Source organism: Allokutzneria multivorans (genome assembly GCF_039537405.1).
In the GTDB taxonomy this organism is placed as follows: Bacteria; Actinomycetota; Actinomycetes; order Mycobacteriales; family Pseudonocardiaceae; genus Allokutzneria; species Allokutzneria multivorans.
Genome location: NZ_BAABAL010000004.1, coordinates 282020 through 334284 on the forward strand (window position 1 = coordinate 282020; position 52265 = coordinate 334284).

Here is a 52265-nt window from a genome sequence, read left to right on the forward strand (position 1 = left end):
CGAGGACACCGCGACCACGCGGACGCGCAGCCGGTCGTCGAGGTGCTGGATCGCCGCGCTGATACCGAAAACGCCGAGCAGCCCGCTCGCGGTCCCGGCGCAGAACTGCCCGAGAGCGAACACCCACGCAGTCTGCGAAGTCGCCGCGAGTGCGAGCCCGCCGAGGTAGGAGATCATGCCCGCGGCCAAGGTCGCCCGTGCTCCCAGTCGGTTCAGCACGCGGCTCGCCAGCGGAAGCGCGACGAACAACCCCAGCGTCGTACCGGCGATGAGCAGGCCGAGCTGGTCCTTGGCCGCCAGATCGACGGCGACGACGGGCAGCAGGGTGGAAGCGACGAACCCGGTCACGGCCGCCGCGAACTCGATCGCGACAACGCCGATCGAGAGCAGCAGCGGACCGGACCGGCTCACGTGTAGAGCGGCCGGTCGTAGAGGTTGACCTGCACCCACACGCCGTCGGGATCTTGGACGCGCAACGAGTGCCCGAAGGCTTCGTCGACCGGCGGTTCGGGCTCGAAACCGGCTGCCCGCAAGCGTTCCGCGACGTCTTCGAGCGGTTCGTCGGCCTCGAAGGCCAGCTCGCATCGGCCGACGTCCTCGGCGGTGCTCCGGTGGATGGCCAGCACGCCGCCGTCACCGGGCAGTTCGAGCCAGCCGCCGGGGCGCGACACAGGCCCCAGTTCCAGGCCGAGCGCGCGGTAGAAGCGCGTCAGGGCGTTGACATCGTCGGTGTAGCGGATCGGCAGCACGCGCATCAGGACCGGTCCTCCTGTCGCAGGTAGTGCTCCAGCGCCTGCTCGACGAAGGAGGAGAGTGACTCGTCGGCGTTGACGGAGGCGAGCTTGACCCGCCGGATGAGGTCGGGGGGCAGGTAGACGTTGAACTGCCGCTTGTCGGCCGGAGGCATGCTAGCAATCTAGCATGCTAGCCAGGTCGCTTGCTCGATCCGGGGAGACAGGCAAGGGTGTGCCGCATGAGGGGGAACGCGGGAAGGGCGGCGCTGATCGCCAAACAGCTGATCGGCGTCTGGCTCGTCGGGTCGCTTCAGGCGGTCGTCGGCGGGGAGCTGCTGATCATCTTCCTCCTCCTGGGGCTCCTGCCAGTGGCAGTCGTGGCGTTGGCGGCCTTGGCCGTCGGCGGATTCGTGCTGCTGTCCTCGGTCGGCAGGGCGACCGCAGGGGCGTCGTCGATGACGGCGGACCGTGAGCGGCGGCTGTGGTGGACGCTGATCGTCCAGGTCGGCGGCATCGCGGCGCTGTACCTCACGTGGACGTGGGACTGGTACCGCGAGCTGGGCGGGTTCTGGCCGGTGCTGCGCCCCGGGTTGCCGTTCGTGGTGCTGGCGGCCGTGCTGGTGCTGGTGCCACGCAAGCACACCAGCACCAGCACCAGTCCGCTCAGCGGTTGAACCGCCAGGTGCTCCCCAGTTGCCCGCCGCGTCAGTAGGCCGTGTGGAAGTCCGAGTCCGGGTTCACCTGCGGCACGACCCTGTCCTCTGTGGAGTCCGGCAGCGCGGCGAGATCGGCGTTGACGCCATAGCCGTTCGGTGAGCAGACCTCGACGGTCATGGGCCTTCCTTCAGCGCTCGGTCAACGCTCGCACGACATCGGGCGAGAGCGTTCGGTCGCTGTAGAGCAGGCGAACGGCAGCGGGATCAGGGTTTCCGGCGTCCGGCCCGCGCCACGCGAAGGTGAGGCCCAGGCGCTCGACCGCCCGGCGGGACTGCTCGTTGCCGTCGAGCACGTAGGCCGTCAGCGGCAGCTCCGGCCGCAGGCGCTGAGCCGCAGTCCTCGCAGCCGCACTGATCTCCTGGGCGTATCCCGCGCCCCACCAGCGGGGTTCCAGTCGGAAGCCGATGTTCCACGCGACGCCGTAGCGGACGAAGCACCCGCCGATGCCGACGAAGTCCCCCTGAGGGCTTCGCGCGATCCACATGCCGAGCCCGTCGCGGTGCCACGCCCCACGCCAGTTCTCGATCATCCGCTTGGTCTGGTCGATCGTGCGGTGGCGGCTCACCGGGTCCGACTCCCACACGCGCGGGTCGGCGTACAGGTCGAAGACCTCGCGCGCGTCCGCCTGCGTCGGCATCCGCAGGGCCAGGCGAGCCGTCGTGATCGCGTCCTCGTGCACCCGGGCATCGTGGACGACCGGCCACGCCGGTACCAATCGAATTCGCCTCACGCCTCCCGTGCCGTCAGCAACCGCTCCAGCTCCGCCTCGGCCTCCTCGCACCCCGCGTCGGAGATCCGTTGCAGCTCCAGCAGATCCTTCGCCGCCACCGCGCGCCGGGTCAGCAACCGCCCCGCGCGCTCGCAGCCCTCGTCCAGCAGTTCGCTCAGCTCGTCAATGTCCCCGCGCGCGTCCGCGAGATCCGCCAGCATGTCCAACGCCGTTTCGTTGCCCTCGTCGGCGAGCGCCCGCAACGTCTCCCGATCAACCCTCGAACCGTTCACGCTCCCACCCTCCAACCCTGCCCCAGGGACAACCTCAACCCCCGCGTTTCGATCACGGCTGGCCGGACTCACCCGCCCTGAGGTAGGTCAGCACCGCGAGCACCCTGCGGTTGGTGTCCTCGGTCGGCGCCAGGTCGAGCTTGGCCAGGATGTTGCCGACGTGCTTGCCCACCGCGGCCTCCGAGACCACCAGGTGGGCGGCGATCGCGGTGTTCGAATGGCCTTGGGCAACCAGGGAGAGCACTTCGCGCTCGCGCGGGGAGAGCCGTTCCAGCGGGTTGGCCCTGCGGGTCAGGAGCTGGCGGACGACGGCCGGGTCCACGACCGTGCCGCCGTCGAGCACCTTGTGCAGGGTGTCGATGAACTCCTCCACGTCGACGACGCGGTCCTTGAGCAGGTAGCCGACCCCGCGCCCGTCGTGCGAGTCCAGCAGCTCGGCGGCGTAGCTGAGCTGCACGTACTGGCTGAGCGCGACCACCGCGAGGTCCGGCCGGGTGCGGCGCAGCTCGACGGCGGCGCGCAGGCCCTCGTCGGTGAAGTCCGGGGGCATGCGGATGTCGGTCACCACGAGGTCCGGGAGGTGCTCGGCGACGGCGGCCTTGAGCTCCTCGCCGTCGCCGACGACCGCGACCACGTCGAAGCCGAACCGGCTCAACAGGCCCGCCAAGCCCTCGCGGAGCAGCACGCCGTCCTCGGCGAGGACGAGTCGCTTCTTCACGTGCACGGCAACTCCACGGTCAGGACGGTCGGGCCGCCAACGGGACTGGACATCGTCATCGTGCCGTCGATCACCGACACGCGGTCCGCCAGGCCGGTCAGACCGGTGCCCTTGCGCGGGTCCGCTCCGCCCCGGCCGTTGTCGCTGACCACGACCTGAAGGCGCTCGCCGAGCTGCCGGACGCGCACGGTGACCGCGCTGGCCCCGCTGTGCTTGGCGACGTTGGCCAGCGCCTCCGCCACGACGAAGTACGCGGTCGCTTCGACGTAGGGCTGCGGGCGGGTCGGCACGTCGGCGTCGACGGTCACCGGGACGCCCGAGCGGCTGGCCAGTTCCTGAAGCGCCGCAACGAGTCCACGGTCGGTCAGCACCTGGGGGTGGATGCCGTTGATCAGCTCGCGAAGCTCGGTCATCAGCTGCTTCGCCTGGTCGTGCGCCTCGCCGACGCTCTGCGCGGCCGCCGAGCCCGCCGGGAGGTCGATGCGGGCGAGCCCGAGCTGCAACGTGAGGCTGACGAGCCGCTGCTGCGCGCCGTCGTGCAGGTCGCGTTCGATGCGCCGCCGCTCGACCTCGAAGGCGTTGACGAGCCTGGCCCGCGAGCGCGAGACCTCCGCGAGTTCCACGCGAAGCTCGTCCTCGGCGGCTCCGCACAGCAGGTAGCGGGCCACCGAGGCGTGCGCTCCGGCCAACGCCGTCCACAGGTAGGGCAGCGCGGGGACCAGCACGAGCGCGGCGATCGCGTACGGCGTGGCTTCGGCGACGGAAGTCAGCTGGATGGTGCCGAGCGACAACGGCGTGACGTCGTTCTGCAACAGCAGCGGGCTCGCGGCGATCGTCACCACGAGCAGCACCAGGACCGCCAGCGCGCCGTAGAGCATCGGCGCCACGATCGCGAGGAGCAGCACGTAGGCCAGCTCGCGCCACGTGGCCGCCTCGGTGTAGCGCGTCCGCAGCCACGTGGCGAGCCCGGGGGAGTGCACGCCGCGATGCCCTGACACGACGGGCCGCCGGTCCAGCAGCCCGAGGCGTCGGCGCTCGAACTCCGCGAGCGGCGGCGCGAGCAGCGCACCGAACAGTCCGACCAGCACGGCGCCCAGGGCCGCGAGAAGTGCCGCTGACGCAAGGGTTTCCACCCGCTTGCTCGCCACGAGGAAGATCCACGGCAGGCCGGGGAAGGCCATCAGGGCGATCGCCGCCGCCGAGGCGAAGGGCGTGGTGATCACGTGTGCGAGGGCTCGCCACGGCCAGGCGGTGAACAGGAATCGCGCTCTGGTGAGCGATTTGAGCGGCGCGTCGATGGGTGGGGCGGTCATGGGACGGACGGTAGACGGGCCGAACCGCGCCCGCCCAGGTGTCTGGCCGTAGTTCCGAGGTAGGGCTGGGCATACCTCGAAGTGGGCGGGTGCTCGTAGTGCTCGCGGCGCTGGGTGGCTGATGGACTCGTGCCCAGCTGACCGAGGAGGACGAACAACCGTGATGGCGCAAAGAAGACTGGTGTTCGCGGCGGCCGCGCTCATCGTCGGACCCCTACAGTTCGCGGCGGCCAACATCGTCGCCCAGCTCGCGTGGACAACGCCGTACAGCTTGGCGCACAACAACATCAGCGACCTGGGCAACGTGCACTGCCAGGTCTCCGAGGACGGCGTTCCCCGGTACATCTGCTCGCCGTTGCACGAGCTGCTGAACACCTCGGCCGTGCTGTGCGGAGTGCTGCTGATCGTCGGCCTGGCGCTGTCCTCGGTGCTGTGGCGCCGTTCCTGGGTGGGCGCGCTCGCGTGCGTCCTGCTCGCCCTCGGCGGCTCCGGCTTCGTCCTGGCCGGTCTCGCTCCCGCCGACGTCGACCTCAACCTGCACGTCGTGGGCGCGTTCCTGATCATGGGCGTTGGCAACCTCGGCCTGGCCCTCAGCGCCTTCGCCCGGCGCGGCAACCCCTTCGCCGAGCTCCGCGTGATCACCGTCGCCGCCACCGCCATCGCGGTCGTCGCGACCTGGACGCACTTCTCCCACAGCTACGGCCCGTTCGGCATGGGCGGAAGCGAGCGCTTCGCCCTCTTCACCACCCAGCTCTGGTTCGTGCTCCTCGGCGCCAACCTGCTCCGCGCCGAAGTTCGCCAGTCTTCAAGACCACCACACCCCTCTGTTGATCATCGTTAACCCCCACAAACCCCACCGGGCCAAGGGTTTGCGGCGGTTAACGACCTCCCAAGCAGGGGTTTGCTGTACTTGAAGACCACCAAACCCCAACCACAAAGCTCACACCGCGAGCGCGGCAAGTCCGGCACCGCTGAGCTCCGCCAAGCCGACCTGCCGCCCGGAAACCGCCAGCAGCAACGACAGCGCGGACCCGCGCACCTCCGGCCCCTCGCCGATCACCACGTCCGTGTCGGTCGCGGTCAACCGCACTCCGGCCACCAGCTCCTTGGCCCCACCGAACGATGCCGGAGTGCGGGCCTGGAGACGGAGCGCTCGCGCTACGGCCTCGTGCGGGTAGGAACGGGTCAGCCCCAACGGCCGTCGGATGTCCTCGCCGTGGACGATCTCCTCGACGAGGCGGCTGTCCAACGGAGCCGGCGGCGTGGAGGTCCGCGTCATCACCTGGCGCAGCCGCGCCAGCGTCTCCTCCGGCGAGGCACCGCGCTGCCGGGAGACGCCGCGCGCGTTCTGGCGGTCGAAGTCGAACCGAGCCCGCACGAGCCCGGTCACGAAACCGATGCGCGTGGTCCGCGCGGAGTCGATGAGGTGGGCGACGACGTCGTGCACGGACCACCCCGCGCACAGTGACGGCTTGTCCCACAGGGCTGCGTCGACCTGCGCGAGGTCATCGATGAGCGCGGCGCGCTCGGCGTGCACGAGAGTCCAGATCGAGTTCGTCATGCCTTCACTACGAGCGGCGCAGCGCCAGATGGACACGGGCTCCAAAAAATCATCAGTGGTCGCGGATCGTCACCAGTGAGACGAGCGCGCGCAGCTCGGCGCCCGCGACCGGTTCGGGGCCGACATCGGCGAGCGCGTGCAGAGCCGCCTGCGCGGAGCGCTCGGCCTCCCGGCGCGCCCATTCCCTGCCGCCAGCCGCCTCGACCAGGTGTGCGGCGCGCTCGATCTCGGTGGGAGTCAGGGCGCGGTCGAGCCGGTACAGCTCGGCCAGCTCCGCCCCCGCGACGGTGCCGGATTCGAGCGCCGCCACCACGGGCAAGGACTTCTTGCGGCTGGCCAGGTCGCTGCCGACGGGCTTGCCCACCACGTCGGGATCTCCCCAGATGCCAAGCACGTCGTCGACCACCTGGAACGCCATGCCCAGGTGTTCGCCCATCCGCTGGAACGCGTCCACCTGCGCGTCGCTGCCACCGCCGGTCACCGCGCCGAGCGCGCACGCGCAGCCCAGCACGGCAGCGGTCTTGCCCGCGGCCATGGCCTGGCACTCCGCCATGCTCACGTGCTCGCGCGCGGGGAAGTCGGTGTCCGCGCTCTGACCGTCCATCAGGCGGCACAGCGTGAGCGCCATCGTTCGCACACCTCGAACCGACGCCGTGCCGCCGCCGTCGGTGAGCACCCGCATCGCCAAGGCCCACAACGCGTCCCCGGCCAGGATCGCCGCCGGCGCCCCGAAGACCGTCCAAGCCGTGGGCCGGTTCCGGCGCGTGGTGTCGCCGTCGATGATGTCGTCGTGCAGCAGGGAGAAGTTGTGCACCAGCTCCACCGACGTCGCCGCCAGGACCGCGTCCTCGGCCGCGCCTCCGACGGCTCGCGCCGATAACAGGGCCAGCGCGGGGCGGAGCCACTTCCCGCCGTTGTCGTCGGTGCGTGGTCGCCCGTGCTCGTCGAGCCAGCCGAAGTGGTAGGCGGCGACCCGCCGCACCGGCTCCGGCAGCGTGTCCACCGCCGCGCGCACGGTCGGCTCGACCGCCGCGCGACACTTCGCGAGGAGCGCCGCCACGTCCCTCCTTTTGGGGTCGTCGCTGGTCATGGCCGTGAGACGGATCTTCTCGTCCGGGTTCGCCGTCATCGCACCCAGGCCCTCCTTCTCGCGCTGCGGCACCCTCGTCAACGGCCCAGGTAGGGCGCGTGAGGGACGCGCACGAAGCACATCCCGGACATGCGGCGCGAGCAACAGTATTCACAGAAAGAAGAAGCCGGGCAGAGCAGGGGACTCTGGCAAATGGTCGTATTTACAGGGCCATTTGGCCCAGTGTCAGCGACAGCACGATGCCGAGGTCCGCGCACACGTGCACCGTCAGGTTCCAGACGAAGCCGCGAGCGCTGAGCATCGCGAACGCGCAGGCCAGCCCGAACGCGGCCGAGGTCAGCACGCCGATCCACCCGCCGGGGTTGCCGCCGAGGTGGCTCAACCCGAACACCGCCGAGCCCAGCGCAAGTGCCGGAGCGAGCGGCATGACCTCGCGCGCCGCCCGCAACGCCGCGCCTCGGTACAGGAACTCCTCGGACGCCGCGTTGATCAGGCAGCCCGCGAGCATCACGGGCAGCCACGGCAGCACCGAAGGCAGGTGGGCCAGCGCTCCGGACGGCAGCTCGGCCAGGAAGATGCCCGGCACCAGCAGGCACAGCAGCGGTCCGAGGATCAGCCAGCCACCCGCGCGCGGCGAACCGGGGCGCAGGTACAGCTCGTCCAGTGACCACCGCTGCCGCCGGGCGAGCAGCGCGGCCAGGCCGACCGAGACGAGCTTGACGCTGTTGACCGCGAGGAACACGACCGGGATCGGCAGGCTCACGAGCGTCCCCGCCACCCCGGGCAGCGACGTGATCACCGTCGTCAGCCAGCCGAAGACCGACGTCGCGGCGAACAGCAGCAGGAGCGGCCGGGCCGGGCTCCACGAGGGGACGGTGCTCATCAGCAGCAGTGCCGCCGTGCCCGCGACGCCGATTCCGATCGACCAGCTCGGCTCGCTCAGCGCGGCCGGAATCCCGCTGGCCACCAGGCCCGCGAAGCATGCCGCTAGGGCGGCTGAGCTGGTGTTTCTCTTGTCAAGGACAGACATGGGCGCTTCTTCTCCTGTCGATTAGTACAGCTGTGATAGAGCGAAGCTAGCACAGGTGTGATAGGAGTGAGGAGTGCCGATCGACCACGACCAACGCCGGGCCGAGCTCGCCGACGCCGTCTGGCGGATCGTGCTGCGCGAAGGGGTTCCGGCGGCCTCCGTGCGCGGTGTCGCCCGCGAGGCGGGGCTGTCGACGGGCTCGGTGCGCTACTTCTTCACCACTCAGGACGAGCTGCTGCGCTTCGCGATGCGGGAGGTCGTGAGCCGGGCCGAGCGCCGCGTCCAGGCCGGGGCCGGGTGGCGCACGCGCGAGGTCGGCGAGGGCGATCCGATCGCCGCCGGTGTCGACCTGCTCAAGCAGGTGCTGCCGCTGGACGCGGAGCGGCTCACCGAGGCGCGCGTCTGGTTCGCCTTCACCGCGCACGGGACCACCGATCCTGACGTCCGGCGAATCCGCCAGGAGGCCGACGAGGGCGTGAAGGGCTTGTGCCGCACGTGCGTCAGCGACCTCGACGGGCTCGGGCTGCTCGGCGCCGGGCGCGACCTCGCCCTGGAGGCCGAGCGGCTGTGGGCGCTGCTGGACGGCCTGACCCTGCACGTCCTGCTCGCCCCCGAGCCGCCCGGTCCCGACGCGGTCGCCGCGGTGTTGGATCGGCACCTGCGTGATCTGGGGCTCAACACTTAGCCCTTGCGCTAAGTTTCCCGCCGGGCAATACTTAGCCGCATGGCACAGTATTCGGCGGCGGTGGACGAGGTGTTCGTCGCGCTCGCCGACCCGACCCGGCGCGAGGTCATCCGGCGCCTGGGACGAGGTCCGACGAGCGTCGGCGAACTCGCTCGCGAGTTCCCGATGACGCTCCCGTCCTTCATGAAGCACGTGCGGACGCTGGAGGGGAGCGGCCTCATCCGCACCACCAAGCGCGGTCGCGTGCGCACCTGCGCGCTGGACCGCGACCGCCTCGCCCTGGTCGAGGACTGGCTCGCGGAGCAGCGCCGGATCTGGGAGGAGCGCACCGACCGGCTCGACAGCTTCGTCACCGGCCACCAGGCACAGCAGCAGGAACAGCAGCAGGAACAGAAAGAGGAAAAGCCGTGAACCCCGATCTCGACCTCGTCCTGGACCGGGTCATCCGCGCCCCCCGCGCCCTCGTGTGGAGCGCGTGGACCGATCCGTCCAGCTTCGCGCAGTGGTGGTTGCCCGCGCCGACGATCTGCCGCGTCGACCGCCTCGACGTCCGGCCCGGCGGTGGGCTCGTGACGCGGATGAGCGAGGACGGCGTGGACTTCCAGCCGCACGTGGACGCGAGCTTCCTGGTCGTGGAGGACCAGGAGCGGATCGTCTTCACCAACACCATCGACAGCGAGTGGCGCCCGGTCGCGCCAGCGCCGGTGCACATGACCGCCGAGATCAAGTTCGCCGACCACCCGGACGGCACCGACTACCGGATCGTCGTCCGGCACGGCGACCCGTCCTCCCGCGCACGCCACCACGAACTCGGCTTCTTCGACGGCTGGGGCTCGGTCACCGAGCAGCTCGCCTCGGTCGCGGAGGGGCTGGTCCTCCGATGAAGATCGTGATCACGGAGTTCGTCACCCTCGACGGCGTCAGCCAGGGTCCCGGCTCGCCGGAGGAGGACACCAGCGACGGTTTCACGCGCGGCGGCTGGCTCGTGCCCCACATCGACGAGGTGTTCGTCAAGCGCACCTCGGAGTGGCTGGACCAGGCCGACGGCCTGCTGTTCGGACGCCGCACCTACGAGGCCTTCGCCCGGGACTGGCCGGAGATCACCGACCCGGACGACCCGTACACCGAGCGGATGAACTCGCTGCCGAAGTACGTCGTGACCGCCACCCTCACCGAGGGCGGCTGGAACCCCACGACCGTCCTGCGCGGCGACCCCCTCACGACCGTTGCCGAGCTGAAGGCCAGGCCTGGGCGGGAACTCCAGATCCACGGAAGCTCGCGCCTGGCCTCCGCGTTGCTGTCGGCGGGCCTCGTCGACGCGCTCCGGCTCGTCGTCGCCCCGGTCGTCATCGGCTCCGGGCGGCGGCTGCTCGACTCGGGCGCGCCGGTCGGCCTCCACCTCGTGGAGCACGAAGTGACCCCGAAAGGTTTGCTGCTGCTCCGGTACGAGACCACCGGTGCCGCACAGGTGGCCGCCTACGACGGCGTCACTGACTTCGTGTAGGCCGCGCCCTCCTGGCGCTTCCAGCCACCGATCCGCCCGCCGTAGCCGCTGTGCTGGACGCGCTCAGGACGGCGGCGCTTGCACCATGAGCCGCCGTCCTGCCAGGAAGCTCCGCTCAGTGTCGTTGGTGGCCAACGCAATCGCTTCGTCATAGGCCGCGACGGCCTCCGAAGCCCGGTCGAGCCGCGCGAGCAGGTCCGCGCGCGTCGCGTGCAGCAGGTGGTAGCTCGGCAGATCCAGCTCGTCGACGATGGCCAGCGCGAGCGCGGGGCCGTGCACCTCGGCAACGGCGACCGCGCGGTTGAGCGCCACGATCGGCGTCGGCGAGAGCTCCACCAGCTGGTCGTAGAGCGCGAGCACCTGCGTCCAGTCGGTCGCGGGGCCGTCGGTGTGCACGGCGCCGATCGCGGCCTGCACCTGGTACGGCCCCGGCTGACCGCGCCGCAAGCATTGGCGCACAAGGGAATGGCCCTCGGCGATCAGCTCCCGGTCCCACAGCGCGCGGTCCTGCTCCGCGAGCACCACCAGCTCGCCGTTCGGCCCCACCCGCGCCGGGCGCCGTGCCTCGGTGAGCACCAGCAGCGCGAGCAGCCCGGTCACCTCCGGCTCGTCGGGCATCAGCTCGGCGAGCGCCCGCGCCAAGCGGATCGCCTCCTGGCTCAGATCCGTCCGCAGCAGCTGCCCCGACGTGGCCGCGTACCCCTCGTTGAACACCAGGTAGAGCACGGCCAGCACCGAGGACAGGCGGTCGGGCAGCTCCGCCGCCTCGGGCACGCGATAGGGGATGCCCGCGTCGCGGATCTTCTTCTTCGCGCGCACGATCCGTTGCGCCACAGTGGTTTCCGGCACCAGGTAGGCCCGCGCGATCTCGGCCACCTCCAGTCCGCCGAGCAGGCGCAGCGTCAGCGCCGTCCGCGCGAGCGGGGACAGCGCCGGGTGGCAGCAGGTGAAGATCAGGCGGAGCTGGTCGTCGCGCACGGGGCCCACCTCCTCCGGCTCATCGGGTTGGTGCAGCAGCTGCGCCTGCGCGTGGCGGGCCTCCCGCGTGGACTCCCGGCGCAGGCGGTCGATCGCGCGGTTGCGGGCGGTGGTCACGATCCACGCGCCCGGGTTGGGCGGCGGCGCCTCGGCCCACTTCCGCACGGCCACCGCGAACGCGTCCTGCACGGCCTCCTCGGCGAGCCCGATGTCACCGAGCACCCGCGTCAGCGTGGCGACGCAGCGGCCGTACTCCGCGCGGTAGACCTCGTCCAAGCGCGCCACGCTCACACCCACTGGGCGTCTTCGAACGGGCGCACCTCGATCGGGCAGCCGCAGGCCAGCGCGCACTTCTCGGCCCAGCGCAGCGCCTGGTCGAGGTCCTCGCACTCCAGCACCCAGAGGCCGCCGAGCTGTTCCTTGGTCTCAGCGAACGGGCCGTCGGTGATCGTGGTGCTGAAGCCGTCCTTCGGCCGGACGACCGTGGTGGCGTGCGAGGACCGCAGTCCGCCGACGAACACCCACGACCCGGCCGCGCGCATCTCGTCGGTGACCTTCTCGGTCCGGGTCATCTGCGCCCGGAACTCCTCATCGGAGGGGGCGGGCGCGGTCTCGTCGAACTGGACGGCGAGCAGGTACTTCTTCACGGCGAACTCCTCGGGGTGGTCGCGGCCTCTCACCATGACCACGAACGGCGTCGACGCCATTCGACACCCCGAGGAAGGAAATTTCAGTACCTCAGCCGGTACACCGGGGCGAGGTCGGCGTGGTCGCGCTCGCCGTAGGTCTCCCACTCCTGGCGCCGCACGGCCAGGAACGCCCGGTGCAGCTCGTCGCCGAGCGCCCTCGCCACCGTCTCGCTGCCCGCCAGCAGCTCGATCGCCTCGCCGAGGGAGGACGGAAGCCGCTCGACCCCGGCCTTCTTGCGCTGCGGCTTGGTCATGGTGTGCGGGTCGCGCTGCACCGGGGCGGGCAGCGTCGCGGCCTTGTCCATGCCGTCCAGCCCCGCCGAGAGCAGCACCGCCGCCGCGAGGTAGGGGTTGGCGGAGCCGTCCAGCGGCTTGACCTCGACGTTGGCCGCGGTGCTCCGCGAGGTGATCGTTCCCGGCACCAGGCGCAGCGCGGCCTCGCGGTTCTCCACGCCCCAGCAGGCGTAGGCGCCGGACCACATCTGCGGCTGGAGACGCGCGTAGCTGAGCACGCTGGGCGCGAGGACCCCCATCAGCTCCGGCAGCGCGTCGAGCATCCCGGCGACGAAGGTCGCGCCGTCCTCGGACATCCCGCCGGTCTTGTCGTCGGTCCCGCCCTGCATCAGGTTGACGCCGTCACGCCACGCGCTGAGGTGCAGGTGACAGCCGTTGCCGACGGTGCCGGGGCGCACGCTCGGCGCGAAGCTCACATCGAAGCCGTGCTGACGCGCGACGCGGCGCGTGAGGACCCGGCTCAGCACCAGCTGGTCGGCGGCGGCCAGCGGGTCGCGGGCGGAGCAGGAGAACTCGACCTGGCCGGGCCCGTACTCCGGGTGCAGCTGCTCGGCCTCGATGCCGTGCTCGGCGAGCGCGTCCAGCAGGTCCAGCGCGAACGGCTCGACCTCCAGCAGCGCGGAGGCGCTGTAGCCCGGCCCGCCGTGCCCGGGGGAGCCGTCGGCGCGCAGCAGCGACATCTCGACCTCGAAGGCCGCCTTGAACTCCACGCCCGCCGCCCGGCCGCGCTCCACCACCCGGCGCAGCGCCGAGCGCTGGCAGCACGGGGAGACCTCCAGCTCCTGCGTGTGGAGGTCGGCGGGGACCCACGCCGTCCCCGGCGCGCCGTCCAGCCGCTCCAGCGCGCTGACGTCGGGGAACAGCCGGAGGTCACCGGCGGGGCTGTCGAACGGGGCGACCATGGCGAAGCTGTCGTCGGTGCCCGAGATCGACCACACGACCGAGAAGCCGATGCCGCCGCGCAGGACGCCGGCCAGCCTGCGCACCGGGACGAGCTTCACCCGGGTGACTCCGCCGTTGTCGACGTTGGTCATGGCCACCGCGCGGACCCCGGCGGTGCGAAGCCGCTCGGCGAGCGCGGCGCCCGCCTCCGGATCGGCGTCGAGCACCCGGGGCCGTGGCTCCACCGCGGTGCCTGCCGAACCGTTGCTGGTCTTCATGGTCGAAATTCTCCCTGGGCGAGCCGCGCTGTCAATCGCGAAAAACATTCTTTCCGGCTGCGAGAATTCGCCTGCCGCATCGGTGGAAATCATGATGTTTCACTGGCTGAGATAAAAGCGGCACCATGATTCCACTCGGCACCTCCGGGACGGCGAGTAGATGTAGCACACGATAGCGATCGCCTGTCAAATGTCGGATTTCGATGCGTTCTTCGCCGTGCGCCGAGGTGTTCGCGGCGCGCTCGGAAGTCGGTCGGCCCTGTTCCGGTCCCGCTGAGCAGCGTTTCTGCCCGCACCGCCGCCTGAGCGGGGGTGCCGGGCGGTGCGGGACGCCCCGTCGCGCACCGGCGGGTGCGGCGGTCGCGCGTCGGTGAAGTGCGCCGTCCGTGCGCCCAGTCGCACCCGGGACCGGCAACGCCGTGACTGGGTGTGTGAATCACTCGACCGGGGGCTTGAATGTGCCGCCGCAAATGCTTCACCTGCCGAAACGGGCGTTCCGCTCACAACGGGACAGGGCGGTCGATACCAAAAATTCGATCATGCGATCATCGACGCCCCCAGCGCGCCGTCGGGCTGGGTCGCACGGTGAAGGAGTCGCACACAATGAACGCTGGGCCACCCACCGATGATGTCCGCGCGCGCATTCTCGCCGCCGTCGACGACCTCCGCGACGAGATGACCACATCGTTGCAGCAGCTGGTTCGAGTTCCTTCCGTGAACCCCAAGTACCCCGGCGTCGAATACCGCGAGCACGTCGGCAAGGAGGGCGAGGGCAGCGCGGTGCTGGCCGAGCTCTACGAGCGCGCCGGGGCCGAGGTCGAGCTGTTCGCCGTCGAGGCGGGCCGGGAGAACGCGGTCGCCCGGCTCGGTGGGGGCGAGGGCCGCTCGCTGATCTTCAACGGGCACGTCGACGTCGTGCCCGGCGGGGACCCGGCCGAGTGGCAGGTGGCCCCGCCCTTCGCGGGTGAGGTGGTCGGCTCGCGCATGTACGGCCGGGGCACCACCGACCAGAAGTCCGGCCTGATCGGCCAGGCCTACGCGGCCATCGCGTTGCGCCGCGCGGGGATCCAGCTCGCGGGGGAGCTCCAGCTCCAGTGCGCGGTCGGTGAGGAGACCGTCGACTACACCTGTGGTACCGGCGCGATCGTCGAGCGTGGCTACACCGCCGAGGCGGCCATCGTCTCCGAGCCGAGCGCGCCGCCGACGCCGGTGTCGCTGGCAGTGGTGAGCCCCGGGCTGCTGTGGTTCTCCGTCACCGTCGAGGGCATCAAGGTGCACTGCTCGATGCGCGGCGAGACGATCCACCCGCACCGCGCGGGCGAGGAGCTCGGCGTCAACGCCATCGACAAGATCTTCACGATCTACCAGGCGCTGCGCGGCCTTGAGCAGGAGTGGGTGCAGACGCAGCGGCACCCGCTCTTCTACGACGGCCACTTCTCGTTGCTGCCCGGCGTGATCCGGGGCGCGCCCGGCGACCTCGCGGTGCCCTTCGCGCTGTCGGACTCCGCGACGATCGAGTACACCGCGATGTTCCACCCGGAGCGTGACGGCGCGGACGTGCGCGCGGAGATCCAGGGCGTGATCGACCGCGCCGCGGACTCCGACCCGTGGCTGCGCAAGCACCGCCCTGTGTGCGAGTGGAAGCTCCAGTGGGACCCGTACTCGATCGAGCCCGGCGCGGACATCAACACGACGCTCGCGGCTGCCTACAAGGAAGCGGCCGTGGGCACGCGCTTCGCGCCGGAACCGACGTTCACCGGGTTCTACGGCGGGTGCGACGCCACCGTGCTGAAGAAGCTCGGCATCCCGTCGGTCGTGCTCGGCCCCGGTGACCTGCGCGTCGCCCACGCCAACGACGAGTACGTGGACCTCGACGAGATGTGGTTGGCCGCCAGGACCTACGCGCTGGTCGCCGCCGACTGGTGCGGCGTCAAGCCGTAGGCCCGCTGGGCGTTCCCGCCCATCAGCAGCCGCAGGTACCGCCTCGCGTCGGCCTCGCCGATCGCGTCCGCTTCGAGCCACTCGCCGAAGACGCGGGCCAGCGCGAGGCGGTGCCGCAGCGCTCCGACCAGGTACAGCTCCGGCAGCCCGTACGCGTCGGTGGAGAACAGGACCTTGGTGAACGGCGCGATCTCCAGCGACTCGCGCACGATCGAGGTGGCTGAGGCGCCCGAGAACCCCGCCGCCAGGCCGGTGTCCAGGTAGACGTGCGGGTAGACGTGCGCGAGGTAGCCCGCCTCGCGCACGAACGGATAGTTGTGCAGCAACATGATCGGCGTGCCGGTGGTGACCGTCGCGCGCAGGAACTCGGTCATGTGCGTCGGATCGCAGCGGTGCAGGACGATGTCGGAGTCACCGAAGCCCACGTGCATCTGGATGGGTTTGCCCGCGTCCACCGCCGCCCACAGCAACGCGCGCAGCAGCACCGGGTCGCTCAGCCGCCGCTCCGGCGAACTCAGCCAGGCGCCGGCCGCTGAGCGGATCTCGGCCTCGGTGGGGCGCGCGGGGTCGAAGTCGAAGCCGTGCCGGTAGGCGATGATCGACTTCACGCCCACGGCCGTGCGCAGCGCGGACTCCAGCTCAGCCCGGAAAGCGTCGTAGAACCCTTGCGCGCCAACACCTTCTGCGGCCAGGCGCTCGGCGAGCGACTCCAGCCTGGCGATCTCGAACCCCTGCGTGCCCGAGACTGCGGCCAGCTCGTCGGGCGAGGTGATCTCGTCGGCGCAGAACCCCGTGTCGACCAGGTAGGTCGAGATGTTCGCCGCCGCCAGCAGGCGCCGCGTCACCTCCCGCTGGCCCAGCTCCGCGCGCCTGCTGAGGTAGCTCTCCGCGTCGACGTGGCGCGGTAGGTCCAGCAGCGGCGCGCACTCCGCCCGGATCGCCACGCCCACCGGGCTGTCGAACACGTCGCCGCCCGGTCCCTGCGGCAGGTCCGACTCCGTCGCGAGCTTCTGGAAGCTCTGCGCGCTGACCTCGTCCTTCACGATGCCGTGGCAGTGGTGGTCCACTGCGGGGGCCTGAGCGAGGACGTCCAGCAACGCGACACGTTCTTCCACAGCCTCGACCTCATGCCTTCCGGAGCCGCTGATGATCACGCACTTTCTACCGCCTGGCGGCGTTCGGCGGGCCGCTGCCGCCGAAAACGGTGACGAGCGCTCCGGCGTCCCGATTCGGCCGCGCGTGCTCGTCCCAGCTGAGACCAGCGGTGATGGCGATGTGCGCGACGATTCTCGCTCAAACAGAACATTGCTCGAATTTGCTGCTGCTTGATGCGCGCGTGACGCTCCCAGCCAAACCCAACGGGCAAAAGGGGAACACATGCGCAGCACTGTCAAGGTCGTTGCCGGAGCGGTCGCCGCGATGGCCGCCGTGGTGGGCCTGACGGCCGCCCCGGCCGCAGCCGCCCCAGCGGGACCGGACTGCCGCGGCGGCTACTACCGGGCGGGCACTCCGGCCGTGCAGGCCTGGTACAACCACTGCGGCGGCGGGAAGGTCTGGATCAAGGTCTTCCACACCTTCGGCGACGACACCTTCTGGTGCGTCGGTCCCGGCCACACCCACCTCGGCGTCTGGCCCGAGATCAACGACGCCGTGTACGACAACCGCACTTGCTGATCTTCGTTTCAGGCTCGGCTGAACCGCGGGAGATCCTCGTGGCACCCCGTCGGGGTTCGGTGGTCGTGAAGACGCCCCAACCGCCCGTGAGGGAGAGGGCCGGGCTTGCGGCGCGCGTCGAGGTGATCGGAAATCAGGCGACAGATCGCGTGTGGCGGGCTTAGCGTCCGCCGCATGCGCGAACTCACGTGGCGGCCGCTCACGACGGCGGATGCCAAGGCGTCGGCGGACCTGCTGAACGCGATCGAGACCGTCGACCGGATCGGTGAGAACTACGTGGAGGCGGACACCCTCCAGGAGTTGCTCGATCCCTACGCGGACCTGGAGCGCGGCAGCCTCGCGGCCCTCGACGGCGACGAGATGGTCGGCTACATGAAGATCCGCTACAAGCCGTTCGCCGAGGAGGTCCACCGGGTCTTCCTGGACGGCGGGGTCCACCCCGGCCACCGGGGCCGTGGCATCGGCGCGACGCTCGTGCGCGCCGGGATCGAGGCGGCGAAGGTGCTGCACGCCGAGCACCACCCGGCGCTGCGGCTCGTGGTCGACGTGCACAAGGCCGAGCACATCCCCGGCCTGGCCGATCTCGTGCGCTCCCAAGGCTTTTCGCCCGTCCGCTACTACCAGCGCATGGAGCACCCGCTCGGCGCCGCGATCAGCGACGCGGCCGTGCCGGACGGGTTGCGGATCGAGCCGTGGTCGGAGCGCACCGACGAGGACTTCCGCCGGGTGCGCAACGAGTCCTTCGCCGACCACTGGGGCGCGGTGCCGCTGCCGGTGGACGGCTGGCAGAACAAGATCACCAACCAGACGTTCAAACCGGAGACGAGCTTCCTGGTCCGCGACGAGGCGAGCGGGGCCGCGGTCGGCCTGCTGGTGGCCATGAGCTGGGAGGCCGACACCGCGACCACCGGCATCCGCGACGCGCACTTCATGGTCATCGGAACGCTGCCCGAATACCGCGAGCGCGGCGTGGCCGGCGCGCTCATCGCGCACGCGCTGCGGACCGCCGCCGAGCAGGGCTACGACCGGGCCAGCCTGAGCGTGGACTCGGCGAGCGCCTCCGGTGCGCCGGGGATCTTCGAGAAGGCCGGGTTCGAACCGAAGATGCGCTACGTGCGCTGGGAACTGCCGGTCGGTTCACTCTCCGGCTGACCACCTTCAGGGGGAGCGCGCCGCGCGTGCTGGTGACGGATCGTCAACCGCCGTCGGCGTCTGCCGGAGCGCTCCGCCCGGGAAGGTGAAAGATCATTTAGGTCCGACCGCGCTCTGCCGAAGAGAACGGCGACACCCGCACGGTCCTCTGTGGACTTCCGTGCGGGGACAGCCGATTCCTTCAGGAGCGTCGTTGACAGCCACGCACTCAGCGCCCCCGTTAGCGCCGAGTCCAGCAAGCCCCAACCCTGCCGTCGCACACCATCACCATCACCACCATCACCACCACGCGCAGCACGGCCTTGAGCGGATGACCGTCCTCCCGGCGATCGCGACGCTGGGCACCGAGAAGCACCTCAGCGGCAACCAGCACCTGGCTCAACTGGAGCCGGGCAAGGTGTTCATGATGGGCGACAACCCGGCTCTGCCCAAGATGCCGAAGCGCCCCACGCTCGCTGACTTCTTCCGCCTGCGGCTCGGCCTCGACTCCTTCACCACCCGGCACATGCTGCACAGCGCGCGGCGCGCCCAGCTGCTCGGGCTCGACGAACCGGTCGTCCTCGCCTGCCTGCTGCACGACATCGCGGTGGGCGGCCTGCTCCGCAGCCACCACGGCCACTGGGGCGCCCAACTGCTCGCCCCCTACGTCTCCGAAGAGGTGGCCTGGGCGATCCGCCAGCACGAGATCGCGCGCTTCTTCGCCGACTCCTCCGTCGGCTACGACTACCCGGACGCCTACGACGCCTTCTTCGGACCGGAGTACGACCCGCCGGAGCACGTTCGCGAGGCCTACAAGGAAGTCCGCGCGCACCGCTGGTACATGTCCGCGCGGCTGGTCGCGATCAACGACGTCTACACCTTCACCGATGAGGACGACGTCGACATCTCCGAGTTCGAGGACGTCATCGGCCGCCATTTCCGGCAGCCCGCAGAAGGGCTCGGATTCGACGGTTCTCCCGTCGCGCACATGTGGCGCACGATGATCTGGCCGAACAACTTCCTGTAGATCTTTCCCCGAACGCACAGCGCGGGCGGGACCTCTTCGGCCCCGCCCGCACGTGATCAGTTCCCTGTGGTCGTCCTTCTGCGGTCATCCCGCCCGGTAGGTCAGGCAGGTGGCCGCGTGGTCGCCCTCGCCCATGCCGACGCGCACGTCGGAGGCCGTGCACTCCAGGTGCTCGTTGTGCACGCAGTCCGCCCGCTTGCACGCGCCGACCTGGGACACGGCGGCGGGAAGGCCGCCCTTCGCGGTGAGCGGGACGAAGGTCGCGCAGTCCGCCGTGCCGTTGCGGCCGTCGACGGTGATCGCGAAAGCGTGGCAGCCGTGATCGTTGTAGGAACAGCTCGTCACCGTGCACTCGCTGACGGCGGGCATTTCCGTGGTGGTCATCGCAGACTCCTTCGAGCATCCGATCGCAGTCCGGAACAACGGGAGTTCGGGTGTGGAGAACCGAATACCCGGAACCCCATCACGGAAACCTCGTCGTCGCCGGTCGGGAAACCGATCGGGTGTTCTCGCGACGGGCGCCATTAGGTTAGCCTCACCATTCCGCGACGGCGGCTGGAATCGTTCTCACCCGGTGTTCTGGAACAGCACGCTCATGCCGTCGGGCTCGAAGAGCATCAGCGTCGGCAGGAACCCCTCGCGGGGCGCGGCGCGCTCGACCCGCTCGCGCAGCTCGCTCGCCCAACCGGAGTCCGCGGGGGCGAAGGCCAGTTCGTGCGGGCTGGGCATGGCCGCGACGAGCGTGCGGGTGCCGATCGTGTCGATCATGCGGCCGAGGAAGCCCGGCGTGGCGACCATGGAGGCGGCGAAACCTCCCGCGCGGCTGACCTCGACCATGCCACCGGGAACGCCGGGGGCGTCGGAGTAGACGGACTTCACCCCGTCGCGGAGGTTGACCCTGGCCTTCTCCAGCAGCTCCAGGAAGTCCTCGGTGCCCGCGACGTCGAGGTTGCCGACCTCCGCGACGGCGAGCCCCTCCGGGGTCGAGGTGACCGTGGCGAGGACGAGGTAGACCTGCCCGGGGATCAGCTGCGCGACCGGGACCGGCCCGGCGTCGGTGATGTCGCCGCTGCGCACGATCGGCAGCAGCACGCCCTCGATGCCCTTGGTGATCTCCTCGAACGCGCGGTCCTCGATCTCCTTCTCCAGCGAGATCCGGGCCTCCTCGATGGCCTCCGCCCACCGGTCCGGCTCCGGGCGCGCGAAGTTGTGCGTGAGGACCTCGATGTTCGGGAACGTCCGGTCGGCGAACTCGCGGTCGGCCTCGGACAGCTCCCACTCGCTGTGCACCCGCCGCACCTCGGTCGCGGGGAAGTGCTGCCTGCTGGTCAGCTCGGCCCACGCCCGCTGGAGGCAGTTCTCATCGCGTGCGGTCCCGGCGGCGGGCACGGGCTCGATCTCCGGAGACGACTGGAAGAGCACGACATTGGTGCTCATGTCGGTGTTCACGTCACCACCTCTGGGGTTCGCGCGGGAGGGAACGAAGGGCAGGGCAGGCGAATGGTAGGCGGGCGTCCGCGCGCCGACAATTCGCGTCCCGGTGCCTATGCTCCGGCGCATGGGAATCCAGCGGATGGACAACGTCGCCGTGGTCGTCGACGACCTGGACGCGGCCGTGGCGTTCTTCAGCGAACTGGGCATGGAGCTGGAGAACCGGATGGGGATCGAGGGGCGCTTCGCCGACCTCACCGTCGGTATCGACGGCTTGCGCAGCGAGATCGCGATGATGCGGACCCCGGACGGGCACAGCAAGCTCGAACTGACGAAGTACCACACCCCCGAGGCCCTCGGCGCCGGCCGCGAGTTCCCGCCGCCCAACACCTTGGGTCTGCACCGGGTGATGTTCGCCGTCGACGACATCGAGGACACCGTTGCCCGCCTGCGCCCGCACGGCGCCGAACTCCTCGGCGAGATCGCGCGGTTCGAGGACGTCTTCCTGCTCTGCTACCTGCGCGGACCCGCGGGCATCATCGTCGCGCTCGCGGAGCAGATCGGATGAGCGCGTCGCGGGTCAGGCCCGAGGGGAATGGGTCCTGTGTCGATCAATGATGTAAAGACACTGCTCGTCGACCTCGCGGAAAGAGCAGCCGGGACAGCAGCGCGCGTCGACGCTGTCCGCGAGTCGCGGAGCGCGGCCCTGGAGGAGGTGACGACGACGTGGACCGGCTCCCGTCACAGCGCCGCCGTCACGGGGCGCGGCCAGCTCGCCGACGCGGTCGCCGATCTAGCCGAGCTGCCGGAGCAGCTGCACCGCGTGTCGGAGCTGCTGCGCGACGTCGCCACGGGGACGTGATGGCGTGCCCTCTGCGTTCTCGGCGGTGGCCGCCGGATTACTGGCAGCCCGGAGCCAACTCGCCCCGGAGGAGCTGCGTGCGGTGGCCGAACAAGTCCGGGAGGAGATCTGGGCTCCGCTAGCCCACGCCGCCGAGGGCAGCGTCGATGAGACGCTGCACGAAGCGCTCCAGCTGCTGGACTCGATCACGGCCACCCTGGAGGAGGCCGCGGTCAAGCTCGACGACGCGGCAGAGGCGATCATCAAGTACCTGGCTGATACCCACACCGTCCCTGCCAACTCCGTACCGGCTATCACCGCGCAGGACCGGGCTCCGGCGCCGGAAAGCAACTCGGTGCCGCACCCGGCGACCCTGCCGCCCACCCTGATGAGCTTCACCAGGGACGCGGGGTGGGCTCAAGCGCAGCAGGCGAAACTCACCGATCGCCCTGCCGACACGGGACCGACCACCGGGTTGGTCTACTTCGGCGACAACACCGAAGGCGTCATCTCCAGCGGGACACCCCCGACCCCGAAACAGGGGATGGTCGACTCCGAAGAAGATCGCGGCGAACGCGAGTTGGTCACTGCCGCAGGACTGATCCTGGCCAACTCCGAGCACTTCCCGATCCGGATTCGCGGCGCGACGCTGTCAGCTCCGACGCACGTGGAAACCAAGGTCGCCACCCTGATGCGTCAGCGCGGCATCACCTACGCGGCCGTGGTCATCAACAACATCGAGGTCTGCGACGGTGTCTACGGCTGCCGCAAGGCCGTCCGCGCGATCCTGCCCCTCGGCTATACCCTCGTCGTCTGGGAGCGCGGTTCCTTGGAGCCCGTCACTCTGAAAGGAAAGGCTCGCCCGTGATCGTCAGCGCGCTCATCGCGAACAAGTTCCGCTACGCCAGCACCACCGACGCGGCGGAGGCGTTGATCGAGGAGGCGTTGAGCGGCCGGTTCTGGCACACCCTCACCAAGTTCTACGTCTCCGACCACCCCTGCACCAGCGGCGACGACGACGGCCACGGCGAGCACTTCCCCGATCACCAGCTCAGCGTCGGCACGAACACCGCGGGCACCCTCGCCGCGCTGCACTTCTGCGCCTTCGGCGCCGACGAGATCCTGGTCCAGAGCCTGAGCGAACAGCAGCTTCCCAACGCGCCGGAGATCATCTACGACACCGACGCGCAGATGCGCTTTCCCACCAACGCCGCGATCCACCGGGACGCGGCCAGAGTCGCGCTGATCGAGTACTGCCGCACCGGGACACAGCCGTCGTCCGTCGCCTGGCAACCCTGCGAGATCATCTGACGAACACCCGCGCGAGGTCACGGGCGGGGAAGGTCCTCCACGCTGAGCCGCAGCCAGCGGTCCTCGACGAGGAAGTGCAGCTCGGAGCCCCTGCCGACGACGCGCGCACTGGCGGGAAGCGGTGTGCCGTCAGGCTGAGCCACCAGGTGCTCGCCGGTCACGAGCAGGCGGTTCTCCAGCTGCACGGCGGTGACGAGCTTGTCCTGGTCGGGCTCGTACCCACCGAAGAACGCGACGGTGGAGCCACCGACAGCGAGCGCACTCGCTCCGCTGACGTCGTTGTGCCACCCGGTCACCGTGTCCCCGTCGACGCGCACGACGGGGAAGTCGGTGTAGTAGTAGGCCCACGCGGTGTCGTCGTGGACGTTGAGCGCGTAGCAGCTGCTGATCGATCCCCACTGGTCGGCACGGTACTGCCACCGCAGGTCGAGATCGGCTGACCACCTGGTCAACCCGTGCTTCCCGACAGGGGGAGCACTGTCGCGATCGCCCCAGCCGCAGCTGCCGTAGACGCCTTCGTCGAAGTAGCCGACCCAGACCTCACCCTGACGCGTGGTGAGCACGTGGGAGATGCCGTCCCCGAGGGTCTGTTCGAGCACCGCCGACCCGTTGGCGTCGTAGACGACCGCGTTGCGCTCCGGGCCGTCCGGGCGCCACTGGCAGCGGGCTCCGACGATGAGGACCTTGCCGTCGGGCAGCGGCTGCACCGACGGGAACGCGACGGGCCGCCACGCGATCTGAGTGGTGGTGGTCGTTCCGTGCGCGTGCACGGTCACGAACGCGGTGGTCTTGTCTTCTGCCGCCCACAGCGTGATGACCTCGCCGGACGGTCCGATCGAGCTGCACAGGAGGCTGTCGCCGTGGCGCGGTGCCACCAGCCGCGCGTGCTGACTCGCTCGGAGCGCGAGCGGTGCCGTCATCTTCACCGGCTCAGCCCATCACGTCACCGCACCGAAGCGGGCGAACAGCCGTCGAAATACCACTTTCGACCCAGGCGGGGAGGTTCAGGCGGCTCCGGTGTCGCGGCGGGCCTTGGCCAAGGTCTCCGAGCCGAGCGCGGTCTCCAGCTGCTCCCACCGCGTCACGAGGTCCGACATCATCAGCATCATCACGTCGGGGAAGGCGTACAGGAAGCTCTGGTACCGGTAGTGGTCCAGGTAGAACACCACGACGTCGTCGCTGAGCGCGGTGACCGAAGTGGTGCGGGCGTTGAAGAACAGGTCGTGGTGGCCCAGCAGCGCACCGCGCCCGAGCACCGCGCGCTCGTAGATCCCGCCGAAGTCGACCTCGACCTCACCGCTCGTGACGAGGAACACCCCGTGCGCGGCGTCGTCCTCGCGGAACAGGGAATCCCCTGCGGTGTAAGGGATCTCGTCGAACATCGACGCGAGCGTCTCCAGCTCGGAGTCGACGAGCGCGGTGAACAGGCGCACGCCGTGCGGGTCGACGCTCTCCCGCAGGCAGGCCACGCGCTCGGTCAGCTCGTGCTGGCTGATGTGGGTCATGCGCATGCGCACGAAGCGCAGCATCCGGTCGGTGTTGCGGTTCTGGCGGCGCGAGGTCCCGGCGCTCGGCGGGGTGTAGACCTCGGAGTTCCCGCTGATGCGCGCGGCTTCGCGCAGGCCGGACTCGTAGGCGCTGTGCACGCAGCCCCAGTGGTAGTGATTGGTGCCCTCACCGGCGAAGAACACCTTGTCGCCCAACGGTTCCGCGAGGGTGGCGATGTCCTTGGAGGAAGCGTCGACGCCGATGCACGTGTAGGAGCCCAGCGCGAAGGGATCGGTCGACCACGCGGTGCGCGAGACGTGGTTCGGTGCGGGCGCATCGGCTCCGAAGACGTCCTGCACGACGGTGGTGGCGTAGGCGCAGACCTCCTGCTCCGACCAGCTCTCCGCCTCTCGGCCGAGCGAGGCGCCGAGCAGCATCACCAGGATGGGCTTGCCGTGGGACTTCCACATGCTGATGACGACGGTGGGGTAGCGGTCGGTGTCGCGGCACAGGTAGCCGAACACGTACTGGTCCTTGGGCCAGAAGGGTTCCTCGTAGTGCAGCGCGATCTTGTTGAGGGTGCCGAAGCCCAGCCGTGCGATCGCTGAGCGCTTGGTGCCGGGCAGTTCGGGTTCGAAGCGCACCGCCCCGGCCTTGAGCACGCCGAGCGGTAACGTCACCAGGACCTTGTCCGCCTCGAACTCTCCGTGGTCGGTCGTCACCCGCACGGTGCCCGCCGTGCTGTCGATCCGCGTGACCACGTGGCCCAGCCGCACGTCCAGTCCTTCGGCGATCGCGTCCACGACGGACTGGTACCCCTGGTGCAGCGTGCTGTCGCCGTAGCCGTAGACGAGGTAGCCGTCCTCCCAGAACTTCAGCGACAGCTTGTCCGCGTCCTCGCCCACGTCCTCGCGCAGGATCACGTTGAGGTGGTAGCGAACCGCCTGTTCGTCCTCTGTGGACAGTTGGCGGTCGGCGAGGATCTGGCGCAGCGCCTCGCCGAGGGAGATGTCCGGCCGCTGTTCCTTGCGCGCGATGGCGGCCCGCTGCTCCAGCTCGTGCAGCACGTCGTCGGCCAGCTCCAGCGTGCGGCTCTTGGTGCGGTGGTTGGCGGCGCGGTTGTCCGCGCCGAAGAGGTCGAGGCTGTCGAAGCCGCCCGTGTAGGCGCTGTCGCCGCCCACGTAGCTGTAGGGGATGCCCAGGTCCTCCACCAGCTCGGTGAGCGGGTTGCCGTCCGTGCCGTGGATCCAGTGCGCGCCGAGGTCGACGCCGTCCTCATCGGTCCAGATCCGCCCGCCGACGCGCTCGCGCGCCTCCAGGACGGTGACGGGGTGACCGAGCTGGCTCAGGGTGCGCGCCGCGGTGAGACCGGCCATTCCGGCTCCGACGACCACCACGCTGGGGAGATCCTGATCTTCCGGCATCGTTCGATTGTGGGAGTCCGCGCGGGCTCGCACAGCCCCGGATCGTGTGCTCGCGCTGAGCCGTCCGGGTTGATCATCAGCCGCAATTCGGTTGAGCCGTGGGCGGCGCCGCGTTGCACTGTGCGCCGGACGATCGGGAAAGGCGGCGGCAGCATGAAGATCCGTTCCACCACCGAGGAGGACCGCGACGTCTTCGTCGCCACGGTCCACAAGGCGTTCGGGCGCTTCCCGGAGACCCCGGACGAGGACGGCGGCGGGTGCTGGTGGTCGGCGACCGAGATGGACCGCAACCTGCTCGCCGTGACCGACGACGGTCGCCCCATCGGCACCGCGGGGTCCTACTCGTTCGAGCTGACCCTGCCCGGCCAGGTCGTCGTCCCCGCTGCGGGCGTGAGCGCCGTCGGCGTCCTGCCCTCGCACCGGCGCCAGGGCGTGCTCAGCGCGATGATGCGCCACCAGCTCACCGACCTGCGCGAGCGAGGCGACTTCCTCTCCGTGCTGCTGGCTTCCGAGCCCGCGATCTACGGGCGGTTCGGCTACGGGCCCGCGACCTACACGGGGCGGCTGACCGTGCAGCGCCACCGTGCCGCCTTCGCTGAGCCGCGGGCGGGCATCGGTTCGCCCGGTTCGCCCGGATCGATCGAGGTGCTCCGGCGCGATGAGTGCGTCGACGTCCTCGAAGACGTCTACGACCGCTACCGCCGCGCGCAGCCCGGCGCGCTGTCGCGTCCGCCCCGCTGGTGGGCTCTGCGCGCGGGGCAACCCCCGGTCGCCGCCGCGCCGCGCTATGTCGCCGTGCACCGTGATGCGGAGGGGAACGCGAACGGATACGCGAGCTATTCCCTTGCGGACGGCACTTTGACCGTCGACGAGACAATTGCACTCGACGACATCGTTTTTGTCGCCCTTGTCAAGTTTGCGCTCGGTCACGACTTGGTTGCTCAGGTGGTGTTCAAACACGTTCCGCACGAGCACCCAGTGCGCTGGAAGTTCGCCGACTTCAGCGCCGGTGAGGCGAGCCATCACACCGAATGGCTCTGGGTGCGCCTGCTTGATGTCCCGCGCGCGCTGGCTGCGCGCCGGTGGTTCACCGACGGTGAGATCGTGCTGGGCGCCACCGATCCGTTCCTTGGTGATCATGGCCGCTACCTGCTGACCGTGCGGGACGGCCGGGGTGACTGCGTGCGCACGGAGCGCGAGCCTGACCTGTCGCTGGACGTGCGCGATCTGGGTGCGATCTACCTCGGCGGAACCGCGCCGAGCGCGCTCGTCCGCGCGGGCCACATGCGTGTCCACCATTCGGGCGCAGCTTCTCTCGCAGATCGACTGTTTCGCTCGGATGTGCCCCCGCACTGCGTTCAATGGTTTTGATCTCCGTCCCGGAAAGGGGGGACATTTGAGAGCCGGATAAGAAGCTTCACATTTCTCTCGGTTACCTTTCCGCCCGTTGTCCTGTTTGAACGGGATTGGAGAGTCATGCGCAAGGGAATTGCTCGCGGCTTCGCGGCCGGGCTCGTCGGCATCGGTATCTCGGCGCTGCTCGGTGCCGCGCCCGCCTCGGCGACGGAGCGGGGGGAGCCCAACTGCGGCCTCGATCGGATCTGCATGTGGGAGGACACCGAGTTCGACGGCACCCGGTACGTCGACGTCGCGGCGGCGGCGAGCGACACCTGCCACGAGATCGACTGGTGGAACGGGGACAACGAGATCAGCGCGCTCTACAACCACAGCCGGACGCTCAAGGTCACCTTGTACGCCAACGACGGCTGCACGGGAGCGCCTTTCACCCTCAACGCTGACTCCCTGATCAGTAACCTCAACAACTTCGGCTTCGACAACGAGGCGGAGAGCTTCAAGATCCACAACTGACGTTCCTGGTGACACCGTGTTTCTGGATGTAGCCTGATTCCAGAAACGCGGTGTTACTCATTGTCGGGGCGGTGGATGTCCAGGTTGACGCGGGCCGAGCAGCAGCTGGTCACGCACGAGCGGTTGCTCGGCGCCGGGCGGGCGGTGTTCGCGCGGCGAGGCTTCCTCGCGGCCACGGTGGAGGAGATCGTCGCCGAGGCCGGTTACACGCGAGGCGCGCTGTACAAGCACTTCGGCGGCAGGGAAGGGCTCTGGCTGGCGATCACCGACGCCCAGGCCGAGGACCACCTGGCGGATCTTGAGAAGCGTCTCGGTGGCGTGTCCGATCGCGACGCGCTGGTCGACGCGCTCGTGCCCGCCGGGTCGGTGTTCGGCGGCGGCGCGCTCCGGGCCGTGTACGAGTTCACGGCGTGGATCGCCGGGCAGCCCGAAGTGGCCGCGACCGTGATCGCCGCGCAGCGACTGCGTGAGGAACGGATCGTCGCGATGCTGGAGCGCACGTGCTCGCGCTTGGACGTCCGGGCGACCATGCCGCTGACCGAGGTCGTCGTGCTCGTCGGCGCGCTCGGCGGCAGTCTCGCCCTGCGCAGCGCCATGGACGCCGAGACCGATGTGCGAGCCGTCGCCATCGGCGTACTCGGCTCGGTGTTCCCGGCATGAGCATTCGCCTGTCCCGCAACGGTGACATCGAGATCGCCTACGAGACCTTCGGTGCTGCCAGTGGTCGTCCGCTGCTGTTGCTCCAGGGCGCGAGCGCTCCGATGGAGGGCTGGCCGGACGGGTTCTGCGCGACCCTGGTCGATCGCGGCTTCCACGTGGCGCGCTGCGACAACCGCGACGCCGGTCGTTCTTCTCGCGCCACCGAGCCGTACACGCTCACCGACATGGCTCTTGACTCGTTGAGCGTCATGGACGCGCTGGGCTGGCCCGCCGCGCACGTCGTCGGCGTCTCCCTCGGCGGGATGATCGCTCAGGTCATGGCCGCGCGGCACCGGGACCGCGTGCTCAGCCTGACGTCGATGTGCTCCGCCCCCGACGCGTCCTTCCGGCGCTCCAAGCTCAGCACCCTGGTCCGGTTCGCCCTGCTGACCGGCCGGGCACCGTCCACTCCGGAGGCTTCTGGCGAGCGCCTCGTCAAGTTGTTGCGGCTGGTCGGTTCCCGTGGTTTCCCGCAGGACGAGGAGTGGGCGCGCCGCACCGGCAGCGCGGGCCACGCCCACCGCACCGACTTCGCCGCCGCCCGCCGCCAAGCCGCCGCCGCGCGCTCCGCCGGTGACCGCCGCGCCGAGCTGGCCACGATCACCGCGCCCACCCTGGTGCTCAGCGGAGGCGTCGACCCCGTGCAGCCGCCGCGCGCCGGGAAGGCCACCGCCGACGCCATCCCCGGTGCGCGGTTCGTCGTCCACCCCGGACTCGGCCACGACCTGCCGCCCGGACTGTGGTCGGCCTTCGCCGACGACATCGCGGAGCTGGCCCGTGGCTGACTTCGTGATCCCCTTGGTGCTGCTGGTCTCCTTCGGCATCACCTTCGCCGGGCTGCCGTTGCTCGCCGCCCGCGTCCGCCGCCGGGGCAGCGGATCTGAGTTCTTCGGCCCGTTCGAGGAGATCTGGTACCCCGCCGCCGCACGCACCCGCATCGAGATCCAGGTGCAGTCCGAACGCCGCGCCCCCGCCCCCACACCCGGCGACCCGCCCCTGCTCCGCCCGGATCGCTGACGTCGACGGGTGGCGCGGGGGTAGCGTTCCGGGCGTGCCGCAGCTGATTCACGTGAACGGGCCGTCCGGTGCCGGGAAGTCGACGTTCGCGCGGGCGTACGCCGATCGGCACCCGGGAGTGCTCAACCTCGACATCGACCAGGTCGCGAGCCTGGTCGGCGGCTGGCGCGAGGACTTCTGGAGGGCGTTCGAGGCCGGGCGGTCGCTGGCGGTGGCCATGGCGGAGACCCACCTCCGGACGGGGCACGACGTGGTGATGCCGCAGCTGGTGACCGGCCCGCACGAGATCGTGGAGTTCGAGGCAGCGGCCGGGCGCGCCGGGGCGGAGTACCGCGAGGTCGTGCTGGCGGTCGACAAGGAGCTGATGAAGCAGCGTTTCGCTTGTCGGGCAGGGGAAAACGCCTCTGAGCTGGATCGCCGCGTCGACGAGGTGGTCACGCGGGGCGGAGGGCCGGTGCTGCTGGAGCGGATTCACGACCAGCTCTCCGCCTACGTGGGCACGCGCCCGGAGTGCACGGTGGTCCGCACCGACGACCTCCGCCCGGACGAGACCTACGACGCGGTGGTGGCCCTGCTGGCTCAGCGCTCGCCGAGCACCTTCTCGCGGCCGGACTGACGCAGAGCGAAGTAGCACAGGGCGAGTACGCCGACCACGGCGAGGCAGGCACCGTAAGCCAGCGCGGCGTGCCACCACACGATCGGCTTGTCCTGCTTGAACAAGGCGATTGTCACGTAGCACGCCGCCGCGAGCCCGATCGCGCCGTCGATCAGCCAGAAGATCGACCACGAGCGGTCAGAGGATTCCATGCCGCAAGGCTAGTGCGGCTCGCACAGCAGGACACGAGTCCCGAACGGGGGATTCAGTGCTCGCAGAGGGAGAACTCCCGTTCGTACAGCTCCTCGTTGTGCTCGTCGACGAAGAACTTCCGCTCGCGCATCAGCTCTTCCCGGAAGTCCTTGGCCTGCTCCAAGGTCATGGTCGAGGTCGGTGACCACGGCTGCTGAGGAGGCACATCGGCGGTGGAGACGATCCGCGCCGACGGGTCGACCAGGAAGAAGGCCAGGATCTTGCGGTGTCCGCCTCGCGTGGGGTCGGCGAGGCGGAACGGGGAGACGCGGTGCTGGAGGATGTTCGGAAACGCCAGGCAGCGGCCCGCTCCGGTCGAGACCGCGCCCAACGCCTGGTTCAGCTGGTCCTCGTCGTTGAGGCCGTAGACCTCGCGCATGCCCGGAACGTCGTTCTGCTCGTAGTCGGGGTCGTCGACCGCCGCGCGGAACCCGAGCTCGCTGTCAGTGATGTTCTCGTTGTCCCAGTAGTAGATGCAGGTCGAGACGATGCGCTCGTTCATCATCCCCTCGACGTGCCAGCTGCCGCCGGCGTACTCGGGCTTCTCCGGGGTGAGGTGGATGTTGGCGAGCTTCACGATCACCTGGAGCCGGCGTCCGCGCAGGTCGAGCGGCGGCACGTCGCCGGGCGGGGTGAAGGCGGGGGCGTCCGGGACGACCGGGAGGCGGTTGTCCCACCACTCGTCCAGGGCTTCGTAGTAAGTGCTGAGGGCTTCCTGGTCGCCTGCGGGCGGCCTGACCGGCTCGTCCGAGTACCACGAGTAGGGATCTGCCTCGATCCGCAGCGGCCTGGGGTGGCGCAGGTCCGCGAGCACCTTCTCGAACAGCGGGCGCACGCGCGCGAACAACAGCGGCAGGACGTCGGCGAGTTCGCTGTGCGCCTCGGGGTGGACGTTGTTGACGTAGGACCGGAAGACGGCCTCGCCGTCGGTGTCGACGTCGACATCCGTTGGCAGCCACTGGAACTTCTCCGACCACGCGTACCGCGCACCGTCGCCGCCGGGGTTCTGCCACGCCGAGTCGTCGACGGGGCTCACCTTGCGCACCAGGCAGAACAGCGAAGGGTGAACCAGGTCCAGCACCTGCTCGCCGGAACCCGGGTGCCAGTCCAGCTCCGCTTCGGGAACCTCCTCCAGCGCCCGAACCGCTTCGCGCAGACGGGATCGCAGCTCCTCGTCGATCAAGGAGTCCGACTGCCACACTCCGTCCACAGAGGACACTTCGATGCCGGTCGGCTCATCGCGCAGCGCGGCGTAGTGCGTCAGTTCCGCGAGCGCGTAACGGATCTGCGCCTCGGTCAGGCCCGCGTCGGCCGCTTCCCGGCTCCACCTGGCGATGATGTCGGCGTCGTTCATCTTCGCGAACCACTGCGGCTTCGAGCGGATCTCGGCGCTGAGCCGCATGATCTCCAGCTCCCGCAACGTCCGGGGCTTGGAGACGGGCACCTTGTGCGCGACGAGGAACGGCAGGGGGAACGTGGCGAGGTCGGTCACGAGGTCATCGTACGGACGCGGCCCCACGGTTCGCGTCGTCGTCCACCGCGAGGAAGCGTCGCCCGCTACGCCGCTGACGAAGTAGCGAGCACTCCGCGGATCGCCTGGATGACGGCGTCGGGCCGGACCCAGGCGATCCCCGAGTGCCCGGCGTCGTTCAACCGCACGACCTCGCCACGAGGCAGCGCGGCGGCCAGGTCCGTGTAGAGACGGTGCCTGGCCCTCTGCGACTCGGCGGCGGCTTCGCGGGCGGCGGGCGGCACCAAGTGCTCGGCGAAAGCGTCGAAACCCATGGCGGACAGGAAGAACGTCGGCACGTCGAGCTCCGGCCCCGCGTCTCGCACCTCGGCGAACAGCTCGGGCAGGTTCTTCGCTTCGAGCAGCGAGCGCCGGTAGACCTCGGTGTCGAAACCCCGCTCCAGCAAGGGTTCGCGGATCTCGGCGGGCCACTCGGCGAGCGCGCGGCCGAACACGTCCCGGTACGCCGAGCGCATCGCCTCCAGCTGCTCGGGAGCGGGGGAGAGGGCGTCGGTGTTCCACTCCCTGAGCCGCCGCGCCTCCGCCTCCGGCAGGTAGTCGACGACGTCCTCGTGCGTCGGGTCGAGCAGGACCAGACCGGCGACCTCGTCGGGGAAGCGCTTCGCGTGCAGTCGCGCGTACAGGCCACCGAGCGAGTGCCCGACCAGCACGTACGGGCCGGGCACGTCCGCGACGCGCAGCAGTTCGCGCAGGTCGTCGATCACCTGCTCGCCGGTGCGCGGGAGGTCCACCGCGTCGCTCCAGCCAGTGCCGAGCCGGTCGTACACCACGCTCGTGGTGAACTCCGCGACGAGGTTGTGCACGTTCCAGTAGTAGAGGCCGAACATCCCACCGCCAGGCAGGAAGACCACGGTCGGACCGCCGTTTCCCTTGCGGTGCAGCAGCATTGACCGGCCCGCGACGTCGTAGTGCTTCCCGAGAGGCATGCTCCGGACTGTAGCCGGGCTCGGCTGGTGGCCGAGCCCGGCACTCGTCAGATCCCGTACTCGACGAGCGCGACGCCGATGCTGGCGCTCTTCACGCGGATCTCCAGCATGGACGCGCTGTTCCGGGGCCAGGCGATCTTGCCCTTGTTCCCCTTGCCGCAACCGAGCGACTGCCACTTGTCAGGGTTGGTGTACCGGGACATCCGGCCCTCGACACACGCCTGCTGCGAAGTGCCCGGCTGCACTCCCCACCCGACGATGATGTAGCCGCCCCACTTGGGGTCGTTCGGGGCGAAGTGCACGCACTGCTTGGACACCGAGCCCCAGCTGCCCGGCCACCCGGACGCCCGTCCCGTGCACTTGTACGCGGCGTCCGCTGTGCCGGTGGTGACGCCCGCGGAAACGGCGACGACCGCCGTGGTGATCGCCAGAAAACTCTTCACGAAATGTGCTGCGTTCATGGGTCGGGTATGTCAGATCCCCACCGCGCGGGGAAGCCGGTTCGGTACGGTGCGCCGAAGTCCTGCCAGCGGTTCCGCGCTCCGAACGCTGTTCGTCGCCGGTGCCGTCCCGGACAGCCGGAAACGCGGTCAACCTTTCGGGTAAACGGCGGTCCGAATTCAGGAACCCGATGGTGGAGCGGCTCTCCGTACCCGAAATGACCCGGTGACCCGGTGACGATCCGTAGAATTCCGCCGTGCGCACTCACACCCCGCGTCTGGTCGTGACCCTCGCGGTCCTCTCCGTCGTCTGCTCAGCGTGCTCCGGCGTGATCGCCGGGGTCGCGGAGCCGGCGGGGAGCCCGAGCGGTGGCGCCAAGGACAGCCAGCGGACCATCGCGCTCGGCGACGTCCGCACGCTCGACGTGTGCGGCCTGACCCCCGGCGAGGCGCTGGGCGCGGTCGGGCGCGTGGAGAACAGGGCCTCCAGCTCCGGCGTCAACTCCTGCCAGCGGACGATCAACATCGAGGAGGACGCCGGCGGCGGGCAGAAGCGGACCCTGGGAGTGCTCGACTACACGCTCACCCTGAAGTCGCCGATCGAGGAGGTGAAGTGGCTGAAGACGAGCTATCCGACGGAGTTCTCCGAGGGCAAACAGGGCGCGACCACCACCTACAAGGGCAAGTCCGCCGACGGCGGCTGCATGCGCACGGCGAATGCCGACAAGGGGCAGCTACAGGTCGTGGTGAAGAAGCGCCGCACGGAGACGCAGGGCGACGCGTGCGCGACCGCCGATGCCGCCTTCGACGCGGTGCTGGCGTCGGTGCTGTCCGACACCCCGATCCCGAGGCGCCCGACGGTGGCCGGCTCGATCGCGAACCTGGACCCTTGCGCGCTGGTCACGCCGGAGATGGTGCGCGCCTCCTACACCAAGGAACTCCAGACCAGTCCGCAGATCAGCGTGTTCTCGTGCGCCTTCGGCGGGCCCGGCAGGGGGATGTTGACGGTCAACGTGGGGCACATGATCGTTCCTGGGCGCCTGCCCGCGTTCCCGGGGACCAAGGTGACGACCATCGCCGGTCGGCCCGCGACCGAGACTCTGTCCGGTCCGCTCTGCGTCGTCGACCTGGGCCACGTCATGACCGATCCGCCCGCCGACGCCACGCTGCCGTACCTGGAGTCGGTGCACTTCTCCTACATGACGCAGGCCGACGACGCGGCGACCGCGTGCGAGCAGACCACCAAGCTCGCCACCGCCGTCGCCGAGAAGCTGCCGCCGATCTCCTGACCGTTCCCTCAGCGCGCGGTACCGGCGAGTTCGGCCAGCACCTCAGGGACCTCGTCGACGATCATGTGACCGGCCGAGGTGATGACGTCGAGTTCCACGCCGAGCGCGTGGTGCACGGCAGGGGCCAGCGCGCGGGCCGGGAGGAACACGTCCTCGCTCCCGACGACGACAGTGCGCGCGAGGTCGTGGCGGGCGATCACCGTGGCACCCGGATCGGTGCTGGAGCGCACGTGCCGGGCCACGAGCGTCATCCACTCCACCGCTTCGGGCAGTGGTGGGTGACCGTGGCCGTGCATGGCGCGCAGCAGTCGAGCGCTGGCGTCGGGACTGCGGGCGAGCAGCCAGCCCACCGACGCGAGTGCGACGCGGGGTGTGACGCGCAGTCGCATCAGCCCGCCCGGGGACACCAGAACCTGTTTGCCCACGAGCGGGGACGCACCCGCCAACGTGATCGCGGCGCCCAGTGAGTGACCCAGGACGGTCACCGGCGTGGTGCCGGTCTGCTCGACCACCTCGTCCAGCCACCGGCCGTACCAGGCGAGGCGGCCCGCTGCCGGAACTCGTGCGGCGGAGCTGAGCCCTGGTTGTCCGGGGAGGTCGACGGCCACGACACGGCAGCGCGCCGCCAGGGCTGCTAGCAGCGGAAGGCTTGCCGCAGCGCAGAAGTTGGTGCCTGGGACGAGGACCACGGTGTGATTGCCGGTTCCTGCGATGACCAGGTGAGTTCGTGCGTCGTGCGCCGTGATCACGGTGCGCTCGTGGGAGACCGGCCAGGCATCGAGCCGACCTTGGCACCACTCCGCGATCGCGGCCCGACCCGCTGGGCTTCGGTAGATCGGCACAACACGACGAGTTGGCATCGGGACTCCGTCCTGGGCAGCGTGAACACCGACGCCGACCAGACTTCCCGGCACACCGGGAGTGATCCTATCGCGGGAGGCGGTGCGCATCGAGACCAAGTACGCGCAGCGCGGCAAGACCGTCGAGATCACCGGCCTCAACCCGACCAGCACCTGAAAGTGCGGGTCAGCGCAGCCAACGCAACGCGGCGTCGGCGCTGTCCTCCGGGTTGCTGTTGAACGCGATCGCCGCGCGCGGGGCGTGCACGCGCACCAGATTGACCAGCTTCTCGAAGAACTCCAGCAGCGGCGCGTGCGTCCGGATCCCGCCGCCGATCACCACACAGGCGTAGTCCTTCGCCGAGAGCGCCCGCACGACGACGTCCTCTGCGCCCTCGATCTCCTCCATCGCCAGCAGGCACTCGTCGACCTCGATGCCGTGCTCCTCGAAGCGCGCGTGCCCCCTGGCGAGCGCGGCCAGCACCGGCGCCGGGTCCCATTCGGGGATCGTGACCGGATCGAACCCGATCAGCAGCACCCGTCCCATCACCATCGCTTCTCCCAGCTGTCGTGCCAACGCTTTCCCGATGCCACGGCCGCGCAGGGCGGCGTCGACGTAGACGGAGGTCTCGGCGAGCCCGGAGTAGCACGCGCACGCCGAGATCGGGCTGGCCGCCGCCCAGTCCGCGGGTTGCAGGGGGCGGTGGTCAGGGGTGAGGACACCACGCCCTCACCGTCGCACAACTTCATCCGGAACCGCCACCACTGCTGGGAGACTCGGTGGGTGTTCGTTGATGACGTCGTGCCCGTGGCGGCCGATCCCGATGTGGCCCTGTTCGTCGCGCGGACGGAGGGGCCTGCCGACCGGACGCTGCTGGTGGTGCACGGCGGGCCGGACTGGGATCACAGCTACCTGCGGGAGCCGCTGGTCGAGCTGGCGGGGCGGTATCGGTTGGTGCTGCCCGACCTGCGCGGTTGCGGTCGGTCCACGCAGGGGCTCGCGGATGAGCAGTACACGCCGGATGCCGTCGTGGCGGATCTGCGGGCGTTGCTGGAGGAGCTCGGTGTGGAGCGAGCGGACGTGCTGGGCTTCTCCTACGGCGGCCTGATCGCGCAGCGCCTGGCACTGACGGCGCCGGAGCGAGTGCGTGGCCTGGTGGTGGCGTCGAGCAGTGTCCTTCCGGTGCCCGCCAACGCCTTCGACGGCTGGGCGGAGCGCGATCGACGCACCGGGGCGGAAGCGCGGGTGTGGTCGAATCCCTCGGCGGAGGGCGCGGAGCTGACGCGCGCGGCGGCGGTGGCAGGCGCGGAAGCGAACGTGTGGCGCGCGGAGGCGCTGCCGGAGTACCTGCGGCGCCTGGAAGAAGCGCGGTTCTCGGCAGAGTGGGCGAAGCCGTGGCGGGCGGGCACGTTGCCGTCGCCGCGCTGCGAGAACGCGGTGGAACGGTTGGCAGCACTGAACATTCCGGTGTTGCTACTGCACGGGCGCCAGGACATGACCTTCCCGGCGGAGCTGGCCGAGCATGCGGCGGAGCTGATCCCCTCCGCGCGGGCCGTGGTGCTCGACGAAGCCGGGCACATGGCGCACGTCGACCAGCCCACCGCCTGGCTCAGGGCCATCGAGGAGTTCTTGGAGCAGGACTGACCGATTGGTTGAAGTCTGACCATGTGGTCAGGTAGCTTGGCTCCCAACGGAAGGGGGCCGGGGTGCCACGACAGACCCAGGAACAGCTCACGGCGGAGATCGTCGCGGTCGCCGGGCGGCTGTTCGGCGCGCGCGGCTACGGGGCGACGAGCGTGCAGCAGATCGCCGACGCCATGGGCTACTCCAAGGCAGCGGTGCTCTACCACTTCCCGTCGAAGGACGCGCTGCTCGCGGCGGTCCTGACCGAGGCCGCCGAGGCCGTCGCGGAGATCGCGAACAGCGCGAACAGGCTGGAGGCCGTCGAACGCTACGTCGACTTGGCCCTGACCCGGTCCGAGCTGGGCGTGCTGCTGGACCTCTCCGGTGCGCACGCCGAGCTGCGCGTGCTCGCCGAAGCCGGAACGCGGCTGCGCGAGTTCCTGCGCGCGGACGACGGGCCAGAAGCCGGAGTCCGCGTCGACATGGCCCTGTGGGGCGTGATCTTCACGGCGCGCACGACCGGGACCGACCACGACACGGCGCGCGCGGCGATGGTGCGCGCCGTCGCGGACCTGATCGAGATCGAGGGGTGAGACAGTGGAACGTTTGGTGAACTGCAACGGGATCACCTTGTGGTGCGAGGACTTCGGCGATCCGGCCGACCCGGTGGTGCTGCTCGTGATGGGGCTCGGCGCGCAGGGAACGTCGTGGAACGAGGCGTTCTGCTCGGCGCTCGTCGAGGGCGGCCGTTACGTGGTGCGCTTCGACAGCCGTGACACCGGCAGGTCCGACAGCATCGACTTCGCGGCTTCTCCGTACACGGTGACGGACCTGGCCGCCGACGCTTTCGGCGTGCTGGACGCGCTCGGCGTCAAGGCCGCGCACGTCGTCGGCGTGTCTATGGGCGGCATGGTCGCGCAGGAGATGGCGATCGAGCACCCGGCGCGCGTGCTGTCGCTGACCTCGTGGATGTCCAGCCCGGACACACCCGATCCGTCCACATTGGACTGGAGGGTGCTGCCGGGCAGGCGCGCCGAGCTGGCCCCGCTCGTCGCGGAGATGGCGGACGGCCTGCCGACCACCCGCGAGGAGCGCGTGGAGTTCATGGTGCGGCTCGCCCGCGCGGCCACGGGTGGCGGCGCGGAGTTCGACGAGGCCGCGGTGCGCCGGCTCGTCGAGCGCGACATCGACCGCGCCGACGGTCGCGACGCGACGATGAACCACAGCCTCGCGGCCGCGTCCTCGCGCGATCGGTGGGACCTGCTTCGAGGCCTGGCGGTCCCGACGCTCGTGGTGCACGGGACCGAGGACCCGATCGTCCCGTTCATCCACGCCGAGGAGATGGTCCGCTTGGTCCCGGGCGCTCGACTGCTCCCGTTGCCGGGCGTCGGGCACGACATGCCGCGTGAGTGGCAGGACCGGATCGCGAAGGAGATTCTCGCGCACACCGCGTGAAAACTCGGGACAACCTGAACGCGTGGTCGCTCGTCTACTGGGTACTGAAGTGCTGACCCAGGGGGAAAAAGCCATGAAGACCAGGTTCGTCGCAGCAGTCGTCGCCACCGCCTTCGCCGTCGCCGGTTTCGCCGGAACCGCCCACGCGGACGGTGACAACACTCTCGGCCCGTTCGGCTACAACGACCTGAAGCTGGGGCAGTCGGAGCAGGCGGCCGTGGAGACCGGTCTGCTGGTGGACGGTGAAGGTGACCAGGTCTGCCGCAGGTACTACTTCAACCCCTCGGAAGGCAGCTCGTCCAGGGCCAGCGGCGTGTTCATCTCCGGCCTTCGTGGCGTGACGCTGATCGGTGGCACGTCCCGGATGCGGACGGCTGAGGGCATCACCGAGGGCGCCTCGCTGGAGTCGCTCCAGCGGCACTACCCGCAGCTGGTGCAGGACCCGGACTCCGAGTGGATCTACCTCACGCCGGCTCCCGGCAACCCCAGCGCCAAGTATCGCTTCGTCGTGTACGGCGACGTCGTCGACAGCTTCGTCCTGGAGCTCAACGACCGCGCGAGCTGCTGACCCGCTCGGTCGGCGGCACGTCGCCTCGGGTTCGATCCGAAGTGGCACGGCCCGGCTTCACCTTGAGCCGGGCCGGCTCTCGGCCGGTGAGCAATGTGCTGTCCTCAGCGTGCGGCTGGGGGAGACCGTCGACGATGACGCTGATCCGCGAGCCGGGCACGCCGCCCTCCAGCTCAGGGAAAGCGTCGCGCAGGGTGAACTCGATGAGCGAGAACCGCTCCTCTCTGAAGTACGCGGGTCGCAAAGCCTTGGTGTCGAAGCGCTCAGCGAAGAATCCCTTGCCTGGTAACGGGTTTGGCGAGGCGAGCACTCTTCGCAAGGACGACCCTGGGCTCTCGTGGTTCATCGACACTCCAACTCTCGGACTCCGAGCGCTAGATTTGAAACGATTCAAAGCGCGGAATTATGGTTGAGCGCCGTTCTTCGCGTCAAGGCGCAGTTGACGTCGCCCGATGCGGTTCTCGCCGCGCTCGCGGAACCCGGCGGTGCCAGGGTCGGACCATGGCGGAACCCGTGGCGTTGATCAGGTCGCTGTTGCTGGCGCGCACGCCGCAGGACCCGTACCCCGTGTACGAGCGGCTGCGCGAGGGCGCTGGCGTGCATCACTTCGCGCCACTGGACGCGTACCTGATCACGAGGCACGAGGACTGCGCGGAGCTGCACCGCGACCGCAGTCTGCGGGTGATCAGCGGCGTGCAGCAGGGGCGGCGGCGCGTCGGGCAATGGCCGCCAGAGGTGCTGACCTCGATCGAGCAGTGGCCGGTGTACCGCAACCCGCCCGGGCACACAGCGCTGCGCCAGGCCGCCGCCCCGTACTTCACGCCGAAGCGGGTAGCGCAGACGCGCGCGTTCGTGGAGCGCGAGTGCGAGGCAGCGCTCGACGAGCTGGAAGAGCGGGGACGCGACGGCTCGGCGGTGGACCTGGCCCCGTTGCTGGCGGCGGTGCCGATGCGGACGATGGCGCACGTGCTCGGCCTGCCCGCGACGGACATCGGGCTGTTGGTGGAGCTGATGGGCGAGTTCTCGTTGCTCTTCGAGGTGGTGCTCACCCGGGCGCAGAACCGCCGCCTCGCCGCGAGCCATGAGCGCTTGGTCGCCTACTACCTGGACCGGATCGCCACCCGGCGAGGCCGCTTCGCCGAACTCGTCGAGCACTGGAGCGGGGTCGGCGGCGGGAAGACCGCGCGGCAGGTCGCCGGGATGCTCTCCGGCCTGATGCTGGCCGGGTTCGAGACGTCGGTGGGACTGCTCGGCAACGGCGCCCGAGCGCTCGCGCTGCACCCCGGGCAGGCGCGGCTGCTGGCTGAGCGACCCGAGCTGGCCGAGGCGGCGGTGGAGGAGGTGCTGCGCTGGGACAGCCCGGTCCAGGTCAACACCCGCCTGGCCGGGCGGGCGCTGACCGTGGCCGGGACCGTCGTTCCCGAGGGCGCCGTGCTGGGGCTGGTCTACGGCTCGGCCCACCGGGACCCTTCGCGCTACCCCGATCCTGATCGCTTCGACATCACCAGGACCGGCGTGCAGCCGCTGAGCTTCGGCCTCGGCGTGCACCACTGCGTCGGCTCCCAACTGGCCAGGATGGAAGCCGCCGTGGTGCTCCTCGCGCTCGCACGGCGGTTCCGGGACCTGCGACCGGCCGGGACACCGAAGCTGCGGCAGCCCTGCTTCACCATCCGCGCGTTCGAGGAACTGCCCGTGCGGATCGCGTGAACTACGTGTCGAGCACGAACCTGCCGCCACGCACGATCGCTGTCGTCAGTGTCCCGTCGGGCAGGCCGACCTGGTTCTTGCCGGGTGCGTAGACGCCGGTAACACCCTCGTAGGACAACGATTCCATGCGATCGCGAGCCTTCGCGCGGTCGTCGGTCGTGGCGTACGCCTTGGTGAGCATCCCGAGGGCGTCCGCCGCGAAGCACGGGTACGCGCCCGGCTGGCCGTGCTGGGCTTCGAAGGTCGTGGCGAACAGCCGCATCGTCAGCAGGTTCGGCAGCAGCAGCGGTGCCTGGAGGTGCACCGTCGCCCACGGCACGAGCACGCGGACCCCCTCGGCGGCCTGGCCCGCCGTGCTCAGGAACAACGGGTGTGATGCGGAAGGGCTGCAATAGATCCGTTTCTTCCAGCCCAGTTCTCGCGCCTGAGCGACCGCGAGGCCGTTGGACGGCGGCAATCCGAACACGGAGATCGTGTCGGGGTTGGTGTCGATGAGCTGCTTCAGCTGCGGCCGCAGGTCCGTCGCGGTGTGCTCGTACTGCGCCACCCCCGCGTTCTCCAACCCGAACCCGGCCAGCCGCGCCAGGTCCTCGTCGAACTTCGGGCCGGTCCACGCGGAGCCGACCAGCGTCGCGGCCCTGCGCAGGTTCGCGCGCTTCGCGTCGCGGGCGATCGCTTTGATCAGGTCCAGCCCGAACGGCGCCCGCGAGGTGAACACGAAGGTGTTGGTGGGATCGGCCAGGCCCGCGATCAACGGGTTCACCATCGGCACTCCGGCCGTCTGCGCGGCCTCGCGCAGCGGCGCCACCGTGAACGGGGAGGACGTGCCGATCAGGCCGTGCACGCCGTCCTGCCCGATCAGCGCCGCCGCTGCCGCCGCGGTGGCCGCTGTCGTGCCCTGCGTGTCGCGCTCGACCAGCGTCACCGGCCGGTGCCCCGGCATCAGGCCGTCGTTCACCAGGTCCCGCATTCGCCGCAGCCCCAACACCTGCCGCTCGCCGTGCCCCGACCCGGGTCCGGACAGGTCCAGCAGCACGCCGACCTTGATCGGCCGCTCCAGCGCCTCCCTCGGCCCGGCCGCGGCCACCCCGGCCCCGACGGCCGCCGCCGACACCGCCGCCGCGCCGCCCAGCAGCACCGAACGCCGGGAGACCAGCCTGTTGTGCTCCATCACCGACTCCTCGCAGACTCCACGCAGACGAAGGACAAACAGTCGACTGTCCGCGCCGAGCCGGTGCGGTGGCGCCTCGAAACCGCGCTGTTCACCGCAACGGGCACCGCCTCTCCAAAGAACTGCTCACGAGTTCAGGGAACGGCCGCGGGTCCGGTCCTGACCTTGGTCGGAGGACCCGTCGCGCGTACCGTTGAAGGCACTTCTCGTGGGGATGAGCGAGGTGTTCGTCATGGACACGAACGCGGGCATCGGAGCGCGACTGCGCCAGATCAGGCAGGCGTGGCGCAAGTCCTTGAAGGTCGTCGCGGAACTCGCGGGGATCTCCGAGGGCTATCTCTCCCGTCTGGAGACTGGCCAGCGCGCGCTGGACCGGCGGTCGCTGATCCTCGACCTCGCGAACGCACTTGAGGTTGCTCCCTCGGAGATCACCGGTTCGACCATCGCCACCCTGGGCGAGTTCGCCGAGGACCAGTCGCTCGGTCCGGTCCGACTCGCTCTGCTCGCGGTCAGCATGGGCGAGCCGCAGGGACGGGTGCTCCCTGTGGAGGTCCTGTCCGCACGTGCGACCGCCGTGCTCGACGCCCAGCGCGACTGCCGCTACGCCGATGTCGGCGTGGAACTGCCGATCCTCATCCGGGACCTGCACACCTCTCTCGCCGCCAGGCGCGACGTGGACCAGCTGTTGCGCCTCGCGACGCTTGTTCACGTGCAGGGCACGCAGGCGTGGCTGATGGACATCGGCGCGAACACGGACCTGGGCTGGCAGGCCGCCGCGCTGGCGAAGGCCGCGGCGGAGGAGCTTGACGAGTCCGTCACCCGTGGCGTCAGCGCTTTCGGTACCGCGTTCGGTCTGCTCGGCGCGGGTGCCTTCGACCTCGCGCGCGCAACGCTCTCCGCTGCTGGAGTCGGAACCCGTACTCCGGAGGAGTTGCAGCTCAACGGCATGCTCGTGCTGGCGAGGTCGCTGACGGCGGCGGCCGAGAAGAACCACGCCGAGCGCGTGACGGCGATCGAGCACGCGGCCGAGCTCGCCGAGCGGACCGGTGAGGGCGAGGCCTTGTGGTTCGGTTTCGGCCCCAGCAACGTCGGCGTCTGGCGGATGTCCGTCGCGCTGGAGGCGGGTGAGTACGCCGTCGCCGCGCAGGTCGCCAGGACCGTGAACCCCGAGGCACTCGCCTCGCCCACTCGGCGTGCGGCGTACTGGCGCGAGTACGGGCGGGCGCTGGCCAGGCTTCCCCGACAGCAGGACGCCGCCGTGATGGCGCTCCGCGAAGCGGAACTCATCTCCCCCGTGCGCATACACCGCCACCCGTTCATGCGTTCAGTTCTCTCCGAGCTGCTGACCAAGACGAAGCACCGGGCCGTCCGGCGGGAACTCCGCGGTATGGCGTACCGCGCGGGACTTCCCGTCTGAACCGTTCGGGGGTCCCTTGTCCGCCAGGCAAGGTTTCCCGCGCCAGGCTTCCTAGCGTCCGCGTTCGTGACGGGGATGCGGGACGGCTGCGGGCCGTACTGCTGGTGGCCGGTCGGCGGGCAGCGGCACGCGATTCGCGGGGTGCTCACAGAACACCGGCCCGCGGTGCTGGCGCCGAGGGCGTGTGGCGGCGAAGTGCTGATGCCGCCCCGGTCGGTGGACGACGAGGTGTTCGAGTGGCCCGAGTGCACGCGGTGTCGCGAACGGATGCGGCAGCGCTGGTGAGGCCGACGAGTGTCCACAATGGACAAATGGGTCGGGTGACATGATGAACCGGTGCTGGTTGAGGTGATCGGGCTCGTCGTGGCCGAGGGTGGCGTGGTGCTGGCGGAGGTGCGGACGCCGGTCGGCGCGGTCACCGTGAAGTGGTGTGACGAGCGGGAACCCTCGCTGGGTGCCCACCAGGTCGAATGGGAACTGGACGTGGAGTTCCGTTGGGGACAGGACGTTCTGCGTGCCGAGGACCGGTCGGAGTGGCTGAGCCAGAACGAGCACGAGATCGCCTTCCGAGGCCGGTTGAGCCTCGCCGAGTCGGAACCGCCGCTCGCGCACGTGGAGTTGGCGGGGGCCGTCATCGATCTCGGTCACGTCGAAGGGGTGCCGACGGACTTGTCGGCCACGTGGGTGGAACTCCGCGTCCCCTCCGAGAAGGTCGCGCTGTATCCCTGCCTGACCTGAGCGGCGGAGGGCTGGGTTTGGGGCGGTTAGCGATGATCGACAGGGGGGTTTGCGGGTCTTGAAGACGCCCTGACCCTCCGGCGCACCGTGACCGGTCAGTGCACGCTGGCGGCGAGGGCTTCGCGGCAGGCGACGACGGCGGGATGGGCCTCGGTTCCGGCTCGGACGGCGGTGAACACGGTTCGCAGGTGCGGGCCGCCGGGCATTGCGCGCAGCACGGCGGCGGTCGTGGTGCTACGCCACACGAGGTCGGGGACGAGGGCGACGGCGTGCCCCTGCTCGACCATGTGGACGTGGAACAGCACGTCGGCCGACTCGAAGCACACGTCGGGCTCGAAACCGGCGTTGCGGCACACGGTCATGGCCCACAGCCGCGCGGCGGTGCCCTCGGGTTCCATCGCCCACGGTTGAGCCGCGAGGTCGGGTAGTCGGCGCCGGGATGAACCGGGCGGCAGCGCGAGCCGGAGCGGGTCCCGGCACAGTTCGCGGCGCTCGATCCCGGCGGGCCTGGGCATCGCGTTCCCGGGGTACTCCTCGGCGATGACGAGGTCGAACTCGCGGGTCAGCAGCGCGGGCAGCACGAGTTCGGCCTCGATGTGGACGACGTGCACACGCAGTCGCGGGTGCCGCTCGCGCAGCGCGGTCAACGCCTCGGGCACGAACGCGAGCGCGGCGGTCTGGAACGCGCCGATCCGCAGCGTGCCGACGACCTCGACGGAGGCCCGCGCGAGGTCGGTCTGCGCCAGCTCCATGCGCTGCATGATCGCGTCGGTGTGCTCGACGAGGATCTCCGCGTGCGCGGTCAGCCGCACACCCCGGCCCACGGGCTCCAGCAGCGGGACGCCGACCTCGGCTTCGAGCTGCGAAAGCTGTTGTGACACAGAGGAAGGGCTGTAGGACAAGGCCTTGGCCACGGCGGCCAGGGTGCCGCGCGCCTTCAGCTCGCGGAGCAGCCGGAGCCGGTGCAGGTCGTACACGCCGCGCCTCCATTGTTCGGCAATCCTGACGATTATTGCTCGAAAACATTCGCTGGACCAAAGGCTCGGCCGTTCCTACGGTGAGGCCATGACCTGGTTCTTCCGGCCGACCGCGCGCGCCTGGCGGCACGACCCGGCGCCCGACGCGGCCTTTCGGTTCCACCGAGGCGTCGACGGCTACCGGCCGACCGCGCTCGTGGACCTGCCTGCGCTGGCCGAGGAACTCGGTGTGCGCCGGGTCGCCGTGAAGGACGAGTCGGACCGCTTCGGCCTGCCCGCCTTCAAGGTTCTCGGAGTGTCCTGGGCGGTGCACAAGGTCGTGGCTGAGCACCCCGACGCCGAGGTGCTCGTCACCGCCACCGACGGGAACCACGGCCGCGCGGTCGCCAGAACCGCTCGGCAGCACGGGCTCGACGCGCACATCGTTGTGCCGAAAGGAGTTCATCCGCGGGCCGTCGCGGCGATCACCGCAGAGGGCGCGCAGGTGGAGCAGATCGACGGCTCCTACGACGAGGCCGTCGACCGCGCGGTCCGCGTCGCGAAAGCGCAGGGGCACGTGCTGGTGCAGGACACCGACGTCCCCGGCCACCACGACGTTCCACAGTGGATAGTCGAGGGCTATTCGACCCTGTTCCGCGAGATCAGCGAGCAGCTCACACCCGACCTGCTCGTCGTGCCGGTCGGAGTCGGCTCGCTCGCCCAAGCCGCCGTCGTGCACCACCGGGGGACTTGCCCCACCGGCAAGACGGCGTTGCTCGCGGTCGAGCCGGACACGGCGGCGTGCGTGCTGGCCAGCCTCAACGCGGGCGAAATCGTCAGCGTGCCCACGCCCGGCACGTCCATGGCTGGGCTGAACTGCGGCACTCCGTCCGCATCAGCGTGGCCGCTGCTCAACGCCGGATTGGACGCGGCGGTCAGCGTCACCGACCTTGAAAGTGCAGACGCCGCAACCACGTTGGCCGCGCTCGGCGTGTCGGCGGGACCGTGCGGAGCCGCTTCGCTGGCGGGCGTCCGGGCCGCGCTGCGCGACTCCGACCGCAGGCGGCAGCTCGGCGTGGACGCGGACTCGACCGTTGTCCTGCTCAACACCGAAGGCACAGCCGCGAATCCGGCTCACACCAGGGAGAACTGACCAGATGCTCATCGAGATCGACGGCGACCGGCTATGGGACTCCCTGATGAAGCTCGCCGAAATCGGTGCGTACGAGGACCCGAGCACCGGCCTGCGCGGCGTGAACCGGCAGTCCCTCACCGACGAGGACGCGGCGGGTCGGCGGCTGCTCGTGTCGTGGTTCACCGACGCCGGGCTGAGCGTGCGCGTCGACCGCATGGGCAACATCTTCGGGCGCCGCGAGGGCACCGATCCGACCGCCGCGCCCGTCATGGCCGCGTCGCACATCGACAGCGTCGCCACCGCCGGGGCCTTCGACGGCTGTCTTGGCGTGCTCGGCGCGCTGGAGATCGTCCGCACCCTCAACGAGCGCGGCATCACCACCCACCGCCCCATCGAGATCGCCGCGTTCACCGAGGAGGAAGGCGTCCGCTTCGGCACCGACATGCTCGGCAGCGCGGTGGCCGCTGGACGGATTTCCTTGGAGCAGGCCCGTGATCTGACCGACCAGGACGGGCTGCGCTTCGGCGATGAGCTGGACCGGATCGGCTTCCTCGGTCCGCACGAAGTCCGGTTGAGCCCGCCGCACGCCTACGTGGAGTGCCACATCGAGCAGGGGCCGGTGCTCGCCGACGCCGGTGTGCCGCTCGGCGTGGTCACCGGCGTGCAAGCCATCTCGTGGCAGAAGATCACCGTCCGAGGCCGTGCCGCGCACGCGGGAACCACGCCCACCGAGCTGCGCGTGGACGCGGGCCTGGCCGCCGCGCAGATCGTGTGCTGGGTTCGCGAGATGGTCGACTCCGGGGACTACGGCCGACTGCGCGGCACCGTCGGGCACCTGCGCACTTCGCCGGGGCTGCCCAGTGTCGTGCCGGATCTGGCCGAGCTGACCGTGGACCTGCGCAACCCCGACGACGAGCACATGATCAGGGCTGAGCGCGACCTCGCCGAGTTCCTGGAGTCGCTGTGCGAGCACCAGCCCGGCCTCCGGATCACCGCCGAGCGCATGGCCAGGACCCGGCACGTGCCCTTCGACGAGGGCGTGCAGAAGACGATCGCCCAAGCCGTCGAGGACCACGGGCTCGACCACCTCTCGCTGATGTCCGGCGCGGGTCACGACGCGCAGGAGATCGCGGCCATCGCGCCGACCGCCATGATCTTCGTGCGCGGTCAGTACGACGGCATCAGCCACAACCCGCGCGAGTACTCCACGCCCGAGGACTGCGCGCGGGGGATCACCGTCCTGGCCACCACGGTGCTGCGCCTGGCGGATCAACGCTGAGTTGACGTACCCAATGTGGCATTTGTTACGTCAGACGAAACAAATGTCACATTGGGTACGTAATTGTTGGGCCTCAGTGCGTGGTCTGAGCCCAGTAGCGGCGCACGGGGCCGTGTTCGGTGTCGCGGATGGTCTCGAAGACTCCGCCTGCGCGCTCGATCGTCTTGGCGGAGGCGGTGTTGTCGGTGGCGCAGACGATGAGAACGCGGGAGATGCCGTGCGCCCGCGCCTCGTCGAGCACCAGGCGCAGCGCCCACGACGCCAGGCCACGCCGTCGCGCGCTCGGGATCACGCCGAAACCGATGTGCCCGGCCCACCGAACGTAGTCGGTGTCCTTGTGCCGCAAAGCGATCCCGCCGAGCACGCGCCCGTTCTCAACGATCCACCAGTAGGAGATCTGGTCGGATTCGCTGTCCAGTCGAGCTACCCAGGCGGCGAATCCGGCGGGCGAGCGCACCTCGTCCTCCGACTCCAGTCCGAAGCCGTCCTCGTGCGGTCCCGGCCCCCACTCCTCATGTGCGTCGAGCCAGGCTCCGTGCAGGTCCGTTGTGGGCGATATCAGTTGCGGCACAAAGAAATTCTATCGGCCCGACGGTGCCGAGCGATACCTTCCGGGAGCCACTTCGTAGGCTCGCTTGAAGGCTTTCGCGAAGGCGTACTCCGAGCCGTAGCCACAGCTCTCGGCGATGGCGCGCAACGATTTCGTGCTGTCGCGGAGCATGCGCGCGGCGGTGGTCATCCGCCACCACGTCAGGTACGCGAGCGGGGTGTCACCGACGATCGCGGTGAAGCGCTTGGCGAAGGCCGCCCGCGACAACCCGGCCCGCTCGGCGAGCGTGGCGACGGTCCACGGCTGCTCCGGGTGGCGGTGGATCTGGCGCAGCGCGGCGGTGATCGCCGGATCACGCAGCGCGCTGGCCCACCCGGCGCGCTCGGCGGGCTGGTCGTCCAACCACGCGCGCAGCACGTACAGCAGCAGCATGTCGACCAGCGCGGGCAACGCCGCCTCGGTCCCGGCGCGCGGATCGCGCAGTTCGTTGCCGAGGAGTTCGACCGCGCTGCGCAACGACGAGTGATTCCCGACCTCCGGCTTCAGGTGAACGAAGGCGGGGAGGTCCGCGAGCAGCGGGTGCGGGCGCGCGGGGTCGAAGGTGTAGTTGGCGCACAGCAGCTCGGTCACCACGCCGGAGCCGTCGATGCGCATCTCGTCCAGCGGCGCGGACTCAGTGGCCAGCGGCGCGAAGTCGGTCAGCGGGCTGTCGGGGTGATCAGCGAGCGCGTAACCGTTGCCGTGCGGGGTGAAGAGCACGTCGCCGACGGTGAGCGCGACCGGATCGCTCTCCGCCGACAACAGCCAGCACGAGCCCGACAGCACGACGTGACACCCGGCGGCCTGGCCCGGGTGGAAGCGGACTCCCCACGGCGCCCGGCTCGACGTCCGCGCGGCTCCCGGCCGACCGAGCCGCATGGCGATCAGCACGTCACTGAGCACGTCCATGGTGAAAGACTCTAGGACATCATTTGCGGATCATGAGCTATTCAGAGTCTTCACAATGCGACTTAGCGTTCACGGTATGACATCTCACGTAGTGGTCGGCGCCGGACCGACCGGCACGGCGACGGCCCTGAAGCTCGCGAACTCCGGCGATGACGTCGTGGTAATCACCCGGCGCGGGACCGGGCCGGAGCACCCCGCGATCACCCTCGTGGCCGCCGACGCCTCGGACGCCGACAAGCTGACCGCGCTGACCACCGAAGCCGCGACCCTGATCAATTGCGCGATGCCGTCGTACGACCGCTGGGCGGAGGAGACGCCCGCCCTCTCCGACGCGTTGATCACGGCCGCTGAGCGCACTGGCGCCGCCTACCTCAACCTCAGCAACTGCTACGCGTACGGCCCGGTCGACGGTCCGCTCCGGGAAGACCTGCCGTTGCGGCCCACCACGGTGAAGGGGCGCGTGCGGGCGCGGATGTTCCTCGACGGGCTCGCCGCGCACGAGGCGGGACGGCTGCGCTTCGCCGAAGTCCGGCCCGGCGACTACCTCGGCGTCGGCGCGGGCGCGATGTTCAACTTCCTCATCGGGCCGCAGGTCCTGGCTGGGGAGAAGGTCGTGTTCCCCGCAGACCTCGACGTGCCGCACAGCTGGACCTACACCGGCGATGTCGCGAGCACCCTCGTCGCGGTGGCGCGCTCGGAGCGCTCGTGGGGCCGCGCCTGGCACACCCCGCAGACCTCGGACGCGTCCGTGCGGGAGATCGCGACGCGCTTCGCCGAGGTGGCCGGGCGTGCCGTGCCCGCGATCCGCGAGATGACTCCGCTGGAGCTGCACACCGCCGCGCTCGCCGACCCGATCATGGCTGAGGGCTTGGAGATGCAGTACCTCTACCAGCGCCCGGCCGTCGTCGACTTCGCACACAGCGCCGACGTTCTCGGCATCGCGGCGACGTCGCTGGAGGAGGTGCTGGCCGAGTCAGTCGGCTAGGTCGGCGACCCTGGCCGACAACGTGCCCAGAACGGCCAGCTCCTCCGGGCTGAGGTGGTCGAGGAAGCGGGAGCGCACCGACGCGAGGTGGTGCGGTGCCGCTTCCTCCAGCACTCGGAAACCGTTGTCCGTCAGGCGAAGCACGCATCCGCGCGCGTCCTGCGGATCGGGCTCCTTCTCGATCAGGCCGCGCGCCTCCATGCGGGAGGCGTGGTGGGACAACCGGCTGCGCGACCACTCCATCTTGGCGGCGAGGTCCTTGAGCGCGCGTCGGCGATCCGGCTTCTCCGACAGCGTGCTCAGCACCTCGTAGTCCGCCGAGGAGAGCCTCGAGTCCGCGGCCAGGTCACGGCCGATCCGCGCGGGCAGCGCCGTCAGCAGGCGCCGGAAAGCACGCCACGCCTTGTCCTCGTCATCGCTCAACCAGGCCGTGTCCACCGCGTCAGCCTAGCTTCATTGACATGTCATCGAAACCCCAGTTATGTTCGATGACATGTCAACGAAACTTCTCGTGCTCGTCGCCAGCACCCGTCCTGGGCGCATCGGGCCCGCCATCGCCGAGTGGTTCGTGCGCGCCATCGCTTCCGAGCCCGTGACCGTCGATGTCGCCGACCTCGCCGAGATCGGGTTGCCGTTGCTGGACGAGCCCGGTCATCCGTCATCGGGCGAGTACGTCCACGAACACACCCGCGCGTGGAGCCGCCGCGTGGACGCGGCCGACGCCGTCGTCGTGATCACCCCCGAGTACAACTCCGGGATGCCCGCGACGTTGAAGAACGCCTTCGACGTGCTCTACCGCGAGTGGGCGTGGAAGCCGATCGGGTTTGTCGGCTACGGCAACACTTCCGCGGGCACGCGCGCCGTGCAGATGGCCAAGCAGGTCGCGACCAGCCTGCGCATGGTGCCCGTCGGCGCGACCGTCGCGCTGCGCTTGGCCGAGAGCACCCGCGACGGCCAGGTCATCCCGTCCGCCGACCGCGACGCCGCAGCGCGAGGGGTGCTGCGTGAGGTCGCCAAGGTGGCCCGGGTGACGCGGCCCCTGCGCTCCCGCGAGACCCCCGGCCCGGTCGACGGTGTGGTGCTGACCGTCGCCGAGTCGGAGGACCTTCCTGAACTCCTTGTGCTGCAACGGTGTTGTTGGGTTCAGGAGGCCTTGGCCAACGAGACGCTCGACCTCGCGCCACTGCGGGAGAGCTTGGTGGAGCTGCGTGCGAGCGGCTCGACCTGGCAGCAGTGGTGCGTGCGCAGGGACGGCCGCCTCATCGCCGCCGCCAGGGCTCGCAGGGCCGGAACGGCCTGGGAGATCGGCCGCCTCATGGTCGCCCCCGACCAGGCCGGTCAGGGCATCGGCTCCTGGCTGCTCGCCCACGTCGAAGCGCAGGCTCCGGAGGGCACCACCCACCACCGCCTGCACACCGGCCGCCGCAGCACCCGCAACATCGAGCTCTACGAACGCGCCGGGTACACGGTCGCTCCGGCAGACGAGATGAGCGTTTCCCTTACGCGACCACGCGACTCGGCTCCCACACAAAGCCGTCCGGGTCGGTGAAGGCACCGCCGCTGACCGTGATCCGGTGTGAACCAGTGCCCTCCGCGTCGACCCCCGCCGTCTTCGCGAGCGCGCGGCGGCGGTAGAGGCCGAGGGTGATCGGACCCGATCCGCTGACGAACTCCGCGTAGTTCCGGCCGAAGCTCCTCGCCACCGTCAGGCCGTGCTCGACGTAGAACCGCTTGCTGGCGGCCACATCCTGCACGCCGAGCAGCAGCACGATGCTCTGGATGCGCCTCGTCGCCGGGCCCGTGTCCTTCTTCGCCGAGGTCGCGATCTTCCAGAGCGTGCCGTCCGGGGCGCGCACCACGCCGCCGTAGCCCCAGAACGACTTCTCCACCGGCTTCACCGTCGTCGCCCCCGCCCGCAGCGCCGAGTCGACCAGGCTGGCGACGTCGGCGGGCTGGGCCACGGTGAGCGAGAGCGTGAAGCCCCGGAACCCGCTCGTGGGCTCGTCCGACGCTCGCAGGCCGATCTGCCCGTCGAGGCCGAACGCGTTGGTGTAGAACAGCTTCGCGGCCTCGGGGTCGGCCACGTCAAGGGTGATGGATTCGATGCTCGCCATGCCTGAGACGCTAGGTCCGCCCCCGCCCCGCCCGCTTCTCGATTCCTGACCAGTCCGCGAACCGGGGCGGATTAGGGTGTGGGGATGAGCTTTCACCTCTGTGAGAACGGGATCGTCCACCGGCGCACGACCCTGCACGGGTACTCCGCGATCGTCATGGTGGAGTCCTGGGTGGACGGTCGGTGGGTGCTCGTGCGCGGAGTGCCGCGCGGCTCCACGGAGATCGCCGAGGACGCGGCGCGCGAACGGGTGGGCGGCGACGAGCCGAGTCGGTTCTCCGAGCCGTTGGAAGGGGGCGGCGGGCTGGACGCTCGCGTGAAGCAGTTGAACGAGATGATCGAGGCGACGGTGACGTGGCTGCGCGCGAGCGCGGTGGGCTCGGACGCCGAGTTCGCCTGGGCCAGCCCGGGGTCCTGGG

66 protein-coding genes (2 of these 66 running past the window's edge) are annotated in these 52265 nt (G+C 70.1%); 34 read left to right on the forward strand and 32 right to left on the reverse strand.

Translation table 11 applies throughout. From position 1 onward, the window contains the following. The 3 genes in view from ABD798_RS03395 to ABD798_RS03405 are tightly spaced (each overlapping or abutting the next) and all read right to left on the reverse strand, a layout consistent with a single transcriptional unit that may run on beyond the window. On the reverse strand, positions 1–411 hold the 5' end (the start) of the coding sequence (locus ABD798_RS03395) for an MFS transporter (protein WP_344870989.1). It extends 837 nt beyond the left edge of the window; the window shows 411 of its 1248 coding nt (coding positions 1–411); its start codon is at positions 409–411; its stop codon lies beyond the left edge, outside the window. Beyond that, positions 408–755, reverse strand: a complete 348-nt coding sequence (locus ABD798_RS03400) for a VOC family protein (RefSeq protein ID WP_344870990.1) — start codon at positions 753–755, stop codon at positions 408–410. The genes ABD798_RS03395 and ABD798_RS03400 overlap by 4 nt, the downstream gene beginning before the upstream one ends. Beyond that, complete coding sequence (locus tag ABD798_RS03405; RefSeq protein ID WP_344870991.1) at positions 755–907, reverse strand: CopG family transcriptional regulator; 153 nt, start codon at positions 905–907, stop codon at positions 755–757. The genes ABD798_RS03400 and ABD798_RS03405 overlap by 1 nt, the downstream gene beginning before the upstream one ends. 66 nt (positions 908–973) lie before the next feature. Here ABD798_RS03405 and ABD798_RS03410 point away from each other — a divergent pair, with 66 nt between their 5' ends. Then, positions 974–1408: a hypothetical protein gene (locus tag ABD798_RS03410; RefSeq protein WP_344870992.1), complete on the forward strand. Its 435-nt coding sequence runs from the start codon at positions 974–976 to the stop codon at positions 1406–1408. Between the two features lie 31 nt (positions 1409–1439). Here the strand turns inward: ABD798_RS03410 and ABD798_RS03415 are convergent, their stop codons facing one another. Genes ABD798_RS03415 through ABD798_RS03435 form a run of 5 tightly spaced genes read right to left on the reverse strand, consistent with a single transcriptional unit; the run spans position 1440 to position 4484 of the window. Continuing rightward, positions 1440–1568 carry a hypothetical protein gene (locus ABD798_RS03415; RefSeq protein ID WP_344870993.1) on the reverse strand — a complete coding sequence of 43 codons (129 nt, stop codon included), beginning with the start codon at positions 1566–1568 and terminating at the stop codon, positions 1440–1442. 10 nt (positions 1569–1578) lie between these two features. Then, positions 1579–2130 (reverse strand): GNAT family N-acetyltransferase, encoded by a 552-nt coding sequence (locus ABD798_RS03420; protein ID WP_344870994.1) that lies wholly within the window; start codon positions 2128–2130, stop codon positions 1579–1581. Between the two features lie 47 nt (positions 2131–2177). Then, positions 2178–2453 carry a hypothetical protein gene (locus tag ABD798_RS03425; RefSeq protein WP_344870995.1) on the reverse strand — a complete coding sequence of 92 codons (276 nt, stop codon included), beginning with the start codon at positions 2451–2453 and terminating at the stop codon, positions 2178–2180. Between the two features lie 52 nt (positions 2454–2505). Next, the gene (locus ABD798_RS03430) at positions 2506–3171 is read right to left on the reverse strand and encodes a response regulator transcription factor (RefSeq protein ID WP_344871088.1); all 666 of its coding nucleotides are present in this window, start codon (positions 3169–3171) and stop codon (positions 2506–2508) included. Continuing rightward, positions 3168–4484, reverse strand: coding sequence for a sensor histidine kinase (locus ABD798_RS03435; RefSeq protein ID WP_344870996.1), 1317 nt, complete (start codon positions 4482–4484; stop codon positions 3168–3170). The genes ABD798_RS03430 and ABD798_RS03435 overlap by 4 nt, the downstream gene beginning before the upstream one ends. A 163-nt stretch (positions 4485–4647) precedes the next feature. On the opposite strand from ABD798_RS03435, the gene ABD798_RS03440 reads away from it, so the two are divergent. Then, a complete protein-coding gene (locus ABD798_RS03440; RefSeq protein WP_344870997.1) occupies positions 4648–5325 on the forward strand; it encodes a DUF998 domain-containing protein in 678 nt (225 codons plus the stop codon). Between the two features lie 99 nt (positions 5326–5424). Here the strand turns inward: ABD798_RS03440 and ABD798_RS03445 are convergent, their stop codons facing one another. The 3 genes from ABD798_RS03445 to ABD798_RS03455 form a co-directional block, all read right to left on the reverse strand. Continuing rightward, a complete protein-coding gene (locus tag ABD798_RS03445) occupies positions 5425–6045 on the reverse strand; it encodes a maleylpyruvate isomerase family mycothiol-dependent enzyme (protein ID WP_344870998.1) in 621 nt (206 codons plus the stop codon). 52 nt (positions 6046–6097) lie between these two features. Further along, on the reverse strand, positions 6098–7135 hold the full coding sequence (locus tag ABD798_RS03450) for a polyprenyl synthetase family protein (protein ID WP_425549154.1): 1038 nt from the start codon (positions 7133–7135) through the stop codon (positions 6098–6100). A gap of 202 nt (positions 7136–7337) precedes the next feature. Continuing rightward, positions 7338–8165, reverse strand: coding sequence for a CPBP family intramembrane glutamic endopeptidase (locus ABD798_RS03455; protein WP_344871000.1), 828 nt, complete (start codon positions 8163–8165; stop codon positions 7338–7340). 73 nt (positions 8166–8238) lie between these two features. On the opposite strand from ABD798_RS03455, the gene ABD798_RS03460 reads away from it, so the two are divergent. Genes ABD798_RS03460 through ABD798_RS03475 form a run of 4 tightly spaced genes read left to right on the forward strand, consistent with a single transcriptional unit; the run spans position 8239 to position 10354 of the window. Further along, positions 8239–8850: a TetR/AcrR family transcriptional regulator gene (locus ABD798_RS03460; protein ID WP_344871001.1), complete on the forward strand. Its 612-nt coding sequence runs from the start codon at positions 8239–8241 to the stop codon at positions 8848–8850. 39 nt (positions 8851–8889) lie between these two features. Further along, the gene (locus ABD798_RS03465) at positions 8890–9261 is read left to right on the forward strand and encodes an ArsR/SmtB family transcription factor (RefSeq protein ID WP_344871002.1); all 372 of its coding nucleotides are present in this window, start codon (positions 8890–8892) and stop codon (positions 9259–9261) included. Continuing rightward, positions 9258–9734 (forward strand): SRPBCC domain-containing protein, encoded by a 477-nt coding sequence (locus tag ABD798_RS03470; RefSeq protein WP_344871003.1) that lies wholly within the window; start codon positions 9258–9260, stop codon positions 9732–9734. The genes ABD798_RS03465 and ABD798_RS03470 overlap by 4 nt, the downstream gene beginning before the upstream one ends. After that, positions 9731–10354: a dihydrofolate reductase family protein gene (locus ABD798_RS03475; protein ID WP_344871004.1), complete on the forward strand. Its 624-nt coding sequence runs from the start codon at positions 9731–9733 to the stop codon at positions 10352–10354. The genes ABD798_RS03470 and ABD798_RS03475 overlap by 4 nt, the downstream gene beginning before the upstream one ends. A 63-nt stretch (positions 10355–10417) precedes the next feature. Here ABD798_RS03475 and ABD798_RS03480 read toward each other — a convergent pair whose 3' ends face one another. From ABD798_RS03480 to ABD798_RS03490, 3 genes are read right to left on the reverse strand one after another with little or no spacing between them, the layout of a single operon-like run. Then, positions 10418–11617 carry an RNA polymerase sigma factor gene (locus ABD798_RS03480; RefSeq protein ID WP_344871005.1) on the reverse strand — a complete coding sequence of 400 codons (1200 nt, stop codon included), beginning with the start codon at positions 11615–11617 and terminating at the stop codon, positions 10418–10420. Between the two features lie 2 nt (positions 11618–11619). Next, on the reverse strand, positions 11620–12039 hold the full coding sequence (locus tag ABD798_RS03485) for a YciI family protein (protein ID WP_344871006.1): 420 nt from the start codon (positions 12037–12039) through the stop codon (positions 11620–11622). A 23-nt stretch (positions 12040–12062) separates the two neighbouring features. Next, on the reverse strand, positions 12063–13475 hold the full coding sequence (locus ABD798_RS03490) for a glutamine synthetase family protein (protein ID WP_344871008.1): 1413 nt from the start codon (positions 13473–13475) through the stop codon (positions 12063–12065). 603 nt (positions 13476–14078) lie between these two features. Here ABD798_RS03490 and ABD798_RS03495 point away from each other — a divergent pair. Next, positions 14079–15416: a M20/M25/M40 family metallo-hydrolase gene (locus ABD798_RS03495; protein WP_344871009.1), complete on the forward strand. Its 1338-nt coding sequence runs from the start codon at positions 14079–14081 to the stop codon at positions 15414–15416. Here the strand turns inward: ABD798_RS03495 and ABD798_RS03500 are convergent. Further along, positions 15374–16531, reverse strand: a complete 1158-nt coding sequence (locus ABD798_RS03500) for an amidohydrolase family protein (protein ID WP_344871010.1) — start codon at positions 16529–16531, stop codon at positions 15374–15376. The two genes, ABD798_RS03495 and ABD798_RS03500, sit on opposite strands and share 43 nt — an antisense overlap. 262 nt (positions 16532–16793) lie before the next feature. Here ABD798_RS03500 and ABD798_RS03505 point away from each other — a divergent pair, with 262 nt between their 5' ends. From ABD798_RS03505 to ABD798_RS03515, 3 genes are all read left to right on the forward strand, one after another. After that, positions 16794–17090, forward strand: a complete 297-nt coding sequence (locus tag ABD798_RS03505; RefSeq protein ID WP_344871011.1) for a DUF6355 family natural product biosynthesis protein — start codon at positions 16794–16796, stop codon at positions 17088–17090. A 174-nt stretch (positions 17091–17264) separates the two neighbouring features. Then, a complete protein-coding gene (locus tag ABD798_RS03510) occupies positions 17265–18242 on the forward strand; it encodes a GNAT family N-acetyltransferase (protein ID WP_344871012.1) in 978 nt (325 codons plus the stop codon). A gap of 310 nt (positions 18243–18552) precedes the next feature. Next, the gene (locus ABD798_RS03515) at positions 18553–19248 is read left to right on the forward strand and encodes a hypothetical protein (RefSeq protein WP_344871013.1); all 696 of its coding nucleotides are present in this window, start codon (positions 18553–18555) and stop codon (positions 19246–19248) included. A gap of 84 nt (positions 19249–19332) precedes the next feature. On the opposite strand, the gene ABD798_RS03520 is transcribed toward ABD798_RS03515, so the two are convergent. After that, entirely contained in the window at positions 19333–19632 is a 300-nt protein-coding gene (locus ABD798_RS03520) for a DUF1540 domain-containing protein (RefSeq protein ID WP_344871014.1), read from the reverse strand. 183 nt (positions 19633–19815) lie between these two features. After that, positions 19816–20697, reverse strand: a complete 882-nt coding sequence (locus ABD798_RS03525; protein ID WP_344871015.1) for a hypothetical protein — start codon at positions 20695–20697, stop codon at positions 19816–19818. 109 nt (positions 20698–20806) lie between these two features. Between ABD798_RS03525 and ABD798_RS03530 the strand changes: the two genes are divergently transcribed. The 4 genes from ABD798_RS03530 to ABD798_RS03545 are packed head-to-tail and all read left to right on the forward strand — an operon-like array spanning position 20807 to position 22831. After that, positions 20807–21247, forward strand: coding sequence for a VOC family protein (locus tag ABD798_RS03530; protein ID WP_344871016.1), 441 nt, complete (start codon positions 20807–20809; stop codon positions 21245–21247). A 36-nt stretch (positions 21248–21283) separates the two neighbouring features. Then, positions 21284–21541 carry a hypothetical protein gene (locus tag ABD798_RS03535; RefSeq protein ID WP_344871018.1) on the forward strand — a complete coding sequence of 86 codons (258 nt, stop codon included), beginning with the start codon at positions 21284–21286 and terminating at the stop codon, positions 21539–21541. Between the two features lie 4 nt (positions 21542–21545). Then, the gene (locus ABD798_RS03540) at positions 21546–22388 is read left to right on the forward strand and encodes a DddA-like double-stranded DNA deaminase toxin (RefSeq protein WP_344871019.1); all 843 of its coding nucleotides are present in this window, start codon (positions 21546–21548) and stop codon (positions 22386–22388) included. Further along, positions 22385–22831: an Imm1 family immunity protein gene (locus ABD798_RS03545; RefSeq protein ID WP_344871020.1), complete on the forward strand. Its 447-nt coding sequence runs from the start codon at positions 22385–22387 to the stop codon at positions 22829–22831. The genes ABD798_RS03540 and ABD798_RS03545 overlap by 4 nt, the downstream gene beginning before the upstream one ends. Positions 22832–22848: 17 nt before the next feature. Here the strand turns inward: ABD798_RS03545 and ABD798_RS03550 are convergent, their stop codons facing one another. Both ABD798_RS03550 and ABD798_RS03555 read right to left on the reverse strand, forming a co-directional pair. Then, positions 22849–23757, reverse strand: a complete 909-nt coding sequence (locus ABD798_RS03550; protein ID WP_344871021.1) for a hypothetical protein — start codon at positions 23755–23757, stop codon at positions 22849–22851. Between the two features lie 78 nt (positions 23758–23835). Beyond that, a complete protein-coding gene (locus ABD798_RS03555) occupies positions 23836–25743 on the reverse strand; it encodes an FAD-dependent oxidoreductase (protein ID WP_344871022.1) in 1908 nt (635 codons plus the stop codon). Positions 25744–25896: 153 nt separating this feature from the next. On the opposite strand from ABD798_RS03555, the gene ABD798_RS03560 reads away from it, so the two are divergent. The 6 genes from ABD798_RS03560 (at position 25897) to ABD798_RS03585 (ending at position 29944) form a co-directional block, all read left to right on the forward strand. Beyond that, positions 25897–27114 (forward strand): GNAT family N-acetyltransferase, encoded by a 1218-nt coding sequence (locus tag ABD798_RS03560; protein ID WP_344871023.1) that lies wholly within the window; start codon positions 25897–25899, stop codon positions 27112–27114. 105 nt (positions 27115–27219) lie between these two features. Next, positions 27220–27612, forward strand: a complete 393-nt coding sequence (locus ABD798_RS03565; protein ID WP_344871024.1) for a peptidase inhibitor family I36 protein — start codon at positions 27220–27222, stop codon at positions 27610–27612. Between the two features lie 75 nt (positions 27613–27687). Then, positions 27688–28272, forward strand: coding sequence for a TetR/AcrR family transcriptional regulator (locus tag ABD798_RS03570; RefSeq protein ID WP_344871025.1), 585 nt, complete (start codon positions 27688–27690; stop codon positions 28270–28272). Further along, a complete protein-coding gene (locus ABD798_RS03575; protein ID WP_344871026.1) occupies positions 28269–29096 on the forward strand; it encodes an alpha/beta fold hydrolase in 828 nt (275 codons plus the stop codon). The genes ABD798_RS03570 and ABD798_RS03575 overlap by 4 nt, the downstream gene beginning before the upstream one ends. Then, positions 29089–29328 carry a hypothetical protein gene (locus ABD798_RS03580; protein WP_344871027.1) on the forward strand — a complete coding sequence of 80 codons (240 nt, stop codon included), beginning with the start codon at positions 29089–29091 and terminating at the stop codon, positions 29326–29328. Before ABD798_RS03575 ends, ABD798_RS03580 begins: the two co-directional genes overlap by 8 nt. A gap of 34 nt (positions 29329–29362) precedes the next feature. Continuing rightward, the gene (locus ABD798_RS03585; RefSeq protein WP_344871028.1) at positions 29363–29944 is read left to right on the forward strand and encodes an AAA family ATPase; all 582 of its coding nucleotides are present in this window, start codon (positions 29363–29365) and stop codon (positions 29942–29944) included. Here ABD798_RS03585 and ABD798_RS03590 read toward each other — a convergent pair. The 4 genes from ABD798_RS03590 to ABD798_RS03605 all read right to left on the reverse strand — a co-directional run bounded on the left by ABD798_RS03590 (position 29908) and on the right by ABD798_RS03605 (position 33075). Next, the gene (locus ABD798_RS03590) at positions 29908–30135 is read right to left on the reverse strand and encodes a hypothetical protein (protein ID WP_344871029.1); all 228 of its coding nucleotides are present in this window, start codon (positions 30133–30135) and stop codon (positions 29908–29910) included. The two genes, ABD798_RS03585 and ABD798_RS03590, sit on opposite strands and share 37 nt — an antisense overlap. Positions 30136–30188: 53 nt before the next feature. Next, positions 30189–31667, reverse strand: coding sequence for a DUF4246 domain-containing protein (locus ABD798_RS03595; protein WP_344871030.1), 1479 nt, complete (start codon positions 31665–31667; stop codon positions 30189–30191). 65 nt (positions 31668–31732) lie between these two features. After that, positions 31733–32632, reverse strand: coding sequence for an alpha/beta fold hydrolase (locus ABD798_RS03600; RefSeq protein ID WP_344871031.1), 900 nt, complete (start codon positions 32630–32632; stop codon positions 31733–31735). Positions 32633–32679: 47 nt separating this feature from the next. Further along, positions 32680–33075, reverse strand: coding sequence for a hypothetical protein (locus tag ABD798_RS03605; protein WP_344871032.1), 396 nt, complete (start codon positions 33073–33075; stop codon positions 32680–32682). 254 nt (positions 33076–33329) lie between these two features. On the opposite strand from ABD798_RS03605, the gene ABD798_RS03610 reads away from it, so the two are divergent. Beyond that, positions 33330–34361, forward strand: coding sequence for a hypothetical protein (locus ABD798_RS03610; RefSeq protein ID WP_344871033.1), 1032 nt, complete (start codon positions 33330–33332; stop codon positions 34359–34361). A gap of 8 nt (positions 34362–34369) precedes the next feature. Here the strand turns inward: ABD798_RS03610 and ABD798_RS03615 are convergent, their stop codons facing one another. Together ABD798_RS03615 and ABD798_RS03620 are read right to left on the reverse strand one after the other, a co-directional pair. Beyond that, positions 34370–35221 carry an alpha/beta fold hydrolase gene (locus tag ABD798_RS03615; protein ID WP_344871034.1) on the reverse strand — a complete coding sequence of 284 codons (852 nt, stop codon included), beginning with the start codon at positions 35219–35221 and terminating at the stop codon, positions 34370–34372. Between the two features lie 166 nt (positions 35222–35387). After that, positions 35388–35753: a hypothetical protein gene (locus ABD798_RS03620; RefSeq protein ID WP_344871035.1), complete on the reverse strand. Its 366-nt coding sequence runs from the start codon at positions 35751–35753 to the stop codon at positions 35388–35390. A gap of 231 nt (positions 35754–35984) precedes the next feature. On the opposite strand from ABD798_RS03620, the gene ABD798_RS03625 reads away from it, so the two are divergent. From ABD798_RS03625 to ABD798_RS03640, 4 genes are all read left to right on the forward strand, one after another. Then, positions 35985–36845, forward strand: coding sequence for an alpha/beta fold hydrolase (locus ABD798_RS03625; protein WP_344871036.1), 861 nt, complete (start codon positions 35985–35987; stop codon positions 36843–36845). Between the two features lie 62 nt (positions 36846–36907). Further along, the gene (locus ABD798_RS03630) at positions 36908–37417 is read left to right on the forward strand and encodes a TetR/AcrR family transcriptional regulator (protein ID WP_344871037.1); all 510 of its coding nucleotides are present in this window, start codon (positions 36908–36910) and stop codon (positions 37415–37417) included. 4 nt (positions 37418–37421) lie between these two features. After that, positions 37422–38279: an alpha/beta fold hydrolase gene (locus ABD798_RS03635; RefSeq protein ID WP_344871038.1), complete on the forward strand. Its 858-nt coding sequence runs from the start codon at positions 37422–37424 to the stop codon at positions 38277–38279. Between the two features lie 73 nt (positions 38280–38352). Next, complete coding sequence (locus ABD798_RS03640; RefSeq protein ID WP_344871039.1) at positions 38353–38847, forward strand: hypothetical protein; 495 nt, start codon at positions 38353–38355, stop codon at positions 38845–38847. Here ABD798_RS03640 and ABD798_RS03645 read toward each other — a convergent pair. Next, on the reverse strand, positions 38825–39157 hold the full coding sequence (locus ABD798_RS03645; RefSeq protein WP_344871040.1) for a hypothetical protein: 333 nt from the start codon (positions 39155–39157) through the stop codon (positions 38825–38827). The genes ABD798_RS03640 and ABD798_RS03645 overlap by 23 nt on opposite strands. A 191-nt stretch (positions 39158–39348) precedes the next feature. Between ABD798_RS03645 and ABD798_RS03650 the strand changes: the two genes are divergently transcribed. After that, complete coding sequence (locus tag ABD798_RS03650; RefSeq protein ID WP_344871041.1) at positions 39349–40554, forward strand: cytochrome P450; 1206 nt, start codon at positions 39349–39351, stop codon at positions 40552–40554. 1 nt (position 40555) lies between these two features. Here ABD798_RS03650 and ABD798_RS03655 read toward each other — a convergent pair whose 3' ends face one another. After that, positions 40556–41725, reverse strand: a complete 1170-nt coding sequence (locus ABD798_RS03655) for an ABC transporter substrate-binding protein (protein ID WP_344871042.1) — start codon at positions 41723–41725, stop codon at positions 40556–40558. Between the two features lie 232 nt (positions 41726–41957). On the opposite strand from ABD798_RS03655, the gene ABD798_RS03660 reads away from it, so the two are divergent. From ABD798_RS03660 to ABD798_RS03670, 3 genes are all read left to right on the forward strand, one after another. Next, the gene (locus tag ABD798_RS03660) at positions 41958–43142 is read left to right on the forward strand and encodes a helix-turn-helix domain-containing protein (protein ID WP_344871043.1); all 1185 of its coding nucleotides are present in this window, start codon (positions 41958–41960) and stop codon (positions 43140–43142) included. Between the two features lie 66 nt (positions 43143–43208). Beyond that, positions 43209–43427 carry a hypothetical protein gene (locus ABD798_RS03665; protein WP_344871044.1) on the forward strand — a complete coding sequence of 73 codons (219 nt, stop codon included), beginning with the start codon at positions 43209–43211 and terminating at the stop codon, positions 43425–43427. A gap of 51 nt (positions 43428–43478) precedes the next feature. After that, complete coding sequence (locus ABD798_RS03670; RefSeq protein ID WP_344871045.1) at positions 43479–43880, forward strand: hypothetical protein; 402 nt, start codon at positions 43479–43481, stop codon at positions 43878–43880. A gap of 95 nt (positions 43881–43975) precedes the next feature. Here the strand turns inward: ABD798_RS03670 and ABD798_RS03675 are convergent, their stop codons facing one another. Next, positions 43976–44857: a LysR family transcriptional regulator gene (locus tag ABD798_RS03675; RefSeq protein WP_344871046.1), complete on the reverse strand. Its 882-nt coding sequence runs from the start codon at positions 44855–44857 to the stop codon at positions 43976–43978. Positions 44858–44945: 88 nt separating this feature from the next. On the opposite strand from ABD798_RS03675, the gene ABD798_RS03680 reads away from it, so the two are divergent. After that, positions 44946–45989: a pyridoxal-phosphate dependent enzyme gene (locus tag ABD798_RS03680; protein WP_344871047.1), complete on the forward strand. Its 1044-nt coding sequence runs from the start codon at positions 44946–44948 to the stop codon at positions 45987–45989. 4 nt (positions 45990–45993) lie between these two features. Then, positions 45994–47250: a M20 family metallo-hydrolase gene (locus ABD798_RS03685; protein WP_344871048.1), complete on the forward strand. Its 1257-nt coding sequence runs from the start codon at positions 45994–45996 to the stop codon at positions 47248–47250. 73 nt (positions 47251–47323) lie between these two features. On the opposite strand, the gene ABD798_RS03690 is transcribed toward ABD798_RS03685, so the two are convergent. Then, positions 47324–47821: a GNAT family N-acetyltransferase gene (locus tag ABD798_RS03690; protein WP_344871049.1), complete on the reverse strand. Its 498-nt coding sequence runs from the start codon at positions 47819–47821 to the stop codon at positions 47324–47326. 9 nt (positions 47822–47830) lie between these two features. After that, the gene (locus tag ABD798_RS03695) at positions 47831–48748 is read right to left on the reverse strand and encodes an AraC family transcriptional regulator (protein WP_344871051.1); all 918 of its coding nucleotides are present in this window, start codon (positions 48746–48748) and stop codon (positions 47831–47833) included. A gap of 76 nt (positions 48749–48824) precedes the next feature. On the opposite strand from ABD798_RS03695, the gene ABD798_RS03700 reads away from it, so the two are divergent. Beyond that, positions 48825–49733, forward strand: a complete 909-nt coding sequence (locus tag ABD798_RS03700) for an NAD-dependent epimerase/dehydratase family protein (protein WP_344871052.1) — start codon at positions 48825–48827, stop codon at positions 49731–49733. Here the strand turns inward: ABD798_RS03700 and ABD798_RS03705 are convergent. After that, positions 49722–50171 (reverse strand): MarR family winged helix-turn-helix transcriptional regulator, encoded by a 450-nt coding sequence (locus ABD798_RS03705; RefSeq protein ID WP_344871053.1) that lies wholly within the window; start codon positions 50169–50171, stop codon positions 49722–49724. The genes ABD798_RS03700 and ABD798_RS03705 overlap by 12 nt on opposite strands. A gap of 55 nt (positions 50172–50226) precedes the next feature. Between ABD798_RS03705 and ABD798_RS03710 the strand changes: the two genes are divergently transcribed. Then, positions 50227–51282 (forward strand): GNAT family N-acetyltransferase, encoded by a 1056-nt coding sequence (locus ABD798_RS03710; RefSeq protein WP_344871054.1) that lies wholly within the window; start codon positions 50227–50229, stop codon positions 51280–51282. Here ABD798_RS03710 and ABD798_RS03715 read toward each other — a convergent pair. Then, positions 51233–51847 carry a glyoxalase gene (locus ABD798_RS03715; RefSeq protein WP_344871055.1) on the reverse strand — a complete coding sequence of 205 codons (615 nt, stop codon included), beginning with the start codon at positions 51845–51847 and terminating at the stop codon, positions 51233–51235. The genes ABD798_RS03710 and ABD798_RS03715 overlap by 50 nt on opposite strands. 84 nt (positions 51848–51931) lie before the next feature. On the opposite strand from ABD798_RS03715, the gene ABD798_RS03720 reads away from it, so the two are divergent. Next, a protein-coding gene (locus tag ABD798_RS03720; RefSeq protein ID WP_344871056.1) for a hypothetical protein crosses the window boundary here: on the forward strand, positions 51932–52265 show its 5' portion. 122 nt of this gene lie beyond the right edge of the window; 334 of the gene's 456 nt are visible here — the first part of the coding sequence; its start codon is at positions 51932–51934; its stop codon lies off the right edge, out of view.

Excerpts from the sequence above, each read along its gene's own strand:
- ABD798_RS03400 (WP_344870990.1), bottom strand. The coding sequence starts at position 755 with ATGCGCGTGCTGCCGATCCGCTACACCGACGATGTCAACGCCCTGACG.
- ABD798_RS03405 (WP_344870991.1), bottom strand. The coding sequence starts at position 907 with ATGCCTCCGGCCGACAAGCGGCAGTTCAACGTCTACCTGCCCCCCGAC.
- ABD798_RS03410 (WP_344870992.1), top strand. The coding sequence starts at position 974 with ATGAGGGGGAACGCGGGAAGGGCGGCGCTGATCGCCAAACAGCTGATC.
- ABD798_RS03415 (WP_344870993.1), bottom strand. The coding sequence starts at position 1,568 with ATGACCGTCGAGGTCTGCTCACCGAACGGCTATGGCGTCAACGCCGAT.
- ABD798_RS03435 (WP_344870996.1), bottom strand. The coding sequence starts at position 4,484 with ATGACCGCCCCACCCATCGACGCGCCGCTCAAATCGCTCACCAGAGCG.
- ABD798_RS03440 (WP_344870997.1), top strand. The coding sequence starts at position 4,648 with ATGGCGCAAAGAAGACTGGTGTTCGCGGCGGCCGCGCTCATCGTCGGA.
- ABD798_RS03445 (WP_344870998.1), bottom strand. The coding sequence starts at position 6,045 with ATGACGAACTCGATCTGGACTCTCGTGCACGCCGAGCGCGCCGCGCTC.
- ABD798_RS03450 (WP_425549154.1), bottom strand. The coding sequence starts at position 7,135 with ATGACCAGCGACGACCCCAAAAGGAGGGACGTGGCGGCGCTCCTCGCG.
- ABD798_RS03455 (WP_344871000.1), bottom strand. The coding sequence starts at position 8,165 with ATGTCTGTCCTTGACAAGAGAAACACCAGCTCAGCCGCCCTAGCGGCA.
- ABD798_RS03465 (WP_344871002.1), top strand. The coding sequence starts at position 8,890 with ATGGCACAGTATTCGGCGGCGGTGGACGAGGTGTTCGTCGCGCTCGCC.
- ABD798_RS03475 (WP_344871004.1), top strand. The coding sequence starts at position 9,731 with ATGAAGATCGTGATCACGGAGTTCGTCACCCTCGACGGCGTCAGCCAG.
- ABD798_RS03485 (WP_344871006.1), bottom strand. The coding sequence starts at position 12,039 with ATGGCGTCGACGCCGTTCGTGGTCATGGTGAGAGGCCGCGACCACCCC.
- ABD798_RS03490 (WP_344871008.1), bottom strand. The coding sequence starts at position 13,475 with ATGAAGACCAGCAACGGTTCGGCAGGCACCGCGGTGGAGCCACGGCCC.
- ABD798_RS03495 (WP_344871009.1), top strand. The coding sequence starts at position 14,079 with ATGAACGCTGGGCCACCCACCGATGATGTCCGCGCGCGCATTCTCGCC.
- ABD798_RS03505 (WP_344871011.1), top strand. The coding sequence starts at position 16,794 with ATGCGCAGCACTGTCAAGGTCGTTGCCGGAGCGGTCGCCGCGATGGCC.
- ABD798_RS03510 (WP_344871012.1), top strand. The coding sequence starts at position 17,265 with ATGCGCGAACTCACGTGGCGGCCGCTCACGACGGCGGATGCCAAGGCG.
- ABD798_RS03515 (WP_344871013.1), top strand. The coding sequence starts at position 18,553 with ATGACCGTCCTCCCGGCGATCGCGACGCTGGGCACCGAGAAGCACCTC.
- ABD798_RS03520 (WP_344871014.1), bottom strand. The coding sequence starts at position 19,632 with ATGACCACCACGGAAATGCCCGCCGTCAGCGAGTGCACGGTGACGAGC.
- ABD798_RS03530 (WP_344871016.1), top strand. The coding sequence starts at position 20,807 with ATGGGAATCCAGCGGATGGACAACGTCGCCGTGGTCGTCGACGACCTG.
- ABD798_RS03555 (WP_344871022.1), bottom strand. The coding sequence starts at position 25,743 with ATGCCGGAAGATCAGGATCTCCCCAGCGTGGTGGTCGTCGGAGCCGGA.
- ABD798_RS03560 (WP_344871023.1), top strand. The coding sequence starts at position 25,897 with ATGAAGATCCGTTCCACCACCGAGGAGGACCGCGACGTCTTCGTCGCC.
- ABD798_RS03565 (WP_344871024.1), top strand. The coding sequence starts at position 27,220 with ATGCGCAAGGGAATTGCTCGCGGCTTCGCGGCCGGGCTCGTCGGCATC.
- ABD798_RS03570 (WP_344871025.1), top strand. The coding sequence starts at position 27,688 with ATGTCCAGGTTGACGCGGGCCGAGCAGCAGCTGGTCACGCACGAGCGG.
- ABD798_RS03575 (WP_344871026.1), top strand. The coding sequence starts at position 28,269 with ATGAGCATTCGCCTGTCCCGCAACGGTGACATCGAGATCGCCTACGAG.
- ABD798_RS03590 (WP_344871029.1), bottom strand. The coding sequence starts at position 30,135 with ATGGAATCCTCTGACCGCTCGTGGTCGATCTTCTGGCTGATCGACGGC.
- ABD798_RS03600 (WP_344871031.1), bottom strand. The coding sequence starts at position 32,632 with ATGCCTCTCGGGAAGCACTACGACGTCGCGGGCCGGTCAATGCTGCTG.
- ABD798_RS03615 (WP_344871034.1), bottom strand. The coding sequence starts at position 35,221 with ATGCCAACTCGTCGTGTTGTGCCGATCTACCGAAGCCCAGCGGGTCGG.
- ABD798_RS03620 (WP_344871035.1), bottom strand. The coding sequence starts at position 35,753 with ATGGTGATGGGACGGGTGCTGCTGATCGGGTTCGATCCGGTCACGATC.
- ABD798_RS03640 (WP_344871039.1), top strand. The coding sequence starts at position 38,353 with ATGAAGACCAGGTTCGTCGCAGCAGTCGTCGCCACCGCCTTCGCCGTC.
- ABD798_RS03650 (WP_344871041.1), top strand. The coding sequence starts at position 39,349 with ATGGCGGAACCCGTGGCGTTGATCAGGTCGCTGTTGCTGGCGCGCACG.
- ABD798_RS03655 (WP_344871042.1), bottom strand. The coding sequence starts at position 41,725 with ATGGAGCACAACAGGCTGGTCTCCCGGCGTTCGGTGCTGCTGGGCGGC.
- ABD798_RS03660 (WP_344871043.1), top strand. The coding sequence starts at position 41,958 with ATGGACACGAACGCGGGCATCGGAGCGCGACTGCGCCAGATCAGGCAG.
- ABD798_RS03680 (WP_344871047.1), top strand. The coding sequence starts at position 44,946 with ATGACCTGGTTCTTCCGGCCGACCGCGCGCGCCTGGCGGCACGACCCG.
- ABD798_RS03685 (WP_344871048.1), top strand. The coding sequence starts at position 45,994 with ATGCTCATCGAGATCGACGGCGACCGGCTATGGGACTCCCTGATGAAG.
- ABD798_RS03695 (WP_344871051.1), bottom strand. The coding sequence starts at position 48,748 with ATGGACGTGCTCAGTGACGTGCTGATCGCCATGCGGCTCGGTCGGCCG.
- ABD798_RS03700 (WP_344871052.1), top strand. The coding sequence starts at position 48,825 with ATGACATCTCACGTAGTGGTCGGCGCCGGACCGACCGGCACGGCGACG.
- ABD798_RS03710 (WP_344871054.1), top strand. The coding sequence starts at position 50,227 with ATGTCAACGAAACTTCTCGTGCTCGTCGCCAGCACCCGTCCTGGGCGC.
- ABD798_RS03715 (WP_344871055.1), bottom strand. The coding sequence starts at position 51,847 with ATGGCGAGCATCGAATCCATCACCCTTGACGTGGCCGACCCCGAGGCC.